At 63.8% G+C, this 56,340-nt stretch carries 54 protein-coding genes (1 of these 54 only partly in view); 29 read left to right on the plus strand and 25 right to left on the minus strand.

Annotation, left to right across the window (positions count from 1 at the left end):
• The first annotated feature begins 167 nt into the window (after positions 1–167).
• Both ACRECS_RS18895 and wrbA read left to right on the plus strand, forming a co-directional pair.
• Positions 168–920, plus strand: coding sequence for a pirin family protein (locus ACRECS_RS18895; protein ID WP_431584492.1), 753 nt, complete (start codon positions 168–170; stop codon positions 918–920).
• Between the two features lie 141 nt (positions 921–1,061).
• On the plus strand, positions 1,062–1,664 hold the full coding sequence (gene wrbA / locus ACRECS_RS18900; protein WP_431584493.1) for an NAD(P)H:quinone oxidoreductase: 603 nt from the start codon (positions 1,062–1,064) through the stop codon (positions 1,662–1,664).
• Positions 1,665–1,725: 61 nt separating this feature from the next.
• Here wrbA and ACRECS_RS18905 read toward each other — a convergent pair whose 3' ends face one another.
• Entirely contained in the window at positions 1,726–2,439 is a 714-nt protein-coding gene (locus ACRECS_RS18905) for a M15 family metallopeptidase (RefSeq protein WP_431584494.1), read from the minus strand.
• A gap of 127 nt (positions 2,440–2,566) precedes the next feature.
• Between ACRECS_RS18905 and ACRECS_RS18910 the strand changes: the two genes are divergently transcribed.
• Positions 2,567–3,220 (plus strand): RluA family pseudouridine synthase, encoded by a 654-nt coding sequence (locus ACRECS_RS18910; protein WP_431584495.1) that lies wholly within the window; start codon positions 2,567–2,569, stop codon positions 3,218–3,220.
• Between the two features lie 21 nt (positions 3,221–3,241).
• Here the strand turns inward: ACRECS_RS18910 and ACRECS_RS18915 are convergent, their stop codons facing one another.
• Both ACRECS_RS18915 and arfB read right to left on the minus strand, forming a co-directional pair.
• Complete coding sequence (locus ACRECS_RS18915) at positions 3,242–3,565, minus strand: 1-deoxy-D-xylulose-5-phosphate synthase (RefSeq protein ID WP_431584496.1); 324 nt, start codon at positions 3,563–3,565, stop codon at positions 3,242–3,244.
• Between the two features lie 20 nt (positions 3,566–3,585).
• Positions 3,586–4,008, minus strand: a complete 423-nt coding sequence (gene arfB, locus ACRECS_RS18920; RefSeq protein WP_431584497.1) for an alternative ribosome rescue aminoacyl-tRNA hydrolase ArfB — start codon at positions 4,006–4,008, stop codon at positions 3,586–3,588.
• A 52-nt stretch (positions 4,009–4,060) separates the two neighbouring features.
• On the opposite strand from arfB, the gene ACRECS_RS18925 reads away from it, so the two are divergent.
• Positions 4,061–4,816 carry a hypothetical protein gene (locus ACRECS_RS18925; protein WP_431584498.1) on the plus strand — a complete coding sequence of 252 codons (756 nt, stop codon included), beginning with the start codon at positions 4,061–4,063 and terminating at the stop codon, positions 4,814–4,816.
• Between the two features lie 40 nt (positions 4,817–4,856).
• Here ACRECS_RS18925 and ACRECS_RS18930 read toward each other — a convergent pair whose 3' ends face one another.
• Together ACRECS_RS18930 and ACRECS_RS18935 are read right to left on the minus strand one after the other, a co-directional pair.
• Positions 4,857–5,489, minus strand: a complete 633-nt coding sequence (locus tag ACRECS_RS18930; protein WP_431584499.1) for a Vgb family protein — start codon at positions 5,487–5,489, stop codon at positions 4,857–4,859.
• Positions 5,490–5,510: 21 nt separating this feature from the next.
• Complete coding sequence (locus ACRECS_RS18935) at positions 5,511–6,731, minus strand: helix-turn-helix domain-containing protein (RefSeq protein ID WP_431584500.1); 1,221 nt, start codon at positions 6,729–6,731, stop codon at positions 5,511–5,513.
• A 96-nt stretch (positions 6,732–6,827) separates the two neighbouring features.
• Here ACRECS_RS18935 and ACRECS_RS18940 point away from each other — a divergent pair, with 96 nt between their 5' ends.
• A complete protein-coding gene (locus ACRECS_RS18940; protein WP_431584501.1) occupies positions 6,828–7,274 on the plus strand; it encodes an SRPBCC family protein in 447 nt (148 codons plus the stop codon).
• Positions 7,275–7,336: 62 nt separating this feature from the next.
• Positions 7,337–7,840 (plus strand): SRPBCC family protein, encoded by a 504-nt coding sequence (locus ACRECS_RS18945; protein ID WP_431584502.1) that lies wholly within the window; start codon positions 7,337–7,339, stop codon positions 7,838–7,840.
• Positions 7,841–8,105: 265 nt separating this feature from the next.
• Here the strand turns inward: ACRECS_RS18945 and ACRECS_RS18950 are convergent, their stop codons facing one another.
• Genes ACRECS_RS18950 through ACRECS_RS18960 form a run of 3 tightly spaced genes read right to left on the minus strand, consistent with a single transcriptional unit; the run spans position 8,106 to position 10,218 of the window.
• Entirely contained in the window at positions 8,106–8,564 is a 459-nt protein-coding gene (locus ACRECS_RS18950) for an NUDIX hydrolase (protein WP_431584503.1), read from the minus strand.
• Between the two features lie 52 nt (positions 8,565–8,616).
• Positions 8,617–9,213 (minus strand): hypothetical protein, encoded by a 597-nt coding sequence (locus ACRECS_RS18955; RefSeq protein WP_431584504.1) that lies wholly within the window; start codon positions 9,211–9,213, stop codon positions 8,617–8,619.
• An 18-nt stretch (positions 9,214–9,231) separates the two neighbouring features.
• Complete coding sequence (locus ACRECS_RS18960; RefSeq protein WP_431584505.1) at positions 9,232–10,218, minus strand: hypothetical protein; 987 nt, start codon at positions 10,216–10,218, stop codon at positions 9,232–9,234.
• A 429-nt stretch (positions 10,219–10,647) separates the two neighbouring features.
• Here ACRECS_RS18960 and ACRECS_RS18965 point away from each other — a divergent pair, with 429 nt between their 5' ends.
• Entirely contained in the window at positions 10,648–11,133 is a 486-nt protein-coding gene (locus ACRECS_RS18965; RefSeq protein ID WP_431584506.1) for a GAF domain-containing protein, read from the plus strand.
• Between the two features lie 113 nt (positions 11,134–11,246).
• A complete protein-coding gene (locus tag ACRECS_RS18970; protein ID WP_431584507.1) occupies positions 11,247–12,314 on the plus strand; it encodes an RcnB family protein in 1,068 nt (355 codons plus the stop codon).
• Between the two features lie 390 nt (positions 12,315–12,704).
• Here ACRECS_RS18970 and ACRECS_RS18975 read toward each other — a convergent pair whose 3' ends face one another.
• Both ACRECS_RS18975 and ACRECS_RS18980 read right to left on the minus strand, forming a co-directional pair.
• The gene (locus tag ACRECS_RS18975) at positions 12,705–14,000 is read right to left on the minus strand and encodes a M28 family peptidase (protein ID WP_431584508.1); all 1,296 of its coding nucleotides are present in this window, start codon (positions 13,998–14,000) and stop codon (positions 12,705–12,707) included.
• Between the two features lie 54 nt (positions 14,001–14,054).
• A complete protein-coding gene (locus ACRECS_RS18980; RefSeq protein ID WP_431584509.1) occupies positions 14,055–14,510 on the minus strand; it encodes a universal stress protein in 456 nt (151 codons plus the stop codon).
• 192 nt (positions 14,511–14,702) lie between these two features.
• Here ACRECS_RS18980 and ACRECS_RS18985 point away from each other — a divergent pair, with 192 nt between their 5' ends.
• From ACRECS_RS18985 to ACRECS_RS19005, 5 genes are read left to right on the plus strand one after another with little or no spacing between them, the layout of a single operon-like run.
• Positions 14,703–16,016 (plus strand): pyruvate dehydrogenase complex dihydrolipoamide acetyltransferase, encoded by a 1,314-nt coding sequence (locus ACRECS_RS18985; RefSeq protein WP_431584510.1) that lies wholly within the window; start codon positions 14,703–14,705, stop codon positions 16,014–16,016.
• A gap of 4 nt (positions 16,017–16,020) precedes the next feature.
• Positions 16,021–16,242, plus strand: coding sequence for a hypothetical protein (locus tag ACRECS_RS18990; protein ID WP_431584511.1), 222 nt, complete (start codon positions 16,021–16,023; stop codon positions 16,240–16,242).
• Complete coding sequence (locus ACRECS_RS18995; protein WP_431584512.1) at positions 16,235–16,615, plus strand: acyl-CoA thioesterase; 381 nt, start codon at positions 16,235–16,237, stop codon at positions 16,613–16,615. Before ACRECS_RS18990 ends, ACRECS_RS18995 begins: the two co-directional genes overlap by 8 nt.
• Positions 16,616–16,625: 10 nt before the next feature.
• Positions 16,626–18,020: a dihydrolipoyl dehydrogenase gene (lpdA, locus tag ACRECS_RS19000; protein WP_431584513.1), complete on the plus strand. Its 1,395-nt coding sequence runs from the start codon at positions 16,626–16,628 to the stop codon at positions 18,018–18,020.
• A 58-nt stretch (positions 18,021–18,078) separates the two neighbouring features.
• Positions 18,079–19,344 (plus strand): amidohydrolase family protein, encoded by a 1,266-nt coding sequence (locus tag ACRECS_RS19005; RefSeq protein ID WP_431584514.1) that lies wholly within the window; start codon positions 18,079–18,081, stop codon positions 19,342–19,344.
• Here ACRECS_RS19005 and ACRECS_RS19010 read toward each other — a convergent pair.
• Positions 19,337–19,801, minus strand: coding sequence for a GFA family protein (locus tag ACRECS_RS19010; protein WP_431584515.1), 465 nt, complete (start codon positions 19,799–19,801; stop codon positions 19,337–19,339). The two genes, ACRECS_RS19005 and ACRECS_RS19010, sit on opposite strands and share 8 nt — an antisense overlap.
• Positions 19,802–19,875: 74 nt before the next feature.
• Between ACRECS_RS19010 and ACRECS_RS19015 the strand changes: the two genes are divergently transcribed.
• The gene (locus tag ACRECS_RS19015) at positions 19,876–20,325 is read left to right on the plus strand and encodes an MAPEG family protein (RefSeq protein WP_431584516.1); all 450 of its coding nucleotides are present in this window, start codon (positions 19,876–19,878) and stop codon (positions 20,323–20,325) included.
• A 62-nt stretch (positions 20,326–20,387) separates the two neighbouring features.
• Positions 20,388–21,407 (plus strand): alpha/beta fold hydrolase, encoded by a 1,020-nt coding sequence (locus tag ACRECS_RS19020; RefSeq protein WP_431584517.1) that lies wholly within the window; start codon positions 20,388–20,390, stop codon positions 21,405–21,407.
• On the opposite strand, the gene ACRECS_RS19025 is transcribed toward ACRECS_RS19020, so the two are convergent.
• Both ACRECS_RS19025 and ACRECS_RS19030 read right to left on the minus strand, forming a co-directional pair.
• Positions 21,385–21,888: a bactofilin family protein gene (locus ACRECS_RS19025; RefSeq protein ID WP_431584518.1), complete on the minus strand. Its 504-nt coding sequence runs from the start codon at positions 21,886–21,888 to the stop codon at positions 21,385–21,387. The genes ACRECS_RS19020 and ACRECS_RS19025 overlap by 23 nt on opposite strands.
• An 80-nt stretch (positions 21,889–21,968) precedes the next feature.
• On the minus strand, positions 21,969–22,106 hold the full coding sequence (locus ACRECS_RS19030; protein WP_431584519.1) for a hypothetical protein: 138 nt from the start codon (positions 22,104–22,106) through the stop codon (positions 21,969–21,971).
• A gap of 583 nt (positions 22,107–22,689) precedes the next feature.
• Between ACRECS_RS19030 and ACRECS_RS19035 the strand changes: the two genes are divergently transcribed.
• The 3 genes from ACRECS_RS19035 to ACRECS_RS19045 all read left to right on the plus strand — a co-directional run bounded on the left by ACRECS_RS19035 (position 22,690) and on the right by ACRECS_RS19045 (position 27,877).
• Positions 22,690–25,890 carry a bifunctional cytochrome P450/NADPH--P450 reductase gene (locus ACRECS_RS19035; RefSeq protein ID WP_431584520.1) on the plus strand — a complete coding sequence of 1,067 codons (3,201 nt, stop codon included), beginning with the start codon at positions 22,690–22,692 and terminating at the stop codon, positions 25,888–25,890.
• Positions 25,891–25,956: 66 nt separating this feature from the next.
• The gene (locus ACRECS_RS19040; RefSeq protein WP_431584521.1) at positions 25,957–27,555 is read left to right on the plus strand and encodes a WS/DGAT/MGAT family O-acyltransferase; all 1,599 of its coding nucleotides are present in this window, start codon (positions 25,957–25,959) and stop codon (positions 27,553–27,555) included.
• Entirely contained in the window at positions 27,527–27,877 is a 351-nt protein-coding gene (locus tag ACRECS_RS19045) for a phasin family protein (protein WP_431584522.1), read from the plus strand. The genes ACRECS_RS19040 and ACRECS_RS19045 overlap by 29 nt, the downstream gene beginning before the upstream one ends.
• Before the next feature lie 758 nt (positions 27,878–28,635).
• Here the strand turns inward: ACRECS_RS19045 and ACRECS_RS19050 are convergent.
• The 12 genes from ACRECS_RS19050 to ACRECS_RS19105 all read right to left on the minus strand — a co-directional run bounded on the left by ACRECS_RS19050 (position 28,636) and on the right by ACRECS_RS19105 (position 42,028).
• Complete coding sequence (locus tag ACRECS_RS19050; protein WP_431584523.1) at positions 28,636–29,430, minus strand: esterase/lipase family protein; 795 nt, start codon at positions 29,428–29,430, stop codon at positions 28,636–28,638.
• 51 nt (positions 29,431–29,481) lie between these two features.
• Positions 29,482–30,018, minus strand: a complete 537-nt coding sequence (locus tag ACRECS_RS19055) for an N-acetyltransferase family protein (RefSeq protein ID WP_431584524.1) — start codon at positions 30,016–30,018, stop codon at positions 29,482–29,484.
• Positions 30,015–31,103, minus strand: a complete 1,089-nt coding sequence (locus tag ACRECS_RS19060) for an alpha/beta fold hydrolase (protein ID WP_431584525.1) — start codon at positions 31,101–31,103, stop codon at positions 30,015–30,017. The genes ACRECS_RS19055 and ACRECS_RS19060 overlap by 4 nt, the downstream gene beginning before the upstream one ends.
• A 16-nt stretch (positions 31,104–31,119) precedes the next feature.
• Entirely contained in the window at positions 31,120–31,479 is a 360-nt protein-coding gene (locus ACRECS_RS19065) for a poly(R)-hydroxyalkanoic acid synthase subunit PhaE (RefSeq protein WP_431584526.1), read from the minus strand.
• Positions 31,480–31,555: 76 nt separating this feature from the next.
• Positions 31,556–33,034, minus strand: a complete 1,479-nt coding sequence (locus ACRECS_RS19070) for an efflux transporter outer membrane subunit (protein ID WP_431584527.1) — start codon at positions 33,032–33,034, stop codon at positions 31,556–31,558.
• Entirely contained in the window at positions 33,031–36,225 is a 3,195-nt protein-coding gene (locus tag ACRECS_RS19075; RefSeq protein ID WP_431584528.1) for an efflux RND transporter permease subunit, read from the minus strand. Before ACRECS_RS19075 ends, ACRECS_RS19070 begins: the two co-directional genes overlap by 4 nt.
• Positions 36,226–36,232: 7 nt before the next feature.
• Positions 36,233–37,432, minus strand: a complete 1,200-nt coding sequence (locus ACRECS_RS19080; protein WP_431584529.1) for an efflux RND transporter periplasmic adaptor subunit — start codon at positions 37,430–37,432, stop codon at positions 36,233–36,235.
• Between the two features lie 137 nt (positions 37,433–37,569).
• Positions 37,570–38,028, minus strand: coding sequence for a YaiI/YqxD family protein (locus ACRECS_RS19085; protein ID WP_431584530.1), 459 nt, complete (start codon positions 38,026–38,028; stop codon positions 37,570–37,572).
• Positions 38,029–38,037: 9 nt separating this feature from the next.
• Complete coding sequence (locus ACRECS_RS19090; protein ID WP_431584531.1) at positions 38,038–39,753, minus strand: DEAD/DEAH box helicase; 1,716 nt, start codon at positions 39,751–39,753, stop codon at positions 38,038–38,040.
• Positions 39,754–39,817: 64 nt separating this feature from the next.
• Positions 39,818–40,999, minus strand: a complete 1,182-nt coding sequence (locus tag ACRECS_RS19095) for an NAD(P)/FAD-dependent oxidoreductase (RefSeq protein ID WP_431584532.1) — start codon at positions 40,997–40,999, stop codon at positions 39,818–39,820.
• Positions 41,000–41,381: 382 nt separating this feature from the next.
• Positions 41,382–41,564 (minus strand): hypothetical protein, encoded by a 183-nt coding sequence (locus ACRECS_RS19100; RefSeq protein ID WP_187763949.1) that lies wholly within the window; start codon positions 41,562–41,564, stop codon positions 41,382–41,384.
• Complete coding sequence (locus ACRECS_RS19105) at positions 41,561–42,028, minus strand: GreA/GreB family elongation factor (RefSeq protein ID WP_431584533.1); 468 nt, start codon at positions 42,026–42,028, stop codon at positions 41,561–41,563. The genes ACRECS_RS19100 and ACRECS_RS19105 overlap by 4 nt, the downstream gene beginning before the upstream one ends.
• A gap of 89 nt (positions 42,029–42,117) precedes the next feature.
• Between ACRECS_RS19105 and ACRECS_RS19110 the strand changes: the two genes are divergently transcribed.
• The 11 genes from ACRECS_RS19110 to ACRECS_RS19160 form a co-directional block, all read left to right on the plus strand.
• Positions 42,118–43,986, plus strand: a complete 1,869-nt coding sequence (locus tag ACRECS_RS19110; protein ID WP_431584534.1) for an ABC-F family ATP-binding cassette domain-containing protein — start codon at positions 42,118–42,120, stop codon at positions 43,984–43,986.
• A 146-nt stretch (positions 43,987–44,132) separates the two neighbouring features.
• Positions 44,133–45,062 (plus strand): hypothetical protein, encoded by a 930-nt coding sequence (locus ACRECS_RS19115; RefSeq protein ID WP_431584535.1) that lies wholly within the window; start codon positions 44,133–44,135, stop codon positions 45,060–45,062.
• Complete coding sequence (locus tag ACRECS_RS19120) at positions 45,059–46,012, plus strand: sulfotransferase domain-containing protein (protein ID WP_431584536.1); 954 nt, start codon at positions 45,059–45,061, stop codon at positions 46,010–46,012. The genes ACRECS_RS19115 and ACRECS_RS19120 overlap by 4 nt, the downstream gene beginning before the upstream one ends.
• Complete coding sequence (locus tag ACRECS_RS19125) at positions 46,009–46,272, plus strand: PqqD family protein (protein ID WP_431584537.1); 264 nt, start codon at positions 46,009–46,011, stop codon at positions 46,270–46,272. Before ACRECS_RS19120 ends, ACRECS_RS19125 begins: the two co-directional genes overlap by 4 nt.
• Positions 46,244–46,720: a lasso peptide biosynthesis B2 protein gene (locus ACRECS_RS19130; protein WP_431584538.1), complete on the plus strand. Its 477-nt coding sequence runs from the start codon at positions 46,244–46,246 to the stop codon at positions 46,718–46,720. The genes ACRECS_RS19125 and ACRECS_RS19130 overlap by 29 nt, the downstream gene beginning before the upstream one ends.
• A 62-nt stretch (positions 46,721–46,782) precedes the next feature.
• Positions 46,783–48,639, plus strand: a complete 1,857-nt coding sequence (locus tag ACRECS_RS19135) for an asparagine synthase-related protein (RefSeq protein WP_431584539.1) — start codon at positions 46,783–46,785, stop codon at positions 48,637–48,639.
• Between the two features lie 92 nt (positions 48,640–48,731).
• A complete protein-coding gene (locus tag ACRECS_RS19140; RefSeq protein WP_431584540.1) occupies positions 48,732–51,200 on the plus strand; it encodes a TonB-dependent receptor in 2,469 nt (822 codons plus the stop codon).
• A gap of 2 nt (positions 51,201–51,202) precedes the next feature.
• Positions 51,203–52,585: a GH1 family beta-glucosidase gene (locus tag ACRECS_RS19145; protein WP_431584541.1), complete on the plus strand. Its 1,383-nt coding sequence runs from the start codon at positions 51,203–51,205 to the stop codon at positions 52,583–52,585.
• Positions 52,582–53,835, plus strand: a complete 1,254-nt coding sequence (locus ACRECS_RS19150; RefSeq protein ID WP_431584542.1) for an MFS transporter — start codon at positions 52,582–52,584, stop codon at positions 53,833–53,835. Before ACRECS_RS19145 ends, ACRECS_RS19150 begins: the two co-directional genes overlap by 4 nt.
• Positions 53,832–55,253 carry an amidase gene (locus ACRECS_RS19155; protein WP_431584543.1) on the plus strand — a complete coding sequence of 474 codons (1,422 nt, stop codon included), beginning with the start codon at positions 53,832–53,834 and terminating at the stop codon, positions 55,251–55,253. Before ACRECS_RS19150 ends, ACRECS_RS19155 begins: the two co-directional genes overlap by 4 nt.
• Positions 55,254–55,257: 4 nt before the next feature.
• On the plus strand, positions 55,258–56,340 hold the 5' portion of the coding sequence (locus ACRECS_RS19160) for a hypothetical protein (protein ID WP_431584544.1). Its footprint extends 135 nt past the window's final position; the window shows 1,083 of its 1,218 coding nt (coding positions 1–1,083); the start codon lies at positions 55,258–55,260; its stop codon lies off the right edge, out of view.

The following is a 56,340-nucleotide window of genomic DNA, read 5'->3' on the forward strand; positions in this document are numbered from 1 at the left end:
GGAGGGGGCGTGCCACAAGCGCTTCACTTATGGCACGCCCCCTCCACCATTCGCGAAGAGGCGAATGGTCCCCCTCCACGTTCCGGGGAGGATATATAACGTGAAACGATCGGTTTCCAGCGTTTCCATTTACCGCATGATCGAAAAGCTTATCTTGGCGGCAACAGATGAAACCCAAGAGGAGCTTCGACATGATCGGCACTCAGGAAAAGACCAAAGGACAGATTGACCGGCGGAGTTTCGACAGCCTCGGCCATGCCGATCATGGCTGGCTCAATGCGCGGCATCATTTCTCCTTTGCCGACTATCACGATCCCCGGCGGATGGGCTGGGGGGCGATCCGGGTGTGGAACGATGATGAGATCGCCGCCAATAGCGGCTTCCCGCCGCACCCGCACCGCGACATGGAAATCATCACCTATGTCCGCAGCGGTGCGATCACCCATCAGGATTCGATGGGCAACAAGGGCCGCACCGGCGCCGGTGATGTGCAGGTGATGAGTGCCGGCACCGGCGTGCGCCACGCCGAATATAATCTCGAACCGGAAACCACCACGCTGTTCCAGATCTGGATCGAACCGAGCCGGACGGGCGGTGCGCCAAGCTGGGGCGCCAAGCCGTTCCCGAAGGACGATCGCAGCGGCAAGTTCGCGGTCCTCGCCAGCGGCTTTGCCGAGGACAAGGATGCGCTGCCGATCCGCGCCGATGCCCGGGTGCTCGGCGCAACGGTCAGGGCCGGCGAAAGCCTGACGCATAGCGTGGGCGAGGGGCGTCACGCTTATCTCGTCCCGGCGACCGGCGCGATCGAGATTGACGGCGTGCGCTTCGATGCGCGCGACGGGGCTGCCCTGAGCGGCGGCCAGACGGTCGAGATCAATGCGATCGAGGATGCCGAGATCGTCCTAGTGGACTCGCAATAACCCGATACTTCCCCGCCCCCCACGGGGAAGTCGAAGGGGCCTGATCACTCCCCCCTCCTGATCGGGCCCTTCCCAACCCCCTCCCGCTTTTGACCCCTGATCGCGGGAGGGGGCACCCATTCAACGGCAAGGAAATGTCCCATGACCAAGGTTCTCGTGCTTTATTATTCGTCCTACGGCCATCTCGAGCAGATGGCGGACGCCATCGCCGAAGGCGCGCGCGCCGGCGGTGCCGAGGTGGATATCCGCCGCGTCCCCGAAACCGCCCCGCCTGAAGTCGTGGCGGCCGCGGGCTTCAAGGCCGACATTGCGCATCCGGTGATCGAAGGGATCAGCGCGCTCGCCAATTACGATGCGATCGTGATCGGCGCGCCGACCCGCTTCGGGCGGATTGCCAGCCAGATGGCCTCGTTCCTCGACCAGGCCGGCGGCCTGTGGATGAGCGGCGCACTGCATGGCAAGGTCGGTGGCGCCTTCACGTCGACCGCGACTCAGCATGGCGGGCAGGAGACGACGCTGTTCTCGATCATCACCAATCTGCTGCATTTCGGCCTGACCATTGTCGGGCTCGACTATGGCTTCCAGGGCCAGATGGGCGTTGATGAGGTCAAGGGCGGATCGCCCTATGGCGCGACGACGATCGCCGACGGCAATGGCAGCCGTCAGCCCAGCGCGGTCGAGCTCGACGGCGCGCGTTATCAGGGCAAGCGGATCGCCGAAACGGCGGCCAAGCTCGTCGCCTGAGCCACTGACCCTTGGTTGAACGGCCGGTCGATCCGCGAGGGTCGGCCGGCTGTTCGCGTTTTCAGGGTTTGGCCGGCGTTGCTGGTGGCGTTGGCGACGGCGCAAAGGGGTTGGGCGGCTGGCGCACGATCCGCAGCCAGGAGTCGACCGTATCGACCACCGCCGGCTTGGCCGGAAAGCTGGTGCGCGCATGGGCAAAGATCGCGCGCGCCGTAGTGGCACCGGGCGCTTTGGGCGATGTGCCGACCCAGCGCCAATGCCAGGGTTCCCAGGTTACACGCTGCGGATTGCCGATCGGAAAGGACAGCTCGAAGCCGTATTCACGCGCATGTGCCAGCAGCCAGCGGCCGGCCGGCGTGAGCGAGATACAGGCATCGACATCGGGGCAACCAGGCGCTGGGCGCAGGCCGAAATCGACCGCATAGCCGGTCGAATGCTCGCTATATCCCGGCGGCGCCACGACCCGCGCACGCTCCAGCGCATTGTGATAGGGCTTGTCCGGACCGACAGGGCCGCAGAACACTGCGCGCTGCCGCTCGGTCGAACGGTAGCAGGACACGGCGCGCAACGTACCGGCGATCTCGGGCACGTCACGCGTCGCACGGATCAGCCGAGTCAGGTCGACCGCCGCCGCGCGCTGGATCAGGCATTGGCCAAGCGCGAAGCCGGGCGGCGCCGCGACCAGGTCCGAGGCAAGCGCGTCGCTATAGGGCAAATGACCAAGCACGCGGCCATCGACGCCGACGGCGGCGGTTTGGTCGACACAGAGCTGCACCGGGGCTGCCAGCGCGAGGGATGGTATCAACCCGGCCACACAAGCAGCGAAAGCGATGAGGTTTTTCAGGAAGGTTCGCACCGGTGTTTCTCTGGCATGAGCGCGCGCGGAGTGGCAAGAGCGACCCATGCTTGCAAATCATGTTCTTTTTCTCGACGGCGAAGCGCTGGTCATCGACAAACCCGCCGGGCTCCCGGTCGACCGTCCGCGTGACGGCTCGATCAGCCTTGAAAACCATCTCGACGGGCTGAAGTTCGGCTTCAAGCGCTGGCCGGTCGCGGTCCACCGGCTTGACCGCGATACATCGGGCTGCCTGCTCTTGTCGCGCAATCCCAAGGCGCATGCCCGTTTCCAGCAGGCGTTCGAACAGGGACTGGTCAAGAAACGCTATCTCGCGGTGCTGGAGGGCATACCCGAAGGCGAAGGCGGTATGATCGATCTCGCGCTGGGCAAAACCAGCACCGCGGAAGACGGCTGGCGCATGCGCGGCGACCCCGCCGGCAAGGCAGCGCGCACCGGCTGGCGCCTGCTCGAGGTCAGGGACGGCCGCTCGTTCGTCGAATTTACCCCCGAAACCGGCCGCACTCATCAAATCCGCGTCCATGCCGCCGAAGTGCTCGGCGCGCCGGTGGTCGGCGATCCGATCTATGGCAGCGGCGGCAAGCACAGCCTGTTGCATGCCGCGTCACTGACCGTACCGCGCGAGGGCAAGGATCCGATCATCGCCGAGGCACCGTTGCCGGAGCGTTTCGCCGAGGCGGGATTCACGCTTCCCGCCTAGATCGATGGTGGCGTCGTGAGGTCAGCCTCTGGCGACAGCCATATTCCGGACCTCGCGCCAATATTCCTCGGCGACATCGGCATCGATTTCGACCGGTCTCGTGCTCTGATCATATAGCCGGTCGCGGCCGTCCTTGCGCGGTCCGGAAATCCAGAAATGGTCGCCGGTTTCCTCATCGAAATAATTGGCCTTGAACCCCTGGCCGCTCAGACGGCCAAATCTTCGCCCGGCATAATAAAGCGACAGGCCCGATTTCGAGAATGTGACACGGCCGATCCGCGCTGGCCCGTTCAGGCCGTCGCTTTTGTACTCGATATACATGATGCGCGTCTTGCTGGTGCTCATCGATCCGTTTCCTGTCCCATTCAATCGACCGGCTTCCCACGCAGGCTTTTCACCGTCGACCGCTTGGTCTTGCCATCCATCCGCCGCGCCTTGGCGGCCTTGGACGGCTTGGTCGGCCGCCGCTTCTTCGGTACGATCGTCGCTTCGCGGATCAGTTCGAACAGCCGTTCGCGCACTTCCTGGCGGTTGAGCAATTGCGACCGCGCGCCCTCACTTTTCAGCACCAGCACGCCATCGCGAGTCAGCCGGCTGCCGGCGAGAAGCTCCAGCCTTGCTTTCACCGCCTCCGGCAGATTGGCTGATTTGCGCACATCGAAACGCAGCATCACTGCGGAATCGGTGGTGTTGACTGACTGGCCACCGGGGCCGGACGACCGGGCGAAGCTTTCTTCCAGTTCGTCGCTGTCGATGGCGATCGATCGGGTCACGGGGAGCAGGGGCATCGAACCATCTTTTGGAGCGGAGTGGGCGTTCCATAGCCCGGATCGGCGGTGTATGTCGCCCTATATGGCCAAGCCCGTTTCCGCATCGCCCGCGCCGCCGCGCACTGCTTCCCCATCCGGCCCGTCGTCGAAACCGCTGCGCCGCTACACCAGCCTGCCGGTGCTGCTCGACACATTGCTCAAGCGGCGACTGACCCTGGTCAGCTATTCGGCCTGGAAAGATGCCAATGATCGCCGCTCAATGGAGGTGTATCAGGAGACGATGCATTACGGCTTTGTCGGTGCGATCTGCCTGACCGAGGCGCCCGAGACCTTTCATCACTGGCAGGTGTTCGCGGGCGATACCTCTGGCGTGTGCGTTCAGTTCGACCGCGCCAATTTCGAACAGGTGATCGCGGGGACGCCGCACTGCCGACTTGCGCCGATGCGCTATGTGAAGATCGACGAGATCGCCAAGATCGACGCATCGGATATTCACAGCCTGCCGTTCCTGAAGCGCCGCGGCTTTATCGACGAGGCCGAATTGCGCGTCGTCGGGCATGCGGCGGAGCCGGTCACCGCGCTGCACATCGATATCGGCCCGGCCGTGCTGCGCCAGGTCACCTTCAGTCCGTTCATGCATTCCGAACTGGTCGCCTCGGCGCGCGAAGTGATCCACGGTATCGCGGGCTGGGAGAAATTGAAGATCATCCAGTCGCGGCTGACCGACAGCGACCGCTGGCAGCGGGCGCTGTCGTCATTTCCGCGACGGCACGGGGTGGTTTATGGCGATGCGCCATCGGCGGATACAGACCCCGAAAAGAGCTGAGCTTCCCACCGCCTTACCCGTCTCGTCCGTGCGACTTTGTTTATCCGGGCTTGCCGACGACACGGACTGTGCCGCTCGCGCCGCCGCCGCAGTAGAACCGGTCAACGCCATCAAATTCCAGCCCCGATATCATCGTGCCGGAAGGCATCTCGATCGTTTCCAGAATCTCGCCCGTTTCCGGATCGATGCGTCTCAGATCGCTGTCGTCGCCCTCCCAGGTGCCATGCCACAAATCACCCTCGGCCCAGGTGACGCCGGTGACGAAGCGGTTGGAATCGATGCTGCGCAGGACCTCTCCCGTTTCGGGATCGACCTGATGGATCTTGCGGGCGCGATATTCGCCCACCCAGAGCGCGCCTTCGGCAAAGGCGAGGCCGGAATCGCCGCCCCCGCCCGGGGCTGGGATCGTGGCGAGCAACTTGCCCGTCCTGAAATCGATCTTCTGGATGCGGTTCTCGGCGATCTGGAACAGATGCTCGCCGTCAAAGGCGGTGCCGGCATGCGCGGCGAGATCGATCGATCGCACTACATCGCCGTTTGCCGGATCGAAGGCGTTCATCCTGTCCCCGGCGGCGAACCAGACGCGCTCGCCATCATAGGAAACGCCGTGCACCGCTTCGACCCCGGGAAAAGGGCCGTATTCGCGAATAATCTCTGCTGCGGATTGTTTCATGTCTCTCTCCTTGCCGGCACCCTAGCCGCCGGGCAGCGGGCCCGGGAGTAACAAGCTTGTCGTGAATCCGGTCGGCGGCGGGGCGACCCAGCGGCGCGCACGGCCATTGCCGAATGGCTGGACCTTGCCGGCCGCGGCAAGTGCCTCAAGCGCGCGTTGGATGGTGCGCTGACTTGCGTCGAGGACCAGCGCGAGCGCCGAACTCGACCATGACTCGCCGTCGGCGAGGAATGCGAGCACTGCTGCATGCTCGTCATCGACCGGCGGCGCCAATACGGCGATCTCGCCCGTTCCATGCGGCGCGAGTGCGAATCCGCGCTTGGTGGCGGTCACATCGGCAAAGGGTCTGAGCTCCTTGCGCAGCCGGCCGATCTCGACGCGCAGGCGCGCGCGGTGCGATTCATCGGCCTCCTTCGCATGGAACGCCTGCCGTACCAGCGCATCGCGCGTGACGTCGCCCGGCCATGCCCGGCCAAGTGTCAGAGCGAGCGCGAACAGCACCGGACGGGTTGCCAGCGACACCCTGACGTCTCGCCGCCGCACGACATACCGGCAGGCATCCACCACCAGCGTATCGGTCGCCAGCAGCGCCTCGACCTCATCGAGCCGTAACAGCCGTTCCTCGCCCCGCGCCACGAGGCGCGCGGCCGGCTTGTTCAATATGTCGATCGCCGCCTCGACCTCAGCCCTCAGCCCGGGGATGAGGGCATAGCGCGCGGCCTGCCGGGCCCGGACCAACGCCGTGCGTGCCTGCTCGGTATGAAGGCGCCGCATCGCGATGCCGGCAATGACCAGTTCGTACGCGGCGCGTGATGCGGGCGGGAAGGGCCTGGGATCGAGGTCTGCAAGCAAGCGCTCGGCCTCATCCAGGCGGCCGATCAGGACGAGCCGCCGGATTTCGAGGTGCCGCGCATGAGCGGCATTCAGCACATCGCCGCGTGCCTCAAGCACCGCCTGCGCCGCGGCGAGCGATTTTGCCGGCCAGCCAAGATCCCGCGATACGAGGGCGATCTCGGCCAATGCGACCACGCAGCGTGCCCGCGCCACCGGCTCGTTCGGGCCGAACGCGCGCTCCGCCCGGATCAGCAACGCTTTCGCCCGTTCCAGGTCGCCAAGCTGCGCCATGGCGATGCCGCGCAGCGCGAGGGCCGGCGCGTCCTCGCGCAGGGCGATACGATTGAGCGCACCGAAAATGTCTCCGGTGCTCAGCGCCCGTGCCGCGGCGGTGATCAGGGAGTCCATTCAAATCCCGACACGATTGTCACTCTCACTGCCCGGCGCTCCGGCCTTACCTCAATTGTACCGCGGCACTGCGGTTGCACTCGAAGGAGACTTTAAATGCCTGATATCCTGCACAAGGTCGCGATCAAAGCGTCGCCGGCCGAAACCTACAAGGCCCTGACCACGATGGACGGGCTATCCGGATGGTGGACCACCGACACGCAAGGTGCGGGCACGGTCGGAAGCCTGATCCATTTCCGCTTCGCCGATCGCGGCAGCATCGACATGAAGATCGCCGAGCTCGAGACCGACAAGCATGTCCTGTGGGAAGTCGCCTCCGGACCTGACGCCTGGAGCGGCAGCAAACTGAGCTTCGATCTCGCCCAGGACGATGATTTCACCATCCTGCTCTTCAAGCACAAGGACTGGAAGGAAGCGTCAGAGTTCATGCACCATTGCAGCACCAAATGGGCGATGTTCCTGATGAGCCTGAAGGCATTCATGGAAACCGGGCGCGGCGCGCCGTTCCCGAACGACGTCCATATCTCGAACAAGGGCGATTGACGCCGGGGCCGGCACGACCGGTCCACCCCCCCCATCATGTTTTCAACCAACAGGAGACAATCATGACCGATCGCAACTTCACCAGCCGCTTCAGCGTGGACCAGAGCCCGGACACCGTCGTCGCGGCGATCAACAATGTCCGCGGATGGTGGTCCGAGGGCATTGTGGGCAATGCCGCCCGGGTCGGCGACCGCTTCACTCATGCGGTACTCGACTTGCACCGCTGCGACCTCGCGGTGACCGAGATGATCCCCGGCAAAAAAATCGCCTGGGTCGTGCTCGACAATTATTTCAGCTTCACCCGGGATGCGACCGAGTGGACCGGCACCAGCATGGTGTTCGAGATCGCCCGTATCGGCGACCAGACCGAGGTGCGCTTCACGCATGTCGGCCTCGTCCCCGACTATGAATGCTATGATATCTGCCACGATGGGTGGACCACTTATATCCGGAGCCTGCGCGACCTGATCACGACCGGAAAAGGCAATCCCAACATCGGCGAGGCCAAGACCGAGAGCGAGGTGGCGTTGGTGCAGGCGAGCGAGGGGGCTCTTACTACCGGCTAGTTGGTGCTCGTCACGCTGTGGCATCATGGTCTTCGACAATAAGAAAGAGCAAGAAAGATCGAACCGATATCAGTCGGGCAAGGAATGACCTGCCCGATCCTGTGTGATGGTTGAATCGCTGTGGGCGACAAGCGGGAGCTGGACCGAAGAGCTGGACGGGGGAGATATGTTACACCGGTAATGTCACATATCTCTCCGCTGCACTTCGGCAAGAAATTCGAATAATATTATTGTATATCATATGCTTAATGCATTTTTACTGACCTCAGGCACCGCCGGGCGCGGGAATAGCAGTCATATCCAGACGGCCTGAGTCCATGAGTGCCCGGAGCCGGTATTGCAGATGTGGTACGGCCTTGGCGTGGGTCACGAATTCATGGATGGGCATCATCGTCCAGCGCTGGCCTTCGTCACCGAACCGGATGCGCGCAACATCATCATCGCCGATTTGCATGGCGCAGAAATAGGTATCCAGCCCGCCAACCCGGCTTCGATGACGCTCGATCAAAAGGACGCTGCCCGGATCGAGCGACAGTCCAAATTCCTCCTCGACTTCGCGCAACCCACACTCGACCGGCCCTTCGTCATTCTCGCGCCCGCCGCCCGGCAAATCCCACAACCCCGGAAAAGGGATGCCGGGCTTTTCGTCTCTGAGGTAGGCAACGGTGTTCGCTCCATGGAGAAGCGCGATCTTCGTGCCGCTGAAATCGGCACCATTCCACATGAGCCGCACTCCCTTGATCGGGCGATTATCTGGCCCGCGATGATAGCCGCTTTCACGCGTTTGGTGTCGGTTCCACCGGCGCCGCCTGCTTTGCATACCAAATGACGAAGCAGCCGATCGTCAGCGACAGCGACATGAAGATGCCGACCCACAGGCATGCCATGAGCAAGGCCACCTGCCGTATGCTCCGCTCGGTCCAGATATCATATTGGTCCCGCGCATCCAGCAACATGTCGCGGAACTGCCCGGGGCATTGGTCTGTAGTAGGGATGCGGTGAACCTTGGCGACTTCAAGCGCCTCGGTCCGCCATTCGCATCCCAATATGATGGATTCCTTCGCCGTGGGATGGAACAGAACGAACTCTATACGCATGTAGGTGTACGCACCCAGGCATGTGACCAGAAGAGCGGCGCTGACCAGGAACACCGTAGAAAATACCCAGCGCCTGGTTGTCGTAAACAGGTGAAACACCAGCATCAACGTTATCAGGATGATCACGGAAGAGATCACTGACAGTCCATCAGGCCATGGCGGGGCGATCCCGGAGAAGGCGCCGATCAAGGGGATGATTGCGGTGCCGCCGATGGCATAGCCTGCAACGCGTCCGAACCTGGACGTAACCTGTTCGAATTGATCCAGCATTGACATAGTTTGGGGTATCTCCAGTCAAGGAAGCCGAATGGGGGTGCCTGTCCGGTTATGCGGGGCCACCTGGAATTTCCCTTCGGCGCGGCCGCCTGCCGCCAAACGGACGTAATAGAAGGTGCGGGCACTCTGGTGGATCGGATTTGCGGTGATCTTCACCCAGCCACGGCAGTTGAGATTGAAATAGGAGCCGGTGCGGATGCGGCATAGGTCGCCGCTGAATGCCGGGATGATATACAGCGCCAGCGCGGGTGCGGCGGTTTCGATTTTGAAGGGATCCGGAGCAGGCCGAAGATAGGGAGGAGGTCCGGACGGGGGATCCGGGTAGGCGCTCTCCAGGCCCGGAGGAGGATCATATCCTGGCCCGCAATATCTTTCGATCACCAGATGTGGCACGGCGATGACTCCCGCGCGATGACGTTTCCAGAGCTCATCATTGAGGCTTCTCAATGCTGACGGAGGAGACGCGCGGTCGAACGCGCGCTCGGGTATCGCCGCGATGTTCAGGCCGGGGATGTTATCTCGAAGCAAGGCCGCCTGGATGAAGGCCTCATCGGCAACGCTTAATGCGTCCCGATAAGTATCATCATCGACATCCCCATGAGATAGGCCCGCATCCTCAAGGATGTCTTCCCGATCAAGGTGTCGGCAAGACCGCAGATAAATCACGCGCAGCGTCGGTATTGATCTGAGCTCGCCTAGAGGAACCGGCAGCTGGACATCAAACCATTTGTCCTTTGCGGGAACCGGAACATAGCGATGGCGCGGGCAATAAGGACTGCTCCAGCCGTCGCAATATCTTAGGCGCTCCTCGAAGAGCTTATCGGCGGTTATGGACTGAAAACGTACTCCTGGGTCGTATTCAGGAGTGGCAACTCGGTCAATAAGTCCCTGCGCTAGCTGAGACATTATCTGATCGCGCCCGGGCTGAAGTTGCGCGAACGCCGGTGCTCCAGGCAAGAGAGAGACAAGCGAAATTGCGCCCAATAGCCTCTTGGCGATACTCATGGTTCCCCCCAAAAAAATTCGCGGTGGAGAATATTGACATACTCCCCCGTCCACCGCGAAGATGGCCACGAAATGAGAATATGAGAATTTTTCACGAAACGCGAGTACAGTTTCGGTAATTTTTGTTGGCCGCATCATTGGCCAAAGACATGGGAAAATCCGATGCCTATTCGCGCTGCTTGAAGAGAGTGATCGCGATACGTTGTGCCCTAATCGGCATGAAATGAGCCGGCAATAACATATGCCGATGAGCGCGATCGCACCAAGGGCTTGCTTTGACATTCCGTTCCAAAAAACCAGATCATCGGCAAATCATCCATTTGACGTGACATCCGGGCAGAGACATGCTCACCCTTGCGACGGCGATGGCCGATCCTCATCTTGCGAAGCGTAACGGTAGCCGACATGAGGCCCGGCAAAGGAATTCCCATGTTCGACTTCGCGATCAAAGCCGGTTCCAAGGCCGATCTCTATCACGACCTCCATGCCGCGCTTGATGCGCTGACCGCTGACGAGCCAGACGCGGTTGCCAATATGGCCAACACCGCGGCCCTGATCTGGGAATATCTGCCCGATCTCAACTGGGCGGGCTTTTATCGTGCGGTCGATGGCGAGCTGGTGCTTGGGCCGTTCCAGGGCAAGGCAGCCTGCATTCGCATCGCGCTGGGCAAGGGCGTGTGCGGCACGGCGGCGGCCACACGCGAGACGCAACTGGTCGACGACGTGCTTGCTTTTCCCGGCCATATCGCCTGCGACGCAGCGAGCCGGTCCGAACTGGTCATGCCGATCGTCCATGACGGACGGTTGATCGGCGTGCTCGATCTCGACAGCCCCAATCCCGCACGCTTCGATGCTGAGGATGCCGCCGGTTGCGAAAAGCTCGTCGCACTGATCGCGGCGCGGATCGCGCGCTGACCCGTTCCGGGACATTCTGAATTCTGGCGGGAAACCGCCGGAAATGGTAACTCTTCCGTTAAGAATAATCGAGGTCGTGCGGAGGGTGCGGCGTCTTATCGGGAGTGTTTACCATGCGAACCCTCATAATTGCTGCCTTTGCACTGATGCTTGGCTCCGCCACGGCGCCCGCCGATGCGCAGCGACTCGGGGGGCAGGGCAACCCGCAAGGGGGCACGTTCCATCAAATGCCGAACCGGCCGGCGATGCCGCAGCAGCCGCGGCCGCAGAACTGGAATGGCGGTGGTCAGTCCACCGGCGGCCAGCGCTGGAATGGTGGCCAGCGGTGGAATACCACCCAGAACTGGAATGGTGGCGGCCAGCGTTGGAACAACAATCAGCGTTGGAACAACAACACCAATCAGCGTTGGAACGGCAATCAACGCTGGAACGGTAACCAGCGTTGGAACGGCAATCAGCATTGGAGCGGCGGACGTTGGGGCGGCCAGGTCAATGGCCGCTGGTACGGCGGGTCGCACGCCCCTGGCGGCTGGAAAGCCTATCGCCGTCCGGTGCGGGGCTGGACGCTGCCGCGCTACTGGATCGCGCCGACCTTCTTCATCAGCGATTATTCGTCCTATGGCCTGTCGAACCCGCCTTACGGCTATAACTGGACGCGCTATTATGACGATGCGGTGCTGACGGACGGCCGCGGTCAGGTGTGGGATTCGGTCAGCGGCCTCGACTGGGATCGCTACGACGAGGGTTATGACGGCGTTCAATATGGCTATGACGACGGCTATGACGGCACGGACACCGGCTATGTGCAGCAGGATTATTCGTCCAGTCGCTACGGTGCGCCCTATGGCCAGCCCGGGTATCGCGAGCCGTCGGTGGTCTATGCGGAACCGAGCGAAGTCGTGCAGCCGCGCAGCTATGCCGGGTCGAGCTACTCCACCTCGACCTATGGCGCTGGTTACGGCCAGGGTGGCTATGCCCAGACCGGCTATGTCAGCGGTGGTTACTGGTATCCACCAGCCACCACCACGACCGTGACGGTGCAGTCCGCGCCGGTGATTGAAACCACCACGACCACCTATATCGACGAAGTTACCTACACGCCGCGTAAGGTCTATCGCGCAAAGAAGGTGTGGAAGGCGAAGCCGCGTCGTCAGTGCGGGTGCAATTGCGCTTGCCGTTGATCGGCTAAATCCGTCCCTTTGGGGACGAAGGTGAGCGATTGAGCGCCGTGCGGGAAATCCCCGCGCGGCGCTTTGTCGTTGCGGCTGATTCAATGCCAATCCCGCTCATGCCAGTGTCGCACTGGACGGCGCCCTGTTCGGCGCTTTCTCAACCGCTCTTTGACATTGTTGACGACAGATGATCGTCGCCCATGGCCACGCGACATGGGTGACCGCCACCCCTGTTCCGACGAAATCGACCCCTGTTATTTCGCATTCCACCCCTGTTCCTGATAACAGGGGTGGCGCCAAATAAGTCTTTGAAAACCAGTCCGGATTTTGAGTGCAGAATCCAACTTAACAGGGGTGGCTTTTTTTATTCGTCAATAACAGCGGAATTGCCGGGCCCGCTCAGCGTTTTTCGCGCTCGCCGAATGTTACCAGGCTCTCATCGCCACTGGCGGACAATGCCGAGACGCCGATGAAATTATCGTCGACCGGCACCTCCTTCAAAACGGTGTCCGGCGCCGTCACGTCGACCGCATTGGTCCAGTTCTGTGCATCGCTGCGCCGCCAGCGCACGCGGTAGCTCGCGGCGCCGGGGACGGCGGCCCATTTGACATTCGTGTTGCGCGACAGGGCGCCGGACAGCGTAACGGTCGCCGGGGCGGCGGGGGCCGAGGCGAGGCGGCGGATCGTCGCGACATTGATCGCGGTGACCTTGGCGAGATAGTCGAAGTCCATCCGGTCGGGTGTGTCGCCATAGCGTACGCCCTTCTCGGTGCGCAGGTCCTGGTGCTGCGCATCCCAATTCTCGACCGCCGAGGTGAAGCGGATCGCGGGGAAACCGAGCTTCAGGAACGGCTCATGATCACCGCCGCGCCCGAACCGGTCGGGGCGCCGCACGACGAACACGTCGAGCCCGGCGGGCAGGGTGGCGGCAACGCCATCGACCGTCTTGGCGAGCGCGCGTGACGGGCCGTCATCCTCGCCGCCTGAGGCGCGACGTGCGATCTGCGCGGCAATGTCTTCCGATGCGCGGATGCCTTCGGAAAAGACCCTCACCCGGTCGGCGACGCGCACGCCGCCCTGGCCCAGGCTGTTGCCGACAATGTCGTTGTTGAGCATCGCGCTGACGGTCCATTTCTTCTGCTGCGCGGTCTCGGCGAGCAATTGCCCGCCCCACAGGCCCTGTTCCTCGCCCGACAGCACGGCATAGACGATCGTCGCCTTGAACTTCTGCTTCGACAACAGCCGCGCCGTCTCCAGCACGAGCGCGGTGCCGGAGCCATTGTCGTTGGCGCCGGGCGCATCGCTCGTCGCATTCATCTCGTTGCTCACGCGGCTGTCGATATGCGCCGCGACGATGACCACGCGAGTCGGCTCCTCGCCCTGCTGGAAGCCGAGCACATCGACGACATTGACCCCGTTCGGCGCGCGCGGCCCGACAAAGGTGCGCGCGATATTGGCGACGGTGATGCAGCCGTCACAGGCATCGGCGATCCGCGTCAGCTCGGCGCCCGCCCAGCCACGCGCCGCGTCGATCCCGCGTCCGGGCTTGTCGGGGGTGGAAAGCGTATGTCGCGTGCCGAAGCCGACCAGTTTTTCGACGGTCGCCTTGAGCCGTACAGGGTCGGGCGCGTCCTGCGCTGCGGCAGGCGTGGCGAGAATCAGGGCGGCGAGGGGGAGGGCGGGGATATAGCGCATCCCGGCATGATGGCGGGGCGGGTCAGGCAGGGCAAGCGCCCAACTCTGCCGGGGTCAGCTCAACCGGTCGATCGCATCGCGGTCGAGCGATCCCGGGATGATCATCAGCGGAATCGGCAACGCGCCTGCATCGGTGCCGGCGAAATGGCTGACCAGCGGGCCGGGCGCGCCGGTCGCCGCGGCGCCCAGCACCAGTGCGGCGATATCGGGATTCTCGGCGATCATCTCACGGATGATCTTCGGGCCATCGCCTTGTTTCAGCGTGATCGAGGGGCGCAGGCCCGATTCTTCCATCAGCGTGCCGGCCGCGCCCGCGACCAGTGCCTCGGCATGAAGCCGCGCTTCTTCCTCGATCGTCGCCTGGACGCCGCCCCATTGCACGAAATCGACCGTCGGCAGCAGCGTCAGTATCTCCACCCCACCGCCGGTCTTGACCGCGCGGCGCGCCGCAAAGCGCAGCGCGATCACCGCTTCCGGACTGTCGTCGATCACCACCAGATAGACACGCATGCCTTTGCTCCCCTGATGCATATAGGTGACGCTACGGCGCGTCGGGCGCAAGTGGCGCGAGGGCGGACTGGTGCCTGTCCGGCACCCGGATCGGACGACCGGAGCGTTTTGCGCGCACGCCGGTCTTGACCGGAGCCATGCCGGGGGCGAAGGAAACGGGCCGCTACGGATTCGGTTAGAGGACGCTACCTGATGCCCATCGAGATCAAGATGCCTGCTTTGTCGCCAACGATGGAGGAGGGCACGCTCGCCAAATGGCTGATCAAGGAGGGGGATACGGTCAAATCTGGCGATCTGATGGCGGAGATCGAGACCGACAAGGCGACGATGGAGTTCGAAGCGGTCGATGAAGGCGTGGTCGGGAAAATCCTGATCGCCGAGGGAACCGACAATGTGAAGGTCGGCACGGTCATCGCGACGCTGATCGCCGAGGGCGAAGATGCCAGCGCTACCGCCGAGACGCCCGCGCCGAAGGCCGAGGCAAAGGCCGAACCCGCGGCGGCCGAACCTGAAGCGAAGGCTGAAGCGCCCGCACCGGCCACTGCTGCGCCGACACCGGCCCCAGCACCGACACCTGCACCTGCTGGAGGCGACCGTGTGAAGGCGAGCCCGCTCGCGCGGCGCATTGCAGCGGAAAAGGGCATCGAGCTCTCCGCACTCAGCGGTTCCGGTCCCAATGGTCGGATCGTCAAGGCCGACCTGGAGGGCGCCAAGGCCGGTGCCGCTCCTGTTGCCAAGGCTGATGCGCCCGCCGCTGCACCGACCGCGGCCGAAGCCGGGCCCGCTGCCACAACCAAGCCTGCCGTCATTCCGGACATCCCGCATGAAGCGGTCAAGCTGTCGAACGTACGCAAGACGATCGCGCGCCGCCTGACTGAATCGAAGCAGACCGTGCCGCATATCTATCTGACGGTCGATATCCGGCTCGACGCATTGCTCAAGCTGCGCGCCGATCTCAACGCCGCACTTGAGTCGCGCGGCGTGAAGCTCTCGGTCAATGATTTGCTGATCAAGGCGCTGGCCGTGTCACTGATCCGCGTGCCGAAGTGCAATGTGATGTTCACCGGCGACCAGCTGATCACCTTCCAGCGCGCCGACATCTCGGTCGCGGTCAGCGCGCCGTCGGGCCTGATCACGCCGATCATCACCCATGCCGATACCAAGGCGATCTCGGCCATCTCGACCGAGATGAAGGACCTGGCCGGCCGCGCGCGCGAACAGAAGCTCAAGCCCGAGGAATATCAGGGCGGTACCGCGAGCCTGAGCAATATGGGCATGTTCGGCATCAAGCAGTTCGAGGCGGTGATCAACCCGCCCCAGGGCATGATCATGGCGATCGGCGCGGGCGAGAAGCGGCCCTATATCATTGACGATGCGCTTGGCGTCGCGACGGTGATGTCGGCGACCGGCAGCTTCGACCACCGTGCGATCGATGGCGCGGACGGCGCCGAGCTGATGCAGGCGTTCAAGGCTTTGGTGGAGTCGCCCCTTGCCATGGTTGCTTAAAGGGATGGCGCGGACGCTCGTCGAGCTTCTGCATATCGTGGCCGGCGTCGTCGCGACTGCCCTGATCGCGTCGCTCGCGGTATGGGCGGTGCCGGTCGCCGGCCGGACCATCTGGTGGGTGGCCTATTTCTCGATGCTGGCCGTCGCCTTCATGGGCATTCGTCCCTTGCGGGCGGCATGGAAAGCCGATCGCGCGCGTCGCAACGGCACGACCACGGATGAGTGATGTCCTGCCTGCGGGCGCGCCGGCGATCCGGGCGACCGGCATGGCTGCGGACGCCAATCCGTACGGCAAGATCTTCGTCGGCTGGTTGATGGGCCAGATGGCGCTGGCGGCCGGGTCGGTCGCATCGCGGCATTGCCGAGGCCGGGCCCCGGTGGTCGCGGCGGACGGGTTCAGCTTCACCGCGCCGGTGTCGATCGGCGACGAGGTGTCGTTCTTCGCCGAGATCGTCGCGACCGGGCGGACATCAATGACCGTCGCGGTCGAGGTATGGCGGCGCGAACGGCATGGCGAGCGCAGTGCCCGGGCCGCCAAAGGAAGTTTTACACTGGTTTCGATGGGGGAGGACGATCGGCCTTCCCCGCTTGTGTCATAAGGAAATATGCGTGGCTGATACCTACGACCTGATCATTCTCGGTTCCGGCCCCGGCGGCTATGTCGCGGCGATCCGCGCGGCGCAGCTTGGCCTGAAGACCGCGATCGTCGAGCGCGAACGGCTCGGCGGTATCTGCCTCAACTGGGGCTGCATTCCGACCAAGGCACTGCTGCGGACCTCGGAAATCTATCATTACATGACTCATGCCGCCGATTACGGCCTGAGCGTCGAGAAGCCCGGTTTCGACCTGACCAAGATCGTCGAACGCAGCCGCAAGGTTGCCGGCCAGCTCAACATGGGCGTCAAAGGCCTGATGAAGAAGAACAAGGTGACCGTCGTCGAGGGCACCGGCACGCTCACCGGCAAAGGCAAGCTCTCGGTCAAGCAGGGCGACAAGGTCACTGAGCTGGAGGCGAAGAACATCATCGTCGCGACCGGCGCGCGGGCGCGCGACCTGCCGTTCGCCAAGGCGGATGGAAAGCGCATCTGGACTTATCGCCATGCAATGGTGCCGGAAGAGATGCCGACCAAGTTGCTGGTCATCGGATCGGGCGCGATCGGCGTCGAATTCGCCAGCTTCTACAATGATATGGGCGCCGATGTGACGATCGTGGAAATGCTCCCGCGGGTCGTGCCGGTCGAAGACGAAGAGGTGAGCGCCTTCATGGAAAAGGCGCTGACCAAGCAGGGCATCAAGATCCTGACCAGCGCGGGGATCGAGAAGCTCGAGACTGGCGCGAAGGGCGTCACCGCTTCGATCAAGGGTAAGGACGGCAAGGTCGAGACCGCCGAGTTCAGCCATGCGATCGTGGCGATCGGTATCGTGCCCAATACTGAGGAGATTGGGCTCGAGGCGCTCGGCGTCGAGACTGACCGCGGCCATATCAAGACCGATGGCTATGGCCGCACCAATGTCGAGGGGCTGTTCGCAATCGGCGACGTGACCGGTCCACCGTGGCTGGCGCACAAGGCAAGCCATGAGGGCGTGGTGTGCGTCGAGGCGATTGCCGGGCAGAAGCCGCATCCGTTCGAGACCTGGAACATCCCCGGCTGCACCTATTCGCGTCCACAGGTCGCCTCAGTCGGCTTTACCGAGGCCAAGGCCAAAGAAGCTGGGTATGAGGTGAAGGTCGGCAAATTCCCCTTCATCGGCAATGGCAAGGCGATCGCGCTGGGTGAGGCGGAAGGGTTTGTGAAGACGGTGTTCGATGCGAAGACCGGCGAACTGCTCGGCGCGCATATGGTCGGCGCGGAAGTGACCGAGCTGATCCAGGGCTATGTCATCGCACGCCAGCTCGAGACGACCGAGGCCGAGTTGATGGAGACGGTGTTCGCGCATCCGACCATTTCGGAAACGATGCACGAAAGCGTGCTCGGCGCTTATGGACGAACTCTCCACATTTGACTGCTACGCGGTGGCGGCACTGTAACGATCCATCACTCGACCTGGGGGCAGAACGACCATGCTGAAATATCTGGGCGCCGCAATGCTGGCGCTGACGTCCGTCTCTGCCGCCGCCGAGACGGTGGTCGTCACTGCCGACAAGATGGTCGATGTCATCACCGGCAAGGTGATCGAGAGCCCGGCGGTGGTGATCGAGAATGGGCGCATCACCAGCATCCTCGATTCGCGTACCGCCGACTGGAACGGCAAGGCGGTGAAGCATATCAATCTGGCCGGGAAGACGATCCTGCCCGGCCTGATCGACATGCACGTCCATCTGACTTCGGTCGCCGAGATCGGCGGCTACCGCGGCCTGCAATATACCGACAGCTTCTGGAGCGCAGTCGGCGTCGCCAATGCGAAGAAGACGCTGGCGGCAGGCTTTACCTCGGTACGCAATGTCGGCTCGGCCGGTTTCCAGGATGTCGGCCTTCGCGAAGCGATCGATGGCGGCTGGGTGCAAGGCCCGCGCATCACCACCGCGGCTTACGCGATCGGCGCGACCGGCGGGCATTGCGACGACAATAGCCTACCCCCTTCGCTCGACCGGCAGCAGCCCTCGGTGATCAACACGCCGGAGGAAGCGCGCGCGAAGGTGCGCTGGCTGCACAAATATGGTGCGCAGGTGATCAAGATCTGCGCCACCGGCGGTGTCTTCTCGCTCGGCGACAGCGTTGGCGGACAGCAGCTGACCGTCGAAGAGATGAAGGCGATCGCCGACGAGGCACATATGCTGCACCTGAAGGTCGCGGCGCATGCGCATGGCGACGAAGGGATTCGCGCGGCAATTCTCGCCGGGATCGACACGATCGAGCATTGCAGTTTAGCGTCGGACGAGACGATCAAGCTCGCCGTGCAGCATCGCACCTGGTTCGACATGGATATCTATAACGACGATTATATCCTCGCGACCGGCACCAGCAACGGTACCGAGCAGGAAAGTCTGGACAAGGAAAAGGCGATCGGTCTGAAGCAGCGCCAGACCTTTCAGCGCGCGGTAAAGGCCGGAGTGCCGATGCTGTTCGGCACCGATGCCGGGGTCTATCCGCATGGCGACAACGCCCGGCAGTTCGCCAAGATGGTCGAATGGGGCATGACCCCGATCCAGGCGATCCGCGCCGCCACCTCCGATGCGGCGGTGGCCTTGGGCAAGACCGCCGATGTCGGCGCGATCGCGGTCGGGCGTTACGGCGATATCGTCGCGGTCGATGGCGATCCGCTGACCGATGTGCGCGTGCTCGAAAAGGTCAGCGCGGTGATCAAGGGCGGCGAACTGGTCAAGTGACGCGGGCCGTCGCGGCGTATTCCGCGACGATCGGCTGATACTGTTCCATGGCCGGGACGGTTGCGAAGCTATGCCTGGCCGGGGTCTTCGCCCAGGGAAGTGCTTCGTCGGTATAGGTTTCGACAAAGGGCACGAACCAGCTCGGGTCGTCGAGCATGGTCGCGCGGACATTGACGAAGCCCATATCGGGCTCGATCCGGGTAAAGACCCAGCTCTTGCACCAGTCGCAATGATGGTGCTTCGCCTGATCGCCGTGCAGGCCGCCAATCGCTGCGTCGCCCTGGGTTACGGCAAAGCCGTCGCTCGGGACGCAGACCGTGGTGGAAAAGGCGCTGGCGCTCATCTTCTGGCAGCCGGTGCAATGACATACGCCAGTGAACAAGGGCGAGCGCGTGATGCTGAAGCGCAGCCGGCCGCAGCGGCAACCTCCGTCCATCGGCAGGGTCGGGTCGGTCATCGCGGCGGTTCCTTTCGCACTGGACAGAGTGGCAGTTGGGCAAGACATTAACGCTGCAACGGGGAGAGGGTGGCATGACGACAATCGCAATTCTATGGCCGGTCTTTGCCCTGGTCGCGCTGGTGACGATCGTGTGGTTCACCATGTTCGTACAGCGGCTCGGCCATATGAAGCGCAACCCGCCGACCGCACGTGACTTTGCCGATGGCGAATCCGCGCTACGTTATTTCCGCCCGGTCGAAATGCCCGCGAACAACTTCGCCAATCTGTTCGAAATGCCGGTGCTGTTCTTTGGGCTGATTCCGCTATTGATGATCACGCATCACGCGAACCATATCCAGGTCATTCTTGCCTGGGCCTATGTCATCCTCCGTGCGGTGCACAGCTTCATTCATATTGGACCCAAAAAGGTCCAGCTGCGCTTTATGGCCTATCTCCTGTCCTGCGCGGTGTTGATGGCGATGTCGATCGGCTTCTTCATCGACATGCTTGGTGCCGCGAGGATCCTGTCCGACATCGGCTGACGCGATCGCGGATGACGGCGCTGTCAGTATGCGGTATGCAGGCTGGGGGTGGGGGATGAATGATGCGGAAACTGAAGCTGTTATCGGCTTTTGCCGCGGCAATGGCGCTGATCGGAGCAGCCGATGCGCCGCCGGTGGCGCGCGACCTGGGTGCCAATCTCGAACGCTTCGATTATCCTTGGCCGGTCCAGACCATGACGGTCGACATCGTCGGACAGCCGGCCAGAATGGCGTTCATGGATGTGGCGGCCGACCGGCCCAATGGCCGCGCGGTCGTGCTGCTCCATGGCAAGAATTTTTGCGGAGCGACCTGGGAAAGCAGCGTGCGGGCGCTGACCCGTGCCGGCTACCGCGTGCTGATCCCCGATCAGATCGGCTTCTGCAAATCCTCCAAGCCGCGCGCTGCCCAATATAGTTTCGCGATGATGGCGACCCTGACGCGCAAGCTGATGGACTCGCGCGGCATCCCCAGGGCGTCGATCGTCGGCCATTCGATGGGCGGGATGCTCGCGATGCGCTTCGCGATCATGTATCCCGGCAGTGTCGACCGGCTGGTGCTGGTTAACCCGCTCGGCTTGAAGGACAGCAGCCAGGAGGGGCTCGGCTATGCCGATGTCGACGCCTTATGGGCCAGTGAGAGAAAGGCCGATTTCGCGTCGATCAAAGCCTATCAACTAACCAATTATTATCATGGCAGCTGGAAGCCATCTTATGACCGCTGGGTGTGGATGCTGGCGGGCATGTACCAAGGCGCTGGGCGGGATACGATGGCCCTGGTACAGGCCAAGGCGAGCGAGATGATCTATACCCAGCCGGTCGCGCATGAACTGGAACGCATTACTTCACCCACGACGCTGATCGTCGGCACGCTCGACAAGACGGCGTTCGGGCGACAGCGCGTGCCGACATCGCTGCAGCAGTTCATGGAGGCGATTCCTCACGCCGCACCGGCCGCGGCGCGGCGGATGGGGAGTGCCATATTGATCCGTCTGGATGGCCTCGGTCATTCGCCCCAGATCGAAGCGCCGGAGCGCTTCGAACCGGTGCTGCTGAATGCGGTCAGGCCGCTGCCGCGTCGCTAGATTCGACAAAGAGCGTTTCGTCGCTGGGCGCACTGATCAGCATCGTCGTGGCCGGCGCGGCGCGCTCGAGCGTGCGTACGGCATCGATCGCGACATGTTTCAGCCGGCCATCGATCGAGGCGCCATTCTCTATCGAGATGGTTTCATATTCGACGTCGCCGGTGATGCGCGCGGCACGCTCGATGGTCAGCTGACGCACCGACACCGCGCCATCGATCGCACCGGCGAGCCGCGCGGTTTCGGCTTTGACGAGGCCGACGATGCGGCTTTCAGTGCCCTGGACGAGGCTACCGCAATCGACATCGCCCTCGACCCGGCCGTCGATGTGGAGGTCGGCTGTGGCAACAATATTGCCGGTAACGATCACGTCGGGGCCGAGTACCGAGAACATGCCACGCTTGGCCCCCGGCACATGCGGCTGCGACCCCGGCGAATTGGCCGCGGCACCGGTGTCACGCCCACGATTATTGCTGTTGAACATCGAATCGAATCCCCGCTCTCGAATCCACGAATCACGTCATTGCCTATCATAGGTTACCGCCGTGTTCGCAGCGCAGATCGTCAAACCGTGCGCGCTATCAGAGGACTGTCGTTCGCGGCGGGTTTGAGCAGCGGGCGGGCGAGCTGAACGGCCGCCGCGAACATCGCGATCGCCGCCAATATGGGCAGCGCATCGACGCCGCCGACATGGCCGAGCATGGCGAGTGTCGATACCCCAGGGTCGTCGCGACATGTCGCAAATATATTGAAGGAGACGGGGCGAAATCGACCGTCGGTCAATATAAAATACATGTCGCACAGGCTCAGTTAGGGCGTGTTAAGCGATCCCACAAATATCGGGTGGACGGATGTTTTTGCGCTTCGCTTCGGCTCGTCCACGGGTTAGGCTCGGTTCATCCTGAAAAAGGGGGCGATCACCGGCTATGTCGGGACACACAGGGAAGGGGCGCCGTGGCAGAATCAAAGAAGATGGCCCCAAGGCTAGGGGTCTTTCAAAAACTCGCTTGCAAGCTGGGGCACCATCATCGCGACGGAAGTAATGTCCGCCGGGTGCAGAAGATGTGGCGCAGCGTGTGCATCGGTTGCGGAGCGAGCATGGTCAAGACGGACGATGGCTGGGTCCGGCGGATTGACTTGCCGGGTGCCGACATCTCGACCAAGGCGGGCGAACACGGGCTCTGATCGCCGAACCGGCGCGGCTGTCATACCTTATTTGGCCGCTCTGGTTGCGCGGTGCCTCGCACTGTGTTGATGTGCAGACAGATTAGACCGGAGGTGATGGATGGCGACAGCTCCCGTGGTTGATCGGCCGACGATACCGTCGCCGCCAGGGCTGCCGGTCGTTGGACACCTTCATCAGATCGCCCGGTCGGGACTCATCGGATATTTGCTGCGCGTCAGCCGTGAATTTCCGGGCGGCATCTTCAAGCTGAAATTCGGCAGCCGCGTCGGCCTGTTTGTCACCAGCCCTGATCTGGTTGCCGAATTGTGCGACGAAACGCGTTTCCGCAAGATGCCGGGGCCGGGCTTGCGCGTGGTGCGCAAATTCGCCGGCGACGGGTTGTTCACCGCGTTCAGCGAAGAGCCCAATTGGGGCAAGGCGCACCGCATCCTGCTGCCGGCGTTCAGCCAGCGTGCGATGCGCGGTTATTACGACATGATGCTCGAGGTCGCTGACCAGATGGTCGCGAAATGGAGCCGGCTGTCGGGCACCGACGTACTGGTCGCCGATGACATGACGCGCTTCACGCTCGATTCGATAGCGATCGCCGGGTTCGGGCACCGCTTCGACAGTTTCGAGAAGGAGGAGCTCGACAGTTTCCTCGAAGCACTGGCGCGGGTGCTGGGCGAATCGCTCAACATGATCACGCGGATGCCGATTCAGCAGCGCTTCGCGAAAAAGGCCGAGCGCCAGTATGAGGCCGACATCGCCGAGATGAACGCGCTCGTTGACGGCATCATTGCCGAGCGGCGCAGGAATCCGAACGACGGCAAGGATTTGCTCAACCTGATGGTCAGCGCGATCGACCCGGAAACGGGCGAGGGGCTGGACGATATCAATATCCGCTATCAGGTGCTGACCTTCCTGATCGCCGGGCATGAGACGACATCGGGCCTGCTGACCTTTTCGCAGCATTTGCTGCTGCGTCATCCGCATGTGCTGGCCCAGGCCTATGCCGAAATCGACCGGGTGCTGCCGGGTGAAAAGCGGCCGGATTATAGCGACATCGCCAAGCTGGAAGTGATCGAGCGCATCCTGAAGGAAGCGATGCGGCTGTGGCCGACCGCGCCGGCCTTCACCCTGGCGGCCTATGAAGATGAAGTGATCGGCGGGCATTACACCGTGCGCAAGGATCGCCCGATCAACGTCTTCTCGCCCGGCCTGCACCGGGATCCCAGCGTATGGGAGGAGCCGGACGAGTTCGACATCGACCGCTGGCTGCCCGAGGCGGAGGCCGCGCGGCATCCGCATGCCTATAAGCCATTCGGCAATGGCGAGCGCGCGTGCATCGGCCGGCAATTCGCGATGGTCGAGGCGAAGATGGCGCTGGCCATGATCCTGCAGAAATTCGCCATCAGCGATCCGCACAATTATCGCCTGCGCATCAAGGAAACGCTGTCGATCAAACCGGACGAATTCTACATGCGGGTGCGGTTGCGCCAGCCGCATGAGCGGATCGCGGTGGCGCCTGCGCTGGAAGCAGCAGACGAGGAAGCGCCTGTCGCTGTGGTCTCAGGCAGCGGCCAGCGTTTTGCGGTGATCTATGGATCGAGCCTGGGCACCGCGCGCGACATTGCCGAGGAGATCGCCGCGCGCGCCAATCTCGACGGGTTCGAAACCATCGTGCGGTCGATGGACGAGAGTTTCAAGGGTGGATCAGAACCTGAGGACAAGGTGATCGTGGTGGTTACCGCGACCTATAATGGCCGTGCGCCCGATAGCGCGGTCGAAGTCGAGCGAGCGCTCGATGCCGGAGCGTTCGACGGCGCCGACTGGTCGGGCGCGCGCTTTGCGGTGCTCGGTATCGGCAATTCGCAATGGCCCAATTATCAGAATTTCCCCAAGCGCGTGGACGCCGCGATCGAAGCCGCTGGCGCGACGCGGCTGCTGCCGCGGGCGGAAGCCGACGGGCAGGGCGATTTCGACGGTGCGGTCGCCGGCTTTGTGCGCGACCTGTGGAAGGCGCTGGGCAGCGAGGCGGAGCCGAGCGAGTCGACTTCGACTCTGTCGCTGCAGGTGGTCGATGCGTCCGACGTACGGGCTCAGGCTTTGCCCGAACATGCCCAGCGGCTTGAGATCGTCGGCAATGAGGAGATGATCAGGCCGGCCGACGGATTATGGGATTTCACCAAGGAGCCGCCCCGGCCATCGACCCGCTTCATCCGCATCCGCCTGCCCGAGGGGCAGCATTATCACAGCGGTGATCATGTTGCGGTCTATGCGCGCAACCGCCCTGACCTGGTGACGCGGGCGATCGAGCGTCTTGGCCTGGCTGGAGCCGCGCAACTGCGTGTCGATGGGCAGGGCGGGCGGTTCAGGCATCTGCCGCTCGGCCAGACCGTGACGGTGCGGCAACTGCTGACCGATTTCGTCGAATTGTCCGATCCGCTGCCCAAGCGCGCGCTTGGCGTGATCGCCGCGCAGACGCGTTGCCCCAACACCAAGCGGGAACTGGCGCGGATCGAGGACAATTACGAGACGGAGATTGTGGACAAAAGGCTGACCCTGCTTGATCTGCTCGATCATCATCCGGCAGCTGAGCTGTCGCTCGACAGCCTGGTCGAATTATCAGCGGCGATCGCGCCGCGTTTCTATTCGATCGCGTCGAGCCCGTTGGTCGACCCCAACATCGCGGACCTGATCGTCGGCACGATGGCGGCGCCGGCCTGGTCCGGGCTTGGCGAGCACCGCGGCTTTGCCAGCGGCTATATGCAGGGCGTCGCGGCGGGCGATCATGTGTTTGGTTATGTCCGGCGGCCCAATCCGCCGTTCGCGCCCACAGCCGATCCGAGCGTGCCGATGATCCTGATCGGTCCCGGCACTGGTTTCGCGCCGCTACGTGGCTTCATCCAGGAACGCAGCAGCCAAAAAGCGGCCGGTGAGGATGTCGCACAAAGCTTGTTGTTCTTTGGTTGCCGCCATCCTGATCATGACTGGTTCTGCCGCGATGAGATCGAGGCCTGGGCGAAGGAGGGGGTGATCGATCCCTATCTCGCTTTCTCCGCAGTCGAGAGCCATCCGTGGAAGTTCGTGCAGGACGCGCTATGGGCGGAGCAGGAACGCGTCTGGGCGGCAATCCAGGCCGGCGCGCATATCTATCTGTGCGGCGACGGGCGCTTCATGGCGCCGGCGGTGCGCGACACGCTGATCCGCATCCAGATGCAGCAGATTGGCGACGAACATGCTCAAGGGTCGGAATGGCTTGAAACGTTGATCGAGGATAGGCGTTTCCACCAGGACGTGTTCGGGTTCGGCAAATGATGTCGAGCGGAGGATTGCGTTGATATCATAATCGCACCGCAAAGCGGGCGGAACGGGGAGAGAGTGATGCTGCAACTGTCGGGCCAGGATGCCTCGTTCGTCTATCTGGAGACACCGCATACGCCGATGCATATCGGGTCGGTTGGCATCTATGACCCGTCAACTGCGCCGGGCGGGTTCGTTCGCTTCAAGGATGTGCTGAGCTTCATCGAGAGCCGGCTGGGCGGTGCGCGCAGTTTCCGCCAGCGGCTGGTGCGGGTACCGTTCGATCTCGATCATCCCTATTGGATCGAGGATCCCGAGTTCGACATTGAATTCCATGTTCGTCACATCGCCTTGCCCAAGCCCGGTGACTGGCGGCAATTATGCATCCAGGTCGCGCGGCTCCATTCGCGCCCAATGGACCTGAGCAAGCCGTTATGGGAGTTCACCGTCGTTGAAGGCCTCGACAATGTCGAAGGCCTGCCGCCGGGCTGTTTCGCCTTGGTGTCTAAAGTGCATCACGCGGCGATCGACGGCATGTCCGGGGTCGAGATGTCGGCCGCGGTGCATGATCTCGATGCGAGCATGAAGCCGCCGGAAAAGACCGACGACTGGCAACCCGAGAATATGCCCAATGTCGCCGACCTCCTGACGCGCAGCTATTTCAACTCGCTGCGCCAGCCGATGCGGGTGATGGAGACGATCGGTCGGTCGCTGCCCGGCATGGCCAAGCTCGCTGCGACGGTGAGCAAGGGTGATGTCAGCATCGCCAATACCAAGATGGCGCCGAAGACCCGCTTCAACGGCAAGGTGTCTGCACACCGGGTGTGGGATGCCGTGCCGTTCAAGCTCGCGGATATCCGCGCGATGAAGGAGGCGGTGGCCGATGCGACGGTCAACGACGTGATCCTGGCGATCGTCGGCGGGGGCCTCAGGCAATATCTCGACGACAAGGGCGAACTGCCCAAGGAATCGCTGACTGCGATGGCGCCGATCTCGGTGCGTGGCGAGGGCGAGAAGGCCGCGCTGGGCAATCTCGTCTCGGCGATGGTGATCCCGCTCGGCACGCATATCGCCGACCCGATGGAGCGGCTGCAATATGTCCATGACCAGGCGGTCAACTCGAAGGCGATGACCAATGCGGTCGGCGCGCGCACGCTGGCCGATTACAGCCAGTTGATCCCGTCCGGCCTCGCGGGACTGGCAGCGCGGCTCTACACCCGCGTGGGGGCGGCCAATACCCATGCGCCGGTGTTCAACACGGTGGTGACCAATGTGCCGGGCAGCCGCGTGCCGATGTACTTCTGCGGTGCGCGCATGGTCGCGATGTACGGCACTGCGCCGGTGTTCGATTCGATGGGGTTGATCAATCCGGTCTATTCTTATGGCGACACCATCGCGGTGTCGTTCACCTGCGACCGCGACATGATGCCCGATCCGCAGAATTATGCGGCGGCGCTGCGATCGTCGTTCGAGACGCTGAAGGCGGCGACCGTTGGAACGCCGTGGCAAAGCCCAAACCGGCGGCGGCCAAGCCCAAAGCCGCCGCCAAACCCAAGGTTGCACCGACAAAACCCGCTACCCCCAGGAAAACCGCGGCGAAACAGACCGCACCAAGCCGGAAACCGGCAGTCCGCAAGCAAGGAGCAAAATGATGGCCGAGAAGAAAAGCACCGCCGATAAGGTCAAGGATACGATCAACGAGCGCGTCGTCGATCCGGCGAAAAAGGCTGGCGAGGCGATGCAATCGTCGGGCAAAAAGCTCGCCGAGGGAAGTTCAGCGGTCGGCCTGAAGATGCTCGACCAGGCCGAGGCGAATACGCGCGAGGCATTCGCGGCGATGCGCGCGGCAGCGGGCGCCAAGGACCTGTCCGAGGTGATGAAGATCCAGGGCGATTTCCTGCGCGACCAGGGCAGCCGCAGCATGGCGCAGGCCCGCGAAATCGGCGACTTGATCATGCAATTCGGCAAGGACGCGGTCGCGCCGCTGCGCGGCAAGGATTGAACCACCCTCTTTGGAGCGGATCGGCCAGCCCCGCATCGTCGCGTGGCTGGCCGTCTGATTTCAGTGACGAGCCGATAATATTGCAACGATGATGACCTCGCTCAATCATGACGTTCTCATGAAGAAATTGTGAAAAAAAGTTCATTTGAATTAATAGCTTAGCAAGAGCACCTCCTTCGCGTCGGTTAAAACCGGCTGATCGAGGAGATGGAAGATGTCATGGTCGACCGCCACCGCAGCATCGATTGCGGGAAGTCTATTGATTCTGGCAAGTCCTGCTTCGGCTCGGACTTATGACTGCTCAAAAGCCGGTAATGCCAACAAGGCTGCTTGCAAGGGAACGACGCCAGCGGCAGCGGCGAAGCCTGTAGCCGCCGCAAAACCGAAAGCGACTCCGGTCAAGACTGCGGCGCCGGCGGCCACGGCAGCGCGCAACTATGACTGTTCCAAACCCGGCAATGCCAACAAGAGCGTCTGCAAGAGCGCCGCAGCATCCGTGTCGCGTCCCGCACCAGTCGCTGCCGCCGCGCCGGCCAGAGCGCCGCAGCCGCGTCCCGCGGTTCAGCGCGCGGCACCGGCACAGCCATCGGCTCGCACCGTCGCTTGGACCACCAAGACGGGCAAAGTGGTGCATTATGACTGTTCAAAGGCCGGGAATCTGAACAAGCAAGCCTGCAAATAACAGCGGCCGATTCCGATGTGACCGCCTGACGGGGCGGGCAGGTCGCTTCCCGTCAGTTGGTGCTACTGGCTGGCGGCTATGCGTGTCCTGCGAATGGGTAGACCAGCGCCTTCAACCCGCTCCGCTCGAACGGGTGCCAGTCGCCATCAGCCTGTGCCAGCCGGTCGGCGATTGCGTAGAGTACCGCCGGATTGACGCCCAGGCCGCAATGGCTGCCATGGACTTGGATATTGTCGGTCTGCGCATCGCGCGGTTCGATGCAGTTCTGCCACGCGACGATGCCGTCCTCACGCGTGAAGATCGAGGTCGACGGGACTGGCGGCGGCGCTTCGCTTTCGCGCATTTGCGAGCGCGCATCGTCGCTGTCGATATGATGCCCGGTCAATATCTGATAGGCGCGCCAGGCATTGGTCGCGCGGGGTGATCCGGTGAAAGGCGAGCCTAGCGTAATGACCTGCCGTACCGTATCGGGGGCGCGGCGGGAAAGCTGGCGCGCCATGACGCCGCCCAGGCTCCAGCCGACAATGCTGACTTTCTTGCCGGTCAGTTCATGGATGGCCTTGAGCCGGGCGAGCAGCTTTTCCCCCTCGCGTCCGATCGCCTTGGGGCCGAGGTTGCGGCCGAGTTCCCAGGCATGAGCTTCATAGCCGAGGCCAGTCAGGAATTTGCGCAGCACAGTGGTCGACACATCGGAGGTGACGAAGCCCGGCAGCACCAGCACCGGGTGACCATCGCCACGCGGCGCAGTAGCGAGGATTGGTGCGGCAAAGCCAAGCGACCCGAACTCGGCCAGCGCGCGCGGCAATTCCGTCAGCGCGAGCAGCGCGGAGGGCGCGCGGATCGCTTCCGGATTATGTGCCTGACTTGCCATCAAATTTCCTTTCCTTCACTCCGGTCTAAATGCGCCGGATGTGCTTATTGTTCATTCGTCGAGGCCAAAGGCTCGGTGTTGTGCGGCGATACGAGCGATGTCGTGGCTGAGAATGGCGAGGTCATGCGGCTTGCCGGCGCGGTCGCGGACATGGTCGCGCAGCAACGCTTCGGCGCGAAAGCCGAGGCTTTCGAACAGCATGACCGACCCGATCTGGTCGGGAGTCATTTGCGCAGTCAGTTTCTCCAGGCCGCGTTCCATTGCCACGGTGTAGATCGCCTCGAGCAGGTCGCGGCCAAGGCCAGCGCCGCGCTTGCCCGGTGACACCAGCAAGCGGATTTCGCCGACATGCGCGCTCCAGCCGAGCGGATCGCGCACCAGCGCGGCAGTGCCGACGAACTTGCCATTATCCTCAGCGACCAGGCTGTCGATCCAGCCTTCCTCGATCGCGGCAATCCATGCCTCGACGACACGGGGATGCTTGAGGTCGCGGCCGAGGAACAGCAAATCATGTTCAGGCAAGGTTTCGGCAAACGCGAGCATGGCGTCGCGATCGGCCGCCGCAAACCGGCGGATATGATGGCTCATGTCGATCGCTCCCCCAGCCAGTCGATCAGTTTTGGCCATAGCCGCTTGATCGCATTGCCCCCGGCGACGAGGCTGACATGCCCACCCTTCATTGTCACCTGTTCCTTGTCGGTCGAGCCGACCTTTTCGATCAGCGGCGCGGATGCCGCGGAGGGGACGATATGATCATGCTCCGCCGTCACATGGAGGAACGGCGCGGTGATCACCGACAGGTCGATCGGCCGGCCAGCGACCTCCATCGTGTCGTTGTGCAGCCGGTTGTCCCACATCAGCTTCTTGGTCGTCTCGCGGAAATATTCGCCCGCTAACGGCAAGGTGTCGCTCGCCCAGCGGTCGAACATGCGGAAGGATTTGACGAATTCGTCATTCCACAAATTATCGAGCAGCCGGATATTGCCGGCGATGCGCGCGCCGGGGCGCAGCATGTCGAACGCAGTGTAGAGATAATCGGCCGGGCAATTGCCGAACGTGTCGACCAGCTTGTCGACGTCGAAGAAGCGTTTGTCGGCCCAGGCCTGGAACATCTCCATCTTGGAGAAATCCACCGGCGTGGTGAAGCACACCAGATTCTTCATCGGCGCCGGAGTCTTGGTAGAAATTGGGGGATTAAGCGCTGCCCAAAGGACCGAGAGCACGCCGCCGAAGCAATAGCCGACCAGGCTGAACTCCTCCTCGCCGGTTTCTTCCTGCACCCGGGCGATCGCGGTGGGGATGAAGTCGAGCACATAATCGGCCAGCGTCAGGCTCTTCTCGTCACGGCGCGGCGGAGTCCAGTCGAGCATGAACACGTCGTAACCGGCCTTCAGCAGATATTCGACCAGGCTCTGCCCCGGCACCATGTCGAAGATATAGCCGCGATTAGTGGTCGCCATGACCAGCAGCAAAGGCACGCGGTAGACCTCGTCCGACATCGGGCGATAGTGATAGAGGTTCATCGTGCCGCGTTGAATCAGCAGATCCTTTGGGCTCGCGCCGACCGTCGGGCCGGACGAAGCGAAATATTCCAGCCCCTTGAAATTGCGCTGCAAGGCGCGGTCGAACGCAGTGCGGGCCTGGTCAAACAGGTCGGGGGCGCTCGCGTCCATGCTCAGACCCTGTCGCTCAAGCTTTGGCCGGCGGTTTGCGCGTGCGCTTCGGCTTCGGGCGCTCCGGCGGCTTGATCCCGGCCTGCGCCATCAGCAGGGCCTCGATCCGTCCGACCGTCTCCTCGACCCCGCGCAGGCGGGCGGAGAGGTCCTCGACTTCACTGCGGCTCGGCATGTTGGCGGCGGCGAGCGCCTTGTCCATCATCTGGTGCGCGGCGGCCTGGGCTTTCATCTGCGCGGTGCTGGCGCCCTGCACGACGCGGGCGAACTCGCCCGACTTCATCATTTCGCCGCCAAGCTGATTGGTCATCTGTTCCCATTGGCCGAGCATTTCGCGCATGAAGGCGGAGGGGTCGGGCGTGGGAGGCAGTGCCATGGCCGTATCCTTCACCCGGCGCGCTCCGCCGTCAAGCGAGTGTGCTGCATCTGCGCGATGCAGCATCGCCGCAGCATCAGTTCGATGGCGGTGTGCCGGCTGGTGCGCCGGCGGGCACGGGGCCGCGTGCCGTAGCGTCGAGCTGCGCATCGCCGCCAAGCGTGCGGTACAGATCGACCAGATTGGTCGCCCCGGTCAATTGCGTCGCGACCAGCGAACGCTGCGCGGTATAAAGCGAACGCTGTGCATCCAGACTTTGCAGAAAGGTGTCGATTCCGCCGCGATAGCGCGCGTCGGACAGACGGTAATTGTCCGAAGCGGCGGCGGCGAGCGATTGCGCCGCGCGGGTCTGCGCGGCAATCGTGCCGCGGCGGGCAAGCGCGTCGGACACTTCGCGAAAGGCAGTCTGGATCGATTTTTCGTAGGTGGCGAGCGCCGCGTCGCGCTGCGCCTTCGATTGCTCCAAGCCCGCCCGGCCGGCGCCGGCGCTGAAAATCGGGTAGCTCGCGCCTGGCGCGACCGAGTAATTGAAAGCGCCACCGGTGAACAGTCCGCTCAGCGCGTTACTGGCAAAGCCGAGCACGGCGGTCAGGCTGATACGCGGGAACAGCGCCGCGCGCGCCGCGCCGATCTCGGCATTGCTGGCGCGCAAGCCATATTCGGCCTGCAGCACATCGGGACGGCGCAGCAGGATCCCGGAATCGAGCCCTGCCGGCAGTTCGGCGACCGTCTTCGCGGCCTCGTCGATCGTGCCGGGAAGCAGAGCGGTGTCGACCGGCGCGCCGACCAGCAGTTGCAGCAGATTGACGTCCTGTGCGAGCGCGGTGGTCTGCACCGCCAGATCGGATTGCGCCTGGGCAAGGACAAGCTGTGACTGGCTGAGATCGGTGCGCGGCGCGACGCCGCCGTCGAGCCGCGCCTTGGTCAGCTTGACGCTGCGTTCGGCGCTGGCCGCGGTGTCCTGCGCGATCTTGAGCAGGCTCTGATCGGCGGCATAGTTGAGCCAGGCATTGGCGATGTCGCCGACCAGGGTCAGCCGCGTCGCACGGGCAGCGGCCTCGGTCGCGAAATAGCGGTTCTGCGCCGCGTCGGTGAGCGAGCGGACTCGGCCGAACAGGTCGATCTCGAACGCGGTGATACCAAGGTCGGTGCTGTAAGTGGTGCGCGCGCCGCCACTCGCGGCGCTCCCGCCGGTGGTGGTGGTGCGGCCGGTGCCGCTGTCGGCGCGGGTGACGCCGGCCGAGGCATCGACTTGCGGCAGCAGGTCGGCGCGCTGGATGCGGTATTGCGCGCGCGCCGCGACGATATTGGCGGCGGCGACGCGCAGGTCGCGGTTATTGACCAGCGCCTGTTCGACGATCCGCCGCAGCCGGTCGTCGCGGAAGATGTCGCGATAGGAAATGCTCGGCAGCGCCGCTTCGCTTTGCTTCAGATACGCGTCACCGACTGGCCAGGATGCCGGCACCGGAGCCTCGGGGCGGGCATATTTGGGCGCCATGCTGGTGCAGGCGCTGAGCGACGCACTGGCCAGGAGCAGGGCGAGCATGGACCTCATGCACTTGGCTCCGGCCTAGGATCATTATGGGGCTCGTCATGCGGCGCTTCGTGATGCAGCTTCTTGAGCACGTCACGGGTGCCGCGGCGGACCAGCACGAAGAACAGCGGAATGTAGAAGATCGCCAGGATCGTGGCGGTCAGCATGCCGCCGATCACTGCCGTGCCGATCGCGACGCGGCTGTTCGCGCCGGCGCCGGTTGAAATCGCCAGCGGCAGCACGCCGAAGATGAAGGCAAGGCTGGTCATCAGGATCGGCCGCAGACGCAGGCGTGCGGCCTCGATCGCGGCGTCGATGATGCGCTTGCCCTTCTTCTCCGCCTGTTCGGCGAACTCGACGATCAGGATCGCGTTCTTCGCGGCGAGGCCCATCGTCGTCAGCAGGCCGATCTGCAGAAAGACGTCATTCTCCAGCCCGCGCAGCGTGACCGCGAACACCGCACCGACCAGGCCGAGCGGAATGACCAGCAATACCGCGACCGGGATCGACCAGCTTTCATACAAAGCGGCCAGGCACAGGAACACGACGAGCAGCGAAATGGCATAGAGGAACGGCGCCTGGCCCGATGACAAGCGTTCCTGGAACGACAGGCCCGACCAGGCGACCGAAGTGCCCGGATATTGCGCCGCCAGCTGTTCCATCCTGTTCATCGCCTCGCCCGAGCTCTTGCCCGGTGCGGCCTGGCCCTGAATTTCGAACGCGGGCAGGCCCTGGAAGCGCAGCAGCGATGACGGCGCAGTCGACCAGGAGATGGTCGAAAAGGCCGAGAAGGGCGCCATCTGGCCATCGGCGGCGCGGACATACCATTGCGCGATATCATCCGGGCTATGGCGATAGGGCGCGTCGCCCTGGACATAGACGCGCTTCACGCGGCCGCGATCGTTGAAGTCGTTGACGTAGCGGCCACCCCACGCAGTCGCGAGCGTTGCATTGACGTCGGCCTGGCTCAGCCCGAGCGCGCTCAGCTTTTGCTGGTCGATCTCGATCTTGAGTGTCGGCTGGTCCTCGAGATCGGTCGGACGGACCGCGGCGAGGTCCGGGTCGGCGCGCGCGGCGGCGAGCAGCCTGTCGCGTGCCGCCTTGAAATCGGCGCGGGTCATGCTGCCGGTGTTCTGCAATTCCAGGGTGAAGCCGGCCGACTGGCCAAGCCCGCGCACCGCCGCCGGCACCGTCACGAAGATGTCCGCGTCACGCAGGCCACTGAGTGCCTTTGACGCACGCTGGGTGACTGCCTGGGCGCTGTTCTTGCTGCCCGGGCGATCGGCCCAGTCGGTCAGCGCGAGAAAACCGCGCCCGGTATTCTGCCCGCTCGCGCCGCCGCCGCCGCCGCCGGCATTGGTGAACAGCACGCTGACATTGGCCTTTTCCTGAGTGAGGAAATATTGCTCGACCTGCTTCTGCACCGCGACCGTGCGGCCCTGCGTCGCGCCGGGCGGCAGGTTGAACTGGACCTGCGCGGCACCCTGATCCTCGTTGGGCAGGAAGCCGGTCGGCAGGCGCACGAACAACAATGCGAGCAGCGTTACCACGCCGGCATAAGCGAGCAGGACGATCAGCTTGTGATCGACCACCTTCGCCACGCTGTTGGTGTAGCGTTCGGTCATCTTCTCGAAGTTGCGATTGAACCAGTCGCGCGCGTCCTGCGTCTTGCGCGCGAACCAGCTGTCGCCCTGCTTCTCCTCGCTGCGCCGCTTGAGCAGCGTGGCGGTCAGGGCAGGGGTCAGGACGAGTGCAACGACCACCGACAGGATCATCGCCGACACGATGGTGACCGAGAACTGGCGATAGATCACACCGGTCGACCCGCCGAAGAACGCCATCGGCAGGAACACCGCCGACAGCACCAGCGCGATCGCGATCAAGGCGACGGTGATCTCGTTCATCGATTCGATCGTCGCGTCGCGCGGCGACATGTCGGGATTCTCATCCATCAGCCGCTCGACATTCTCGACCACGACGATCGCGTCGTCGACCAGCAGGCCGATCGCCAGCACCAGGCCGAACAGAGTCAGTGTGTTGATCGAAAAGCCCGCGAGCGAGAAAACGGCGAAGGTGCCGAGCAGCACGACCGGCACCGCGATCGTCGGGATCAGCGTCGCGCGCCAGTTCTGCAGGAACACGAACATGACGATGACGACGAGGATGATCGCCTCGACCAAAGTCTTGACCACTTCCTCGACCGACAATTTGATGAACGCGGTCGAATCCTGGGGGAAGGCATAGGCGAAGCCGTCGGGCATCGACTTGGCGGCATTCTCGATATCGGCCTTGACCAGTTCCGCGGTCGACAGCGCGTCGGCGCCCGGCGCAAGCGATACGGCGATGCCGGCGCCGGGATGGCCGTTGACCCGGCTGACGGTCTGATAGCTTTCCGCGCCCAGTTCGACCCGCGCAACGTCGGACAGGCGCACGATCGACCCGTCGCGCGCGGTCTTGACGATGATGTTGGCGAATTGCTCCGGCGTCTGCAGGCGCGACTGGGCCGTGACCGTCGCATTGAGCATTTGCGTCGTCGGCATTGGCTGGCCGCCGACCTCGCCCGCCGCGATCTCGGTATTCTGTGCGGTGATCGCGTTGATCGCGTCGCTCGGCATCAGCGAATAGGCAGCGAGGCGGTCGGGCCGCAGCCATACCCGCATGGCATATTGCGCGCCGAACACATTGGTGTCGCCGACCCCCGGGATGCGCCCGAGCCGGTCCTGGAAGTTGGCGATCAGATAATCCGACACGTCCTGGTTGGTGACGCGGTCGGTCTTGTCGTAGATCGATACGAGCAGCAGGAAATCGGGATTGGATTTGGTGACGGTCAGGCCCTGTTGCTGGACCTGTTGCGGCAAGCGGCTGATCGCCTGCTGCACCTTGTTCTGGACCTGGACCTGCGCGATATCGGGATCGACGCCCTTTTCAAAGGTCGCGGTGATCGTCACCTGTCCGCGCGAGCTGCTGTTCGAGCTGAAATAGAGCAGGCCGTCGATGCCGGTCAGCTGCTGCTCGATCACCTGCGTGACGCTGTTCTCCAGCGTTTCGGCCGATGCGCCGGGATAGGTCGCGCGAATGTTGACGTTGGGCGGTGCCACATCGGGGAATTGCTCGATCGGCAGCGTGTAGATCGCACCGATGCCGCCCAGCATGATGATGATCGCGATGACCCAGGCGAAAATCGGCCGGTCGATGAAAATGCGCGAGATCACCGGGGGATCAGCCCTTGGTCTTGGCGGCGGACGCGCCTGATTTGCCTGGCGCCTGCAGTTTCTGCGGCGAGCCGGCGGGCACGGGTTTGACCGCCTCGCCGTTCTTGGCCTTGGCCGTGCCCTCGACAATCACCTTGTCGCCAGGGTTCAGGCCGGCCGTCACAACCCAGTTCTCGCCGACCACACGCTGCGTGGTCACATCGCGCTGGATCGCCTTGTTGCCGGGGCCGACCAGCAGCACCGTGGTATTGCCCTTGGGGTCGCGCTTCACCCCGGCCTGGGGGATGAGATAGGCGCTGGAATCGACCGATTGCGCGAAGGTCGCGCGCGCGAACATGCCCGGCAGCAACAGCCCCTGCGGATTGGGGAAGCGCGCGCGCAGCGTGACGGTGCCGGTGCTTTCGTTGACCACCACTTCGGAGAATTCGACCGTGCCGGTCTGGGAATAGATGCTGCCGTCCTCCAGCTTCAGCCTGACATTGGCCTGAGCGGGCACGAGGCCGCCGCTGCTGAGCGCGCGCCGCAGCGTGAGCAGGTCGGCGCTGGATTGCTGGATGTCGACGAAGATCGGGTCGAGCCGCTGGATCGTGGCGAGCGGATCGGCCTGGCTGGCCGTCGCCAGCGCACCTTCGGTGAGGAGCGAGCGTCCGATACGGCCAGTGATCGGCGCTGGGACATTGGTGAAGCGCAGATTGATCCGCGCCGTGTCGAGCTGTGCGCGATTCAGCGCGACTGTGGCCTTGGCCTGGCGTGCCTGGGCGGCGGCGTCGGTATAGTCCTGCTTGGCCACGGCCTCGATCTCGGCGAGCGGGCGATAGCGATCGGCCCTGGCGCGGGTCGCGTCGGCATTGGCCTGTGCGTTGGCCAAATTGGCGCTCGCTTCGTTGGCGGCGGCGACATAGAGGCTCGGATCGATCTGGTAGAGCGTCTGGCCCTGCTTGACGATCGAGCCCTCGGTAAAGAAGCGGCGGCGGATGATGCCCGAGACCTGAGGGCGGACCTCTGCGCTCTGATAAGCCGTGACGCGCCCGCCAAGTTCGGTCGAGAGCGGCACGCTGGTCGGCTGGGCGACGACATAGCCGACCTCCGGCGTACCCTGCGCGCCGCGCCGGCCAGCCTTGTCCTGCGCGCCACCACCGCCGCACGCGGTCAGCGTGAAGGCCAGGGTCGCGGCTATCGATATCCGAGTCGGCGTGAAGTGGCGCAATCTATATCCTACCCATCGCTGAAGACCGCCGACGCCGCGCGATGGCATCCTGAGTTGTCGCGGTCAAACCTACCAAAGCACTGCCAGTTCCTGATATCGACCGATAATCGCGCTATGCGACAATTTGCGACAATTTTTTAGCGCCGCAACTTCATCAGCGCAGCGTCCAATGCGGACAGAAAACGCGACCGATCGGCCTTGGCAAAGGGGGCGGGGCCGCCAATCGAGTCGCCGGCCCCGGCGCGCAGATCGGCCATGATCGCGCGCGTCGCCACCGCCGCGCCGATCGAGTTGGCGGTGAACGGCTTGCCGGTCGGGCTCAGCACCGTCGCGCCAGCCTTTATGCAGCGGTCGGCGAGCAGGATGTCGGCGGTCACCACCACCGATGCCGCATTTGCCTGCCCGGCGATCCAGTCGTCCGCCGCGTCGAAGCCGTCGCTGACCACCACGCGGTCGATCAACGGGTGCTGCGGCACGCGAAAATGGCTGTTGGCGACGATCGTGACCGGCACCTCAAGCCGCCACGCGACCTTGTAGATCTCATCCTTGACCGGGCACGCATCGCCATCGACCAGGATGCGTACGGACCCGGTCATGCCAGCTCTTTACCGCTGCCGGTCATTGGTGCGGCGGTGCGGCTTGGGCTTGTGGCGTGCGGCGGGTGGGCCGCTGGGGCGGGCGCTCGGCGTCAGGCGCGGGCGGCGCTCGGCCTCGCGCGGCTCGCCCTGGACACTCTCGATCTTGATCCCGCCTTCGTCGCCGCCTTCGGTGCCCGCAGTGCGCAGCACCGAAGCATTGAAGCGGCCGGCAACGGCGCGGGGAATCTGGAACAATGTCTCGCTGGCGGAGATGCGGATCGCGCCGATCTCGCTCTTGGTGATGTGGCCGCGACGGCAGATCAGCGGCAACAGCCAGCGCGGATCGGCATTCTGACGGCGGCCGATATCCATGCGGAACCAGACGATATCCTCGAAGCCCGGGCGATGGCCGTCCTGGCGCGGCGCGGGGTCGTTGCCCTGGCCGAGCAATTCTTCGGCGGCCGGCATGCGGGCGCGGTGAAGACGGACGAGTGCTGCGGCGATATCCTCCGGGCTGCGCGTCTCGAGCAGCTTTGCGCCCAGTGCGCGATCGTCGTCATCGACCTCGACCGGCTCAAGCAGAGTCACGAGCAGCCGCTCATGATCCTTGGCGTTGATGTCTTCGAGCGTCGGCGGGTTGATCCATTCGGAATTGATCCGCGCGCCCTTGAGCATCGATTCGACGCGGCGGCGGCGCGGATAGGGCACGATGAGGACCGCAGTGCCCTTCTTGCCGGCACGCCCGGTGCGGCCCGAACGGTGCTGAAGCGTCTCGGCATCGCGTGGCAGCTCGACATGGATGACCAGGCTGAGCGTCGGCAGATCGATGCCGCGGGCAGCGACGTCGGTTGCGACGCAGACGCGGGCGCGCTGGTCGCGCAGCGCCTGAAGTGCTGCGTTGCGTTCGTTCTGGCTATGCTCACCCGACAGTGCGACGGCGCTGAAGCCGCGCTCGATCAGGCCGGCATGGAGATGGCGGACATTGTCGCGCGTCGCGCAAAACAGCATCGCGGTTTCGGCTTCGTGGAAGCGCAGCAAGTTGACCACGACATTCTCGATATCGGCCGGCGCGCAGGTGACCGCCTGATAAGCGATGTCGCCGTGCCCGCGATCTTCGCCGACGGTCGAGATGCGCACCGCATCGCGCTGATAGCGCTTGGCCAGTGCCGCGATGGGCTTGGGGATCGTCGCCGAGAACATCAGCGTGCGGCGCTCGCCCGGCGTGCCGTCGAGAATCTGTTCGAGGTCCTCGCGGAAGCCCATGTCGAGCATCTCGTCAGCCTCATCGAGGACCGCGACGCGCAACTTGCTCAGGTCGAGCGCGCCGCGTTCGAGATGGTCGCGCAGCCGGCCCGGCGTGCCAACGACGATATGCGCGCCATAATTGAGCGCGCGGCGTTCCTTCGACGCGTCCATGCCGCCGACACAGGTGACGATGCGCCCGCCGGTCTTGGCATAGAGCCACATCAGCTCGCGGCTGACCTGAAGCGCGAGCTCGCGCGTCGGCGCGATGATCAGGGCAAGCGGGCCTTGCTGGGGCAGGCGGCCTTCTTCGTCGAGCAGCTGTGCCGCCATGGCGAGACCAAAGGCGACGGTCTTGCCCGAGCCGGTTTGCGCCGAGACGAGCAGGTCGCGGCCGAGCGCTTCCGATTCGAGCACACCGGCCTGGACCGGGGTGAGGGCAGTATAGCCACGAGCGGAGAGCGCTTCAGTGAGAAGCGGAGGAAGATTGGAAAAGGGCATGAGTCTCTCAAAAATAATGGGCTGCGCCGCCACCACGGCTAAGGCGCAACATGTTGTTCTGCGGTCAAATAGACTGTGCCGCGGCCCATCCGCTCGCCCATGCCCATTGGAAGTTATAGCCGCCCAGCCACCCAGTGACGTCGACCGCTTCGCCGATCGCATACAGGTTTTGTAGGCGTTTGGCTTGCATTGTTTGCGATGAGAGTTCGGCGGTGCTGATTCCGCCCGCCGTGACCTCCGCCTTGGCATAGCCTTCAGTGCCGTTCGGGGTGAAGCGCCAGTCGGCGAGACGCTGCTCAGCCTCGGTCAGTTTGCGGTCGGTCATGGTCGATAATTCGCCGCTCAGCGCGAGTCGGTCGGCCAATGTCTCGGCGAGACGGGCGGGCAGGGCGCTCGCAAGGGTCGAGGCGAAACCAGCGCGCGGACGGGTGCGCTTCGCCTCGATCAGCCAGCCGCCGCCGTGGGCAGGCAGGAAATCGATGCCGACCGTCTCGCTCGAGCGCCAATAGCTGGAGATTTGCAGGATCGCGGGGCCGGACAGCCCCTTGTGGGTGAACAAGGCCGCTTCACGGAACTGCGTCTTGCCGCATTTGGCGATCACATCGGTCGCGACACCGGAGAGCGAGCGGAACAGGGTCTCGTCGCCGCCGAGCGTCAGCGGCACAAGCGCAGGGCGAGGCTCGACGATCTTGAGGCCGAAGCGCCGCGCGACATCATAAGCGAAGCCTGTCGCGCCCATTTTGGGGATCGATGGCCCGCCGGTCGCGAGGACCAGCGAGGTCGCGGTGACGGTGCGATCGCCGATCGCGACGCGGAACAGGCCATTGGCGTGATCGATCGCACCGACCGGCTGCCCGAGCGACAGGTCGACATGGCCAATCGCGCATTCGTCGAGCAGCATGGCGACGATCTGCTTCGCCGATCCGTCGCAGAACAGCTGGCCGAGCGTCTTTTCGTGCCAGGCAATGCCGTAGCGATCGACCAGCGCGATGAAATCACTGGCGGTGTAGCGGCTGAGTGCTGACTTGGCGAAATGCGGGTTGGCGGAGAGATAGCGGTCGGGCGCGGTGTTGATATTGGTGAAATTGCACCGTCCGCCGCCCGAGATGAGGATCTTCTTGCCCACTTCATCGGCATGGTCGACCAGCAGCACGCGGCGCCCGCGCTGGCCGGCGACAGCCGCGCACATCAGGCCTGCGGCGCCGGCGCCGAGGATGATCGCGTCATAGTTTCCGGTCACGGGCACGTGATTACAATTCCTGTCGTCAGAATTCGCCCGAAAATCTGCGGTCCATCGCCGGGCGGCGGGCGGTATTCTCCCTGTTATCGGCCGATAACAGGGAGAATAACAGGGAGCGGCACTTTATTTGGCGCGATTCAGGCTATTTTGTTGGATAAATTAACTAGTATTTTCAATATGATAAGTGTTGATCTCCCTGTTATTCGATAACAGGGAGATCGCCGATGCGGAACAGGGAGATATAATTGTACGAACAGGGAGTGGCGGCCGATAAAACAGGGAGCGCCGATTCAACGTCGCGGAAAATTCGGCTTTATCGTCGGTGATGTCCATGTGTCGGGTGATGGCATGAACGCGCGTCACATTGAATCAGGGCGACGGGGCCGGATCAGCGCAGCTTGGCGATGTTCAGCGAATCTTCCTTGGCGCGTTCCTTGACCGATTCCTCGGTGCGGGTCAGCGCTTTGGCGATCGCCTTCAGGCCCATGCCCTTCTTGGCGAGCGTGTGCAGCTTCTGGATCTCGTCCTGTTTCCAGGGCTGGCGGTGGCGTTCGAACTTTTCGGCCATCATGACTCTCCGATTGCAACGCTATCGAGAATTTCGATGGCTTCGGCAACGCCGTTGAAATCGACTCGCTCGCCAATCTCCCCGCCGACCAGCGCCTGGGCGAGTGGTGCGGCGAAGCCAATGCGCCCCTCCGCCGGATCGGCTTCGTCGCCGCCGACGATTTCGACCACGCGCTGCTTGCCGGCCATGCGAATCGTCACGCGCGATCCGATGCCGATTTCACCCTCGGCCGGTGGCGGTGCGACTTCGGCGGTGGTCTGGCGGGTATGCCAGTAGCGCAGCTCGCGCTTCAGCACTGCGAGCTCCGGTTCCACCGCGGCGTCAACCGCCGCCTCCAGTTCGATCACTTTCGCGTCGATCAGTTTCAGGCCGCGCGGCGTAACGATATTCGGCCCCGGCGCGATCGGGATTTCGAATTTCGGCTCAAGATGCTCCTCGTCGCTTTCGCGACGGAATGCGACGCTCATGTCACTCTCCTCAATCCTCCCCCATGAAACATTCGCGGCGTGTCCGCCACCACTTGGGATAGGCCGTTTCCCATGCTAGGGGCGCGCCCATGCTGAATATCAATGGTATCACGGTGCGCCTGGGCGGGCGGACGATTCTCGACCGCGCAAGTGCGGCGCTGCCCCCGAAAAGCCGCGTCGGGCTGATCGGGCGCAACGGCGCGGGCAAATCGACCTTGATGAAGGTCATGATCGGCCAGCTCGAGCCCGATGACGGCGAGATCGAGATGCCGCGCAAGACGCGCATCGGCTATATCGCGCAGGAAGCGCCCTCTGGCATCACCTCGCCGATCGAAGCGGTGCTCGGCGCCGATACCGAGCGTGCGGCCCTGCTCGCGGAAAGCGAAACCTGCGAGGACCCCGACCGGCTCGGCGAAGTCTATGAGCGGCTGATGGCGATCGACGCCTATACCGCCCCGGCGCGTGCCGCCGGCATCCTGGTCGGCCTCGGCTTTGACGAGGAAATGCAGAATCGTCCGCTCGACAGCTATTCGGGCGGCTGGAAGATGCGTGTGGCGCTGGCCTCGCTGCTGTTTTCCGAACCCGATCTGCTGCTGCTCGACGAGCCATCGAACCATCTCGATCTCGAAGCGACCTTGTGGCTGGAGAATTTCCTCAAGGCCTATCCGGCGATGATGGTCGTGATCAGCCATGAGCGCGACCTGCTCAACAATGTCGTCGACACTATCCTCCATCTCGAGGGCGGCAAGGTGACGATGTACACCGGCGGCTATGATAGTTTCGAGCAGCAGCGCGCCGAACGCGCGGCGCAGCTCGCCGCCGCCAAGGCCAGCCAGGATGCGCAGCGCGCCAAGTTGCAGGACTATATCGCCCGCAACAGCGCGCGCGCCTCGACCGCCAAACAGGCGCAGTCGCGCGCCAAGATGCTCGCCAAGATGCAGCCGATCGCGGCGCTGGCCGAGGATCCGACGCTGTCGTTTGATTTCCCAAGTCCGGACGAATTGAAGCCGCCTTTGGTGACGCTCGACATGGCGGCGGTCGGCTATACCGAGGACAAGCCGATCCTGCGCCGCCTCAACCTACGGCTCGACCCGGATGACCGGATCGCGCTGCTTGGGCGAAACGGCAACGGCAAGACCACGCTCGCGCGACTGCTCGCCGCGCAGCTTGCCCCGATGGAGGGCGGGATGACGGCGTCGGGCAAGATGCGCGTCGGCTATTTCACTCAGTATCAGGTCGAGGAACTCGACGGCGACGATACGCCGCTCGAACATATGACGCGCATGATGAGCGGCAGTTCGCCCGCCGCGGTGCGCGGCCAGCTCGGCCGGTTCGGCTTTTCGGGACAGAAGGCGACGACCAAGGTCGGCAAGCTGTCGGGCGGCGAGCGCGCTCGGCTGGCGTTGGCCCTGATCACGCGCGACGCGCCGCACATGCTGATCCTCGACGAACCGACCAACCATCTGGACGTCGATGCGCGCGAGGCGCTGGTTCAGGCGCTCAATGCCTATGAGGGCGCCGTGGTGGTGGTCAGCCATGACCGCCATATGATCGAGCTGACCGCCGACCGGCTGGTGCTGGTCGATAACGGCACGGCGACTGAATTCACGGGCAGCCTTGAGGATTATACCGACCTGATCCTGGGCAAGAACCAGCCCAAGCAGGATGGCGGTGCCAAGGGCGGCAAGAAGGACAAGAAGACTGCGGCACAAGATCGCGAAAAGGCCCAGGCGCTGCGCAAGGCCGTACAGGATGCCGAGGCGGTGACGGTCAAGCTGACGGCCGAGCAAAGTGCGCTCGACAAGGCGATGTTCGACCCGTCGACTGCCGAACCGGCATTGGCCAAATTGCCGATGAGCGAGTTGATGAAGCGCCGCGCCGATGTGGCGGAGAAGCTTGAAGCGGCAGAGGCAAAGTGGCTGGAAGCAAGCGAGGCGCTGGAACAGGCCGCCGCCTGACCGCCGTCAAAGCGGGACGATCGCGTGTTTTCCGGACGCAGCATCCGGTTGCGCGACACGGGTAAAATCGTCACAAATGGCGTAGTCGCGGGGGTGGGCCGCGACAGTGGGCCACGGGGGTGACCGGCGTCATGGGGATAGCGCGCTTGTATCATTATACCGTTTCCGGGCTGTCGGTCGCGAGCGAGCTGGTCCTGCCCGGGCTGATCGCCGGAGAGGATGTGCCGGGCGTTCGCCCCGATGTGGTCATTCGCCAAGGCGAGGTGCCCGCGGCACTGGAGAGCGTGGAATCGTCCGGTCCGACCTGGCAGGTCAGCGGGCGGCGGTTCCTGCTCGAAGTTCCCGGCATCCTGAGGATGCTGCTGACCGAGGGCCGCGAGATCGTCTTTGCGATTGCCGATGGCGTGGCGCCGGAAGAGGCGACGATTTTCGTCAGCGGCACCGGTTTCGGCATCCTGCTGCATCAGCGCGAGCGTATCGTGCTCCATGCCAGCGCGGTTCGGGTTCGCGACAGCGCCGTGCTGTTCTGCGGACCGTCGGGTGCGGGGAAGTCGACGCTGGCGGCGGCGCTGTCGGATGCCGGTTACGATCTGGTCACCGACGATTTCTGCGGCATCGCAATGGACGCCGACGGATTGCCCTGGGTCCAGCCCGACGGGCGTCAGTTGAAGCTGTGGCAGAATTCGATCGACAGGCTCGACATGGCGGGGCGCCGCGCGGCACCGGTGCGCAAGGTGCTGGAGAAATTCTATGTCGAGCCGCGCGCTGCCTCGACTGTCGCGCTGCCGCTCGCCGCAATCTATGTACTGCGCGAGGCGCGGCCACCGGCGGTGCCGGGAATCGTGCGCCCCAATATCGTCGACGGCGCACTGATGGTGCGCGGCAATGCCTATCGCCCGGCGATGGTACGGCGGATGAATCAGCAGGCGCTCTACTTTCAGGCGGCTGCCGCGATCAGCCAGAGCGCCGGCGTGTTCACGCTGACCCGCGAGCTCAATTTCGCCAAATTCCCCGTTGTGGTGGGCTGGCTCGAAGCGCACTGGCGCGAGCTTGGGCTGCTGGAGCGAGCAGCTTGAGGAAGACCTATTGGCTCGCCTCCTATCCGAAATCGGGTAACACCTGGTTCCGGTTGCTGGTCGCCAATCTGCGCCGCGATGCGCCCGTGGACATCAACGACATCCCCGAACGCAGTGGCATTGCCAGTGCGCGGGGCTCGTTCGACTCGATCATGATGTTCCCCTCCGCATTGCTCACGCATGAGGAATGCGATCGGCTGCGCCCCATGGTCTATGCGGCGCTGGCAGAGGAAGATGTCGAGGATCCCGACGAAGCCGAAACGAAGATCGGTCATACCCGCTTCGTAAAGACGCATGATTCCTACACCTGTAATCCCGATGGCGTCGCGCTGATGGCGGGTGCCAAGGGGGCCGATGGCGCGATCCTGATCGTGCGCGATCCGCGCGACGTGGCGCCTTCGCTCGCCAATCACAACCGCACCAGTATCGATGAGGCGATCGGGTTCATGGCGGACCCTGCATCGAGTTTTTGCGGCCATCGCGACCGCCAGCCCAACCAGCTGCGCCAGCAACTGGCAGGCTGGAGCGGCTTTATCGATGCGTGGCTGACCCAGACCGATATTCCGGTTCATCTGGTACGGTACGAGGACATGCATGCCGATACCGGCGATGCGCTTCGTGTCGCGCTGGCCTTTGCCGGGATCGATGCGACCGCCGAGGAAACGGCACGTGCCGCAGGGTTTGCGGAATTCGGCGAGCTGAAGAAGCAGGAAGAAGAGCGCGGTTTTCGCGAGGCGCCACGGCCCAAGACGGGTAAGGGGCCAGGCAGTTTCTTCCGCCGCGGGGTTTCGGGCGGGTGGCGCGATGAGCTAGACTTCGGCCAGGTTGCACGGATCGAGCGCGATCACGCACCGATGATGGCGCGGCTCGGTTATGCGCTGGCTGAAAACGCGGCGGCGGCAGAGAATGGATTGCCGACACAGGACAGGATCGAAAGGATGGCGGGTTGATCGAACGACGGGGTGACTGGCTCAGCGCGCGCGTGGGCGACGAGATCATGATGATGAGCGCGGAGAAGGGCAATTATCTCGGCGTCAACGAGGTCGGCGCGCGGATCTGGGAATTGATCGAGACGCCGAGTAATCTTGATACGGTCTGCGCGGCGCTGCAGCGCGAGTTCGTGATCGAGCCCGATGTTTGCCGCAGCGAGGTCGAGGCGTTCCTCGAACAGATGGAAAAACATGGCGCGGTTGCGATCACTCGCCCGTAAGGCCCGCACGCTCGGCGGTGTCGGCCATCATCGACGCGCGCTGGTGATCGAGGCGGCGGCGAGCATGTTTTTCGCGCGGGTGCGGCTGTTGCTGTTCCCGTTCGGCAGGATTTCAAAGACACTCGGCGCGTTCGTGCCACCGACCGATCCGCGTGTTGCCGCCCATGCCGAGGGCGCGACCGCCGATCAGATGAAGCTTGCCCGCGATATCGGCTGGGCGGTGCGCGCCTCGGCGCCGTTCATGCCGTTCCGCTCAGTGTGCCTGCAACAGGCGATGGCCGCGCAGACCATGTTGCGGCGGCGCGGTATCGCCACCGTGATGCATTTCGGTGCCGGGCGCGGTGACGAGAAGCCGATCGACGCGCATGCCTGGCTCGATGCGGCAGGGGTCAAGGTCACCGGCTATCCGGTCGCGCCCAACCTCGCCGAAATCGGCTGCTTCGTCTGAGCGCTGTCTTCGGCATTCTGCGCTTCGACGGCGGAGAGGTTTCGGCGCGCGATCTTGACCGCATGCGTGCCGCGCTGGCCAATCGCGCGCTGGACGGCGCATTCGCCGAAACAGCCGGACCGGTCGGGCTTGGTGTCTGTCTGAGCCATCTCCGGCATGTCGATCTGGGCGAGGTGCAGCCGCTGTATGATCGGGCGAGTGGTATCATGTTGGTCGCGGACAGCCGGCTCGACGATCGTGCGGCGCTTGGCGATGCGCTGGATATCCCGACGGCCGATCTGCCGACTACGCCCGACAGCGCGCTGATCCTGCGCGCCTATCTGAAATGGGGCGATGAGTGCCCCGCGCACCTGCTTGGCGATTTCGTCTTTGCTGTGTGGGACGGTCCCCGCAGGCGGTTGCTGCTGGCGCGCGATCATATGGGGCAGCGTGATCTTTGCTACCATCTCAGCGACGGCTTGCTGGCCTTTGCACCGATCGCCAAGGCGCTCTGGGCAGTGCCCGACGTGCCGCGAACGTTGAGCGACGACATGATCGGCCGGCATCTGATGCAGGCGATGGATCTGCGTCCGGGACAGGCGATGTTCGACGGCATCCTCAACTTGCCCGGCGGCCATAGCCTGTCGGTCGGGCTCGACGGCACTGCATCGCTGCATGCCTATTGGACACCGCAGGCCGATCCCGATCACCTCGGCCATGATGAAGCCTATTATGTCGCGGCATATCGCCGCGTGCTGGGGGAGGCGGTGGCGTGCCGGTTGCGTGGTCTGAACGCGCCGCCGGGCCTGCAATTGAGCGGTGGCTATGACAGCGCGGCGATTGCCGGCCTTGCCGGTCCCGTGCTGGCGGGCACCGGGCGGAAGCTCGTCTGCGCCAGCTCGGTCATGCCGGGCGAGTACCAGGGCACGATCCGCCATGCGCGGCGCTGGGTCGAGATGTGCGCGCGCGACATGCCGTGGATCGACTTACGCTGCGTCACGCGGGATGGGATCGACGCATTGACCGATCTCGACTGCAGACTGGCAGAACGACAGACGCCGCAATCGAGCTACAGTTTCGTGCACGACGCGATGCACGGCGCTCTGGCGGGGGTGGGGACGCGGCTGGTGATGGATGGCCATGGCGGCGATTATACGCTCAACCCGCGGGGCCATGCGGCGCTGGCGCGTTTCCTCAAGACCGGTCCGCTGAAGCGCTTCGCGCACGAACTTCGCGCGCATCTGCGTCGGTCGGGGCGCTCGTTGCGGACAACGGTCATGCTGGACCTGCTGCCACATGTCGCGCCCTGGCTGGTTCCGAGTCTGTGGCGCAAAAGGCTGCGTGCCGCGCCATCATGGCAGGGACAGCCGGTCCAGCCTGGCTTCGCCGAGCGGCTGATTGCGGAGGGCGTTGTCGATCCGGCAAGGTTGCGACAGGCGCCGCGTGACCAGACCGCGATGCGCGCGCGATTGTCGGAGACGATCGATCAGGTGCGCTCAGGCGGCGGCGCAGGTGCCGCGGCGGCGTACCATGGGCTGACATTGACCCGCCCCTTTCATGACAAGCGCGTGGTCGAACTCGCCCTGGCGATCCCCGAGGATCTGTACCTGAAGAATGGCCGCAGCCGCTATCTCGCCTGCCGTGCGCTGGCCGAAGTGTATCCGCGCGAATTCCAGGATCGCTGGCGCCGCAATGATGACGAGATTCCCGATTTCCAGCGCATGGTCAGCAGCCTCGCGCCGCAGCTCCATGCCGAGTTCGACCGGATGGAACGGTCGGAGAGCCTGTCGCGGATGATCGACTTTCCCAGACTGCGCACGCTGCTCGATGCTCGCGGCCCGGACGATCATAATTCCGGCTGGGAGCGGGAAACTCAGGCGGCGCTGGGCGGCTATATGATGGCGCGATTCGTCGAATGGTTCAGGCGCGAGAACCGCTAAAACACGATCCTAACGGCATAAATATAGCCTTGACTATATGATAACGATCGCTAGATTTTTGGGCTTCTAACCGAAAACGGGGAGGGGCGGAGATGGTGTGTCGAAAAATCCTGCTGGCGGCGGCGAGCAGCGTTGCGCTGGTCGCAGGAGGCCAAGCGATGGCGCAGGATGCGCCGGCCCAGACCGCCGCAGCGCCTGAACAGACGGCGGACAATTCTGGTCTCGACGACATCATCGTCACCGCGCAGAAGCGCGAACAGTCGCTCCAGGACGTGCCGATCAGCATCACTGCCTTCAACGCCGAGTCGATCGCGGCGCTGGGCGCGCAAAGCGTCGGCGATCTCGATACCTACACTCCGGGCCTGTCGATCAACGATAGCTCGGTGACTCAGCCATCCTATACGATCCGCGGCGTCAGCACCGATGACTTCGGCATCGGTACCGATCCGGCGGTCGGCATCTTCATTGACGGCGTCTATTCGGCGCGTTCGGGCGCGGCGCTGATCTTCTTTAACGATATCGAGCGCGTCGAAGTGCTGAAAGGGCCGCAGGGCACCCTGTTCGGCCGTAACACCTCGGCCGGTGCGATCTCGATCATCACTCGCAAGCCGGTGGACAAGTTGGAAGCTGCGGCGACGGTGCGGATCGGCAATTACGGCAAGCACCGCATCGACGCGATGGTCAACGCGCCGATTACCGACACGCTCTTCCTGCGCGTCAACGGTGTCTACAACAAGCGCAACGGCTATCTGACCGATGCCGTCACTGGCGCGCGTTATGAGCGTGAGAATAACTGGTCCGGCCGCGCCGCGCTGCGTTTCGAGCCGAGCAGCGATACCGATATCACACTCAGCTATGACCATGACGATACCGACAAGGACGGCCCCGCCGCGATCGGGATCAGCAAATTCGCGCTCAGCCAGGATCCGGAAGGCTCATTCGCCGACGATGTGCTCAAGTCGCGCGAGGCACGCATCCTCAACGCAGTGACGCTGACCGCCAATCATGACTTTGGCCCGGTCACGCTGACCAGTATCAGCGCCTACAAGAAATTCACCACCAGCAACCGCGAGGATGAGGACGGCACCAATATCCGCGCGCGCTATCTCGATACGGAGAATATCGAGAAGAACAGCAGCTTCTACCAGGAATTGCGGCTGGCGCATTCGGGCGATACGCTGAACGTGGTTGCCGGGCTGAGCTATTTTCAGGAGCGGGGGCGGCAAACCAGCCGGGTCACTTTGTTCACTGACTCGGTTGATACTGCGCTTGGTGCGTCGGGCCTCCCGATCTTTTCCGTCCTCGACAGTGTAGGCCTTCCCGTCTTCGGCCTGCCCTGGCGCGAGGACATGAATAACTACACCCGCAACAAATCCTATGCGGCGTTCGGCGATGCGACTTGGGCGGTGACCCCGAAACTCAACCTCACCGTGGGCCTACGTTATACCCGCGACGAGAAGAGCTTCACGTGGTTGAACGACCTCCATGATGCGCCGGGTCTTATCGCAATAACGGCGCCGGGAGCGTTGTATAACGCAATCCTGGCAGGGTTCCCTCCGCCCCCTCCGGAGGCTCCGCCATGGCCGGTATTTCCTGATGGTGCTTTGATTGACGTCAACACATTCTACATGGCCGTGCTTGGCCCGCTTCTGGGCCCGGACCTCATCTTCAACGCCGGGCCACTCGAGGGCGTCCGCTTCAACCGCAAGGATACATTCTCCGACGTCAGCCCGCGTTTCGTGATCGATTACAAGGCGACTGGCGATGTGCTGCTCTTCGCTTCGGCCACGCGCGGCTACAAGGCGGGCGGCTACAACAGCGTCCAGATCAACTCATTTTTCGAGCCGGAAGCGGTGTGGAGTTATGAGGGCGGCGCGAAGACCGAATTGTTCGACCGACGCCTGCGGTTCAACATCTCGGGCTATTATTTCAAATATGCCAATCGCCAGTCGATCAGCCTGGAAACCGTCGCTGGATCCGGCATCCCGCAATATGTCACGCGCTCGGGCGATAGCGAGGCCTATGGCGTGGACCTCGAAACCCAGCTGGTCGTGTCGAAGAGCCTGAAACTGAGTGGCGTCGCGAGCTATATCGACTCGACCTGGTTGAAGCGCAGGGAGCAGGACAAAGACATTTCCGGCCAGCCGACCGGTGAGCCGCGCCTGCGCTTCGTGCTCGGCGCGCATTATGATCACAGACTCGACGGCGGCTCCTCGATCTTTGCCGATGCCAGCTACAGCTACACCTCACGCGTCCGGCTCAATGACGCAGTTCGCTTCAGTGATGCCAAGCTTTTGAAGAATCTGGATAATCCGGATTATGATAATCTGGTCGATTTCTCCAAGCTCAAGAAATTGCGGTCGAGCCGTGAGATCGTCAATGCGCGGATCGGCTGGCGCTTGCCCAATGACCGGCTGTCGGTGGCATTGTTCGCGGACAATCTGTTCGATGTCCGCACGCCGCGGAACCTCAACCTGATTACCGCCGACACGCTTGGCACACCCTATGTCCGGATGGACCGACCGCGGTTCTGGGGCATCGAAATCGGGGTGCGATACTGATCATGAGTTCCACTCCAGCACTCCAGCTGCGCTTCCCGGCGGATTTCCGCTGGGGAGTCTCCACCTCCGCCTATCAGATCGAAGGCGCGGTGGCCGAGGATGGCCGCGGGATATCCACCTGGGATACATTCTGTGGCGAGCCCGGGCGGATCATTGATGGTTCCAGCGGTGCCAAGGCGGCGGATCATTATCACCGCTACCGCGAAGATGTTGCGCTGATGCGTGATCTCGGCGTGACCGATTATCGCTTCTCCATTGCCTGGCCGCGGATTGTTCCCACCGGCAGCGGTGCGATCAATCCGGCCGGACTGGAATTCTATGACCGGCTGGTGGATGAATTGAACGGTGCCGGCATCAATCCGGTCGTCACGCTGTTCCATTGGGATTTGCCACAGCCGCTGGAGGATGCGGGCGGCTGGCTCAACCGCGATACCGCGCACCGCTTCGCCGATTATGCGGCGATCGTCGGTGAGCGGCTCGCCGACCGGGTCGGCATGTGGATCACGCTCAACGAGCCGATGGTGCTGACCAATTTCGCTTACGCACTTGGTGCGCATGCGCCGGGGCGCACGCTCGGGGTCGGCGCCTTGCCGGTCGCGCATCATCAATTGCTTGGGCACGGGCTTGCGGTGCAGGCGCTGCGCGCCGCTGGCGGGCGTCAGATCGGGATTGCCAACAACCAGGCGCCAGTCTGGCCGGTGAGCGATTCCGCCGAGGATCGCGGCGCGGCGGGCTTTTATGAAACGCTGGTCAACTGGCTCTATTCGGACTCACTGTTGCTTGGGCGCTATCCGGATGGCCTCGCCGGTGCGATGCCTGGCCCAGTTGAGGATGATCTGCGGATCATCTCCACGCCGCTCGATTGGTATGGGCTCAATTATTATAATCCGGTGCGGGTCGGGGCGCCCAATGCGCAGGTGCGGCATGTCGATTCATTCGAGATGCCATCCGACCTGCCGTTCGATCTGCCCGAGATCGAGGGCTATCCCCGGACCGATTTCGACTGGCCGGTGATCCCCGAGGGCCTGACCGAAATGCTGCGGCTGCTGCGCGAGCGCTATGGCGAAGCATTGCCGCCGATCTACATCACCGAAAATGGCTGTTCCTATGCCGATGGCCCCGATGCGACCGGCCGGGTTGCCGATCAGCGCCGCATCGACTTTCTCGACGGCCATCTTCGCGCATTGCGCTCGGCGATGGATGAAGGCGCGGATGTGCGGGGCTATTTCACCTGGTCGCTGCTCGACAATTTCGAATGGGCGGCGGGCTATGAGCAGCGCTTCGGGCTGGTCCATATCGATTATGACACGATGGCGCGGACGCCGAAGGATTCCTATTTCTGGTACCGCGACCTGATCCGTGCCCAGGCGGCCGGCGGCGCATGACGACAGCCGCCCAAACGACCTGGCCGACGTCGACCGATGAACCTCGAATTGCGGTCAGATGGCCGTGGGTTGTGGCGATCTCGGGGGCGAATTTCGGTTTGTGGGTTGCTTTGTTCGGGCCGATCCAGCTGCTTCTCGGCGTCCAGGCCCAGGCGATCTCGCCTGAGCACAAGGTCGCGGCATTGGGAATCGTCACGGCGGCCGGCGCGGTCTGTTCGCTGATCGCCAATCCCTTGTTCGGCGCGCTCTCCGATCGCACCGTGTCGCGGTACGGTCGGCGATTGCCGTGGGTTTTTCTCGGCACCGTTTGCGGCGCGCTGAGCCTGGTGCTGCTCGCGACTGCACAGAGCATCACCATGATGACGATCGCCTGGTGCCTGGCGCAGACCTCGCTCAACGCGATGTTCGCAGCGGTCGTCGCGGCGGTGCCCGATCAGGTTCCGGTCACGCAGCGTGGCGCGGTCGGCGGCTGGCTCGGCATCGCGCAGATATTGGGGCTGGTCTGCGGGGTTGCCGCAGCGGAAGCTGCGCTGCCGAGCATTGCGTCCGCCTATCTTATCCTTGTCGCGATCCTGATTGTGATGGCGATGCCCTATCTCGCGCTGCGCCGCGATATCGTGCTCGATCGCAGGGCCCGGCCGGCCTTTGCCTGGGGGGCGTTTCTCGCCGGCTTCTGGATCGATCCGCGGCGCTATCCCGATCTGGGCTGGGCGTGGATGACCCGCTTCGCGATCAATCTCGTCTATGCCGTCGGCACATTGTACCTGCTCTATTATCTCGGCGACGTGATGCATCGCCCCGATCCGGCCGGCGACGTCGTGACGATGACCGCGGTCAATGTCGTGACCATGGTGCTGGTCATGATCCCGGCCGGGTTCCTGTCCGACCGGCTTGGGCAGCGTAAGATTTTCGTGGTCGTGGCCGGTATCCTGCTGGCGTGCGGCATGGCGATCCTCGCGGCTGGGCCCGGCTGGACCGGCGCGCTGGTCGCGGCTGCCATTCTTGGCGCTGGCTTCGGCATCTACACCTCGGTCGAGTTCGCGCTGATCACTCAGGTGCTGCCGAGCGCTTCGGATCGCGGGCGTGACCTGGGCATGATCAACGTGGCGAATGCCTTGCCGCAGGTGCTGGCCCCCGCGATTGCGGCATTGGTGGTGAGCTATGCCGGCTATCCGATGCTCTACGCGCTCTCCGCCTGCCTGGCGCTGTGCGGTGTTGTCATGATCCGTCAAATCCGGAGTGTTGCATGACCGACCGTGCATCCTTCCCGCCAGTGCCCGACGCGACCGAAACGGCGACGCTGATCCGGCGTGGCGAGATCAGCGCGGTAGAGGCGGTCGATGCCGCGATCGCGCGGGCGGAGGCGCTGCAGCCCGTGTTGAATTTCCTGGTGACGCCGCTGTTCGAGCAGGCGCGGGCGCGCGCCGCCGCACCCGGCCTGGACGGGCCGTTTGCCGGCGTACCCTATCTCGTCAAGGATATGTACGATGTGCCTGGCGCGCCGACGCGCTGGGGCTCGCGCATGACGCAAGCACTGCCCCTGGCCGTCACCCCCAGTTCGTCGATCGCCAAGCTTGAAGAACAAGGGCTTGTGGTGATCGGCAAGACCGCGCTGGGCGAGTTCGGCTTCCTGCCCACTACCGAACCGCTCGCTTTTGGACCGACGCGCAATCCCTGGGACTTGACCCGCACGCCGGGCGGCTCGTCCGGCGGCTCGGCGGCCGCGGTCGCAGCGGGTATCGTCCCCTTCGCCGATGCGGCGGACGGCGGTGGGTCGATCCGCATCCCCGCATCCGCCTGCGGCCTGTTCGGCATGAAGCCGTCGACAGGCCGGCTCGTCGGGGAACAGGCATCGGCGGGACGGTTCGACCTGACGGTCGAGCACTGCCTGAGCCGCAGCGTGCGGGATTCGGCGACCTTGTTCGCTGCCACCGAGCGGCCGAGTGAGGAGTCGGGCCTGCCTCAGGTCGGGCGGGTGACTGGTCCTGCGAAACGCCGGCTGAGGATCGGCTATCTGAGCGAGGGGATCGCCGGCCAGAAGCCGCATGTGGACGTGGCGGCGGGCCTGGATGCGACCACTGCTCTGCTCGACCAACTCGGCCATCATGTCGAACCAACGGCATGGCCGATCGATGGCAATGTCCTGGCGCGGGATTTCACGCTCGCTTTCTCGACCGGCGCGGCGTCGGCGGTCGGCATGGCGCGCAAAGCACTTGGCCGTGAACCCGATGAAACGATGTTCGAGCCCTTCACGCTGGCTCTTGCGCGGGTTGGCGCAGCGGTCGGCGCCGATGATGTGGATGCTGCGATGGACCGGCAACGGGCGATGGTTCAGGCCTATCGAGACTGGTTCGCACGGTTCGACGTCGTTCTGTCGCCGGTCCTGCTCACCCCGCCTGTGGCGATCGGCGAGATTGCCGGCGACGTCCCGCCCGCCATCCTGTCGGCGCGGATCTTCGCGTTCATGAACCTGACCAACCTGCAGAATTACGTCGCCGCGCCGGCGATGAGCGTGCCGCTGCACTGGACGGCGGACGGTGTGCCGGTCGGCATGCAGTTCGCCGCCGATGTGGGGCAGGAGCGGCTGTTGTTCGAGCTCGCCTTCGAACTCGAGGCGGCGAGCCCCTGGGCGCATCGTCGCCCGCCAATTTTTGCCGGGGGGCATTGATCGCATGACATCGAGCAGCATCACGACGGATGGGATCGACACCAATCATTGGGTCGGCGGTCATTCCCTGTCGGGACGCGAGATTGTCGCGGCACTGACATTCGGCGTGGTCGGCATCATGATCCCCGGACTTCAGCCGCTGCTGCTCGGCGCGCTGGCGGAAGGCGGACGATTGTCGGCGGAGGAACTGGGCTATGTCGCGACCGCCGAGCTGCTCGTGATGGGCGCGTCGGCTGTGCTGGCCGGCGCCCTGTTCAAGCCGGAGCGGCTGCGCTGGATTGCGGTGATCGCCTGCCTGGCGCTGGCCGCGATCGACGGGCTGACCACTCATCTCAATGGACTCGATCTCGTATGGGGCCGGGCGGCGGCCGGCGTACCGAGCGGCGTCCTGATCTGGCTTACCTTGTCGATGATCGCCCGGTCTCCGACGCCCGAGCGATGGGCCGGCATTTATCTCACCGTCCAGACTCTCGCCCAGTTTCTCTGGGCGGCGATGCTGGCCGCAACGGTGATGCCGCGCTGGGGCGTCGATGGCGGCTTTCTGTCGCTCAGCGTGCTGTGTTTCGCGGCAATGGCGGCGGCGTTCGCGCTGCCGAACCAGTATGCAGCGTTACCCAGCAGCGCGACGAATGACGGACCCGCCGGATTTCCCAGAGCGCGCGGCTGGATCGCGCTTGCCGCGTCGTTCCTTTATCTCGCGGCGATCGGCGCGGTCTGGGTCTATAGCGAGCCGCTGTCGCGCCAGGCCGGGCATGGTACCGCAGTGATTGGTGCTGCGGTCTCGATTTCGCTCGCCTGCCAGGTGGCGGGTGGCGCGATGGCGACCATGCTCGCGGGACGCGTGCGCTGGAACCATATGCTGGCGCTGTGTGGCCTCGCCGGCCTGGGCGTGCTGGCCGGGTTAGCGATGCTTCCGTCCGCTGCCCTGTTCCTGCTCTTGTCGGGCCTGTTCGGGTTCATCTGGCTGTTTGCGCTGCCCTTCTTTGTGCCGATGGCGATCGAGGCCGACCCGACACGCCGCGCCGCTGTCCTGCTGGGTGGCGCGCAACTGCTGGGCGCGAGCCTCGGCCCGCTGTTCGCGTCGATG

The organism is Sphingomonas sp. (assembly GCF_050725575.1).
Taxonomy (GTDB): domain Bacteria; phylum Pseudomonadota; class Alphaproteobacteria; order Sphingomonadales; family Sphingomonadaceae; genus Sphingomonas.

What these genes read in the sequence shown, in the direction of transcription:
- ACRECS_RS19015 (WP_431584516.1), top strand. Translation starts at nt 19,876, where the DNA reads ATGACGACAATCGCAATTCTATGGCCGGTCTTTGCCCTGGTCGCGCTG.
- arfB (WP_431584497.1), bottom strand. Translation starts at nt 4,008, where the DNA reads ATGCCCCTGCTCCCCGTGACCCGATCGATCGCCATCGACAGCGACGAA.
- ACRECS_RS19030 (WP_431584519.1), bottom strand. Translation starts at nt 22,106, where the DNA reads ATGCTCGGCCATGTCGGCGGCGTCGATGCGCTGCCCATATTGGCGGCG.
- ACRECS_RS18925 (WP_431584498.1), top strand. Translation starts at nt 4,061, where the DNA reads ATGTCGCCCTATATGGCCAAGCCCGTTTCCGCATCGCCCGCGCCGCCG.
- ACRECS_RS18970 (WP_431584507.1), top strand. Translation starts at nt 11,247, where the DNA reads ATGCGAACCCTCATAATTGCTGCCTTTGCACTGATGCTTGGCTCCGCC.
- ACRECS_RS18910 (WP_431584495.1), top strand. Translation starts at nt 2,567, where the DNA reads ATGCTTGCAAATCATGTTCTTTTTCTCGACGGCGAAGCGCTGGTCATC.
- ACRECS_RS19135 (WP_431584539.1), top strand. Translation starts at nt 46,783, where the DNA reads ATGCGTGCCGCGCTGGCCAATCGCGCGCTGGACGGCGCATTCGCCGAA.
- ACRECS_RS18975 (WP_431584508.1), bottom strand. Translation starts at nt 14,000, where the DNA reads ATGCGCTATATCCCCGCCCTCCCCCTCGCCGCCCTGATTCTCGCCACG.
- ACRECS_RS18930 (WP_431584499.1), bottom strand. Translation starts at nt 5,489, where the DNA reads ATGAAACAATCCGCAGCAGAGATTATTCGCGAATACGGCCCTTTTCCC.
- ACRECS_RS19010 (WP_431584515.1), bottom strand. Translation starts at nt 19,801, where the DNA reads ATGACCGACCCGACCCTGCCGATGGACGGAGGTTGCCGCTGCGGCCGG.
- ACRECS_RS19070 (WP_431584527.1), bottom strand. Translation starts at nt 33,034, where the DNA reads ATGAGGTCCATGCTCGCCCTGCTCCTGGCCAGTGCGTCGCTCAGCGCC.
- ACRECS_RS18985 (WP_431584510.1), top strand. Translation starts at nt 14,703, where the DNA reads ATGCCCATCGAGATCAAGATGCCTGCTTTGTCGCCAACGATGGAGGAG.
- ACRECS_RS18935 (WP_431584500.1), bottom strand. Translation starts at nt 6,731, where the DNA reads ATGGACTCCCTGATCACCGCCGCGGCACGGGCGCTGAGCACCGGAGAC.
- ACRECS_RS18915 (WP_431584496.1), bottom strand. Translation starts at nt 3,565, where the DNA reads ATGAGCACCAGCAAGACGCGCATCATGTATATCGAGTACAAAAGCGAC.
- ACRECS_RS19100 (WP_187763949.1), bottom strand. Translation starts at nt 41,564, where the DNA reads ATGATGGCCGAAAAGTTCGAACGCCACCGCCAGCCCTGGAAACAGGAC.
- ACRECS_RS18945 (WP_431584502.1), top strand. Translation starts at nt 7,337, where the DNA reads ATGACCGATCGCAACTTCACCAGCCGCTTCAGCGTGGACCAGAGCCCG.
- ACRECS_RS18955 (WP_431584504.1), bottom strand. Translation starts at nt 9,213, where the DNA reads ATGTCAATGCTGGATCAATTCGAACAGGTTACGTCCAGGTTCGGACGC.
- ACRECS_RS19140 (WP_431584540.1), top strand. Translation starts at nt 48,732, where the DNA reads ATGGTGTGTCGAAAAATCCTGCTGGCGGCGGCGAGCAGCGTTGCGCTG.
- ACRECS_RS18950 (WP_431584503.1), bottom strand. Translation starts at nt 8,564, where the DNA reads ATGTGGAATGGTGCCGATTTCAGCGGCACGAAGATCGCGCTTCTCCAT.
- ACRECS_RS18980 (WP_431584509.1), bottom strand. Translation starts at nt 14,510, where the DNA reads ATGCGTGTCTATCTGGTGGTGATCGACGACAGTCCGGAAGCGGTGATC.
- ACRECS_RS19105 (WP_431584533.1), bottom strand. Translation starts at nt 42,028, where the DNA reads ATGAGCGTCGCATTCCGTCGCGAAAGCGACGAGGAGCATCTTGAGCCG.
- ACRECS_RS19085 (WP_431584530.1), bottom strand. Translation starts at nt 38,028, where the DNA reads ATGACCGGGTCCGTACGCATCCTGGTCGATGGCGATGCGTGCCCGGTC.
- ACRECS_RS19020 (WP_431584517.1), top strand. Translation starts at nt 20,388, where the DNA reads ATGCGGAAACTGAAGCTGTTATCGGCTTTTGCCGCGGCAATGGCGCTG.
- wrbA (WP_431584493.1), top strand. Translation starts at nt 1,062, where the DNA reads ATGACCAAGGTTCTCGTGCTTTATTATTCGTCCTACGGCCATCTCGAG.
- ACRECS_RS19045 (WP_431584522.1), top strand. Translation starts at nt 27,527, where the DNA reads ATGGCCGAGAAGAAAAGCACCGCCGATAAGGTCAAGGATACGATCAAC.
- ACRECS_RS19005 (WP_431584514.1), top strand. Translation starts at nt 18,079, where the DNA reads ATGCTGAAATATCTGGGCGCCGCAATGCTGGCGCTGACGTCCGTCTCT.
- ACRECS_RS19050 (WP_431584523.1), bottom strand. Translation starts at nt 29,430, where the DNA reads ATGGCAAGTCAGGCACATAATCCGGAAGCGATCCGCGCGCCCTCCGCG.
- ACRECS_RS19035 (WP_431584520.1), top strand. Translation starts at nt 22,690, where the DNA reads ATGGCGACAGCTCCCGTGGTTGATCGGCCGACGATACCGTCGCCGCCA.
- ACRECS_RS18895 (WP_431584492.1), top strand. Translation starts at nt 168, where the DNA reads ATGAAACCCAAGAGGAGCTTCGACATGATCGGCACTCAGGAAAAGACC.
- ACRECS_RS19145 (WP_431584541.1), top strand. Translation starts at nt 51,203, where the DNA reads ATGAGTTCCACTCCAGCACTCCAGCTGCGCTTCCCGGCGGATTTCCGC.
- ACRECS_RS18965 (WP_431584506.1), top strand. Translation starts at nt 10,648, where the DNA reads ATGTTCGACTTCGCGATCAAAGCCGGTTCCAAGGCCGATCTCTATCAC.
- ACRECS_RS19130 (WP_431584538.1), top strand. Translation starts at nt 46,244, where the DNA reads ATGGCGCGGTTGCGATCACTCGCCCGTAAGGCCCGCACGCTCGGCGGT.
- ACRECS_RS19025 (WP_431584518.1), bottom strand. Translation starts at nt 21,888, where the DNA reads ATGTTCAACAGCAATAATCGTGGGCGTGACACCGGTGCCGCGGCCAAT.
- ACRECS_RS19155 (WP_431584543.1), top strand. Translation starts at nt 53,832, where the DNA reads ATGACCGACCGTGCATCCTTCCCGCCAGTGCCCGACGCGACCGAAACG.
- ACRECS_RS19040 (WP_431584521.1), top strand. Translation starts at nt 25,957, where the DNA reads ATGCTGCAACTGTCGGGCCAGGATGCCTCGTTCGTCTATCTGGAGACA.
- ACRECS_RS18960 (WP_431584505.1), bottom strand. Translation starts at nt 10,218, where the DNA reads ATGAGTATCGCCAAGAGGCTATTGGGCGCAATTTCGCTTGTCTCTCTC.
- ACRECS_RS19150 (WP_431584542.1), top strand. Translation starts at nt 52,582, where the DNA reads ATGACGACAGCCGCCCAAACGACCTGGCCGACGTCGACCGATGAACCT.
- ACRECS_RS19065 (WP_431584526.1), bottom strand. Translation starts at nt 31,479, where the DNA reads ATGGCACTGCCTCCCACGCCCGACCCCTCCGCCTTCATGCGCGAAATG.
- ACRECS_RS18995 (WP_431584512.1), top strand. Translation starts at nt 16,235, where the DNA reads ATGAGTGATGTCCTGCCTGCGGGCGCGCCGGCGATCCGGGCGACCGGC.
- ACRECS_RS19110 (WP_431584534.1), top strand. Translation starts at nt 42,118, where the DNA reads ATGCTGAATATCAATGGTATCACGGTGCGCCTGGGCGGGCGGACGATT.
- ACRECS_RS18990 (WP_431584511.1), top strand. Translation starts at nt 16,021, where the DNA reads ATGGCGCGGACGCTCGTCGAGCTTCTGCATATCGTGGCCGGCGTCGTC.
- ACRECS_RS18940 (WP_431584501.1), top strand. Translation starts at nt 6,828, where the DNA reads ATGCCTGATATCCTGCACAAGGTCGCGATCAAAGCGTCGCCGGCCGAA.
- ACRECS_RS19055 (WP_431584524.1), bottom strand. Translation starts at nt 30,018, where the DNA reads ATGAGCCATCATATCCGCCGGTTTGCGGCGGCCGATCGCGACGCCATG.
- ACRECS_RS19060 (WP_431584525.1), bottom strand. Translation starts at nt 31,103, where the DNA reads ATGGACGCGAGCGCCCCCGACCTGTTTGACCAGGCCCGCACTGCGTTC.
- ACRECS_RS19090 (WP_431584531.1), bottom strand. Translation starts at nt 39,753, where the DNA reads ATGCCCTTTTCCAATCTTCCTCCGCTTCTCACTGAAGCGCTCTCCGCT.